Source organism: Streptomyces sp. NPDC001980 (genome assembly GCF_040296885.1).
Classification (GTDB): Bacteria; Actinomycetota; Actinomycetes; order Streptomycetales; family Streptomycetaceae; genus Streptomyces.
Map to the genome: position 1 here is coordinate 1 of NZ_JBEOYD010000041.1, position 56,837 is coordinate 56,837.

At 71.0% G+C, this 56,837-nt stretch carries 54 protein-coding genes and 1 pseudogene (1 of these 55 running past the window's edge); 23 read left to right on the top strand and 32 right to left on the bottom strand.

The window, feature by feature from the left end; translation table 11 throughout:
- Positions 1-98 precede the first annotated feature (98 nt).
- From ABT137_RS40615 to ABT137_RS40645, 7 genes are all read right to left on the bottom strand, one after another.
- Positions 99-536 carry a universal stress protein gene (locus ABT137_RS40615; RefSeq protein ID WP_351716914.1) on the bottom strand — a complete coding sequence of 146 codons (438 nt, stop codon included), beginning with the start codon at positions 534-536 and terminating at the stop codon, positions 99-101.
- Between the two features lie 230 nt (positions 537-766).
- Positions 767-1,624, bottom strand: a complete 858-nt coding sequence (locus ABT137_RS40620) for a DMT family transporter (protein ID WP_351716915.1) — start codon at positions 1,622-1,624, stop codon at positions 767-769.
- Between the two features lie 69 nt (positions 1,625-1,693).
- Positions 1,694-2,614: an NADP-dependent oxidoreductase gene (locus tag ABT137_RS40625; protein WP_351716917.1), complete on the bottom strand. Its 921-nt coding sequence runs from the start codon at positions 2,612-2,614 to the stop codon at positions 1,694-1,696.
- Between the two features lie 149 nt (positions 2,615-2,763).
- Positions 2,764-3,717: a PfkB family carbohydrate kinase gene (locus ABT137_RS40630; protein ID WP_351716919.1), complete on the bottom strand. Its 954-nt coding sequence runs from the start codon at positions 3,715-3,717 to the stop codon at positions 2,764-2,766.
- The gene (locus ABT137_RS40635; protein WP_351716921.1) at positions 3,714-5,192 is read right to left on the bottom strand and encodes a purine-cytosine permease family protein; all 1,479 of its coding nucleotides are present in this window, start codon (positions 5,190-5,192) and stop codon (positions 3,714-3,716) included. Before ABT137_RS40635 ends, ABT137_RS40630 begins: the two co-directional genes overlap by 4 nt.
- Before the next feature lie 79 nt (positions 5,193-5,271).
- Positions 5,272-6,264 carry an ADP-ribosylglycohydrolase family protein gene (locus ABT137_RS40640; RefSeq protein ID WP_351716923.1) on the bottom strand — a complete coding sequence of 331 codons (993 nt, stop codon included), beginning with the start codon at positions 6,262-6,264 and terminating at the stop codon, positions 5,272-5,274.
- Positions 6,261-6,980, bottom strand: coding sequence for a GntR family transcriptional regulator (locus ABT137_RS40645; protein ID WP_351716925.1), 720 nt, complete (start codon positions 6,978-6,980; stop codon positions 6,261-6,263). Before ABT137_RS40645 ends, ABT137_RS40640 begins: the two co-directional genes overlap by 4 nt.
- Before the next feature lie 181 nt (positions 6,981-7,161).
- Here ABT137_RS40645 and ABT137_RS40650 point away from each other — a divergent pair, with 181 nt between their 5' ends.
- From ABT137_RS40650 to ABT137_RS40665, 4 genes are all read left to right on the top strand, one after another.
- Positions 7,162-7,368: a DUF2180 family protein gene (locus ABT137_RS40650; protein ID WP_351716927.1), complete on the top strand. Its 207-nt coding sequence runs from the start codon at positions 7,162-7,164 to the stop codon at positions 7,366-7,368.
- Between the two features lie 79 nt (positions 7,369-7,447).
- Positions 7,448-7,885: a Fur family transcriptional regulator gene (locus ABT137_RS40655; RefSeq protein WP_351717065.1), complete on the top strand. Its 438-nt coding sequence runs from the start codon at positions 7,448-7,450 to the stop codon at positions 7,883-7,885.
- A 211-nt stretch (positions 7,886-8,096) separates the two neighbouring features.
- Positions 8,097-9,332 carry an MFS transporter gene (locus ABT137_RS40660; protein WP_351716929.1) on the top strand — a complete coding sequence of 412 codons (1,236 nt, stop codon included), beginning with the start codon at positions 8,097-8,099 and terminating at the stop codon, positions 9,330-9,332.
- 430 nt (positions 9,333-9,762) lie between these two features.
- Complete coding sequence (locus tag ABT137_RS40665; protein WP_351716931.1) at positions 9,763-9,930, top strand: hypothetical protein; 168 nt, start codon at positions 9,763-9,765, stop codon at positions 9,928-9,930.
- 109 nt (positions 9,931-10,039) lie between these two features.
- On the opposite strand, the gene ABT137_RS40670 is transcribed toward ABT137_RS40665, so the two are convergent.
- Positions 10,040-10,705, bottom strand: a complete 666-nt coding sequence (locus tag ABT137_RS40670; protein ID WP_351716933.1) for a DUF1963 domain-containing protein — start codon at positions 10,703-10,705, stop codon at positions 10,040-10,042.
- Between the two features lie 520 nt (positions 10,706-11,225).
- Here ABT137_RS40670 and ABT137_RS40675 point away from each other — a divergent pair.
- Positions 11,226-11,894 carry a Type 1 glutamine amidotransferase-like domain-containing protein gene (locus ABT137_RS40675; protein WP_351716935.1) on the top strand — a complete coding sequence of 223 codons (669 nt, stop codon included), beginning with the start codon at positions 11,226-11,228 and terminating at the stop codon, positions 11,892-11,894.
- Positions 11,857-12,525, top strand: a complete 669-nt coding sequence (locus tag ABT137_RS40680; protein WP_351716937.1) for a hemerythrin domain-containing protein — start codon at positions 11,857-11,859, stop codon at positions 12,523-12,525. Before ABT137_RS40675 ends, ABT137_RS40680 begins: the two co-directional genes overlap by 38 nt.
- Before the next feature lie 128 nt (positions 12,526-12,653).
- Here ABT137_RS40680 and ABT137_RS40685 read toward each other — a convergent pair whose 3' ends face one another.
- The 6 genes from ABT137_RS40685 to ABT137_RS40710 all read right to left on the bottom strand — a co-directional run bounded on the left by ABT137_RS40685 (position 12,654) and on the right by ABT137_RS40710 (position 18,143).
- Positions 12,654-13,049 (bottom strand): hypothetical protein, encoded by a 396-nt coding sequence (locus ABT137_RS40685; protein WP_351716939.1) that lies wholly within the window; start codon positions 13,047-13,049, stop codon positions 12,654-12,656.
- Between the two features lie 350 nt (positions 13,050-13,399).
- Positions 13,400-13,936, bottom strand: coding sequence for a hypothetical protein (locus tag ABT137_RS40690; RefSeq protein WP_351716941.1), 537 nt, complete (start codon positions 13,934-13,936; stop codon positions 13,400-13,402).
- Between the two features lie 76 nt (positions 13,937-14,012).
- Positions 14,013-15,734 (bottom strand): MFS transporter, encoded by a 1,722-nt coding sequence (locus ABT137_RS40695; RefSeq protein ID WP_351716943.1) that lies wholly within the window; start codon positions 15,732-15,734, stop codon positions 14,013-14,015.
- 128 nt (positions 15,735-15,862) lie between these two features.
- Complete coding sequence (locus ABT137_RS40700; protein ID WP_351717067.1) at positions 15,863-16,267, bottom strand: MarR family winged helix-turn-helix transcriptional regulator; 405 nt, start codon at positions 16,265-16,267, stop codon at positions 15,863-15,865.
- A gap of 158 nt (positions 16,268-16,425) precedes the next feature.
- A complete protein-coding gene (locus tag ABT137_RS40705; protein WP_351716945.1) occupies positions 16,426-17,382 on the bottom strand; it encodes an ornithine cyclodeaminase family protein in 957 nt (318 codons plus the stop codon).
- A complete protein-coding gene (locus ABT137_RS40710; protein ID WP_351716946.1) occupies positions 17,379-18,143 on the bottom strand; it encodes an IclR family transcriptional regulator in 765 nt (254 codons plus the stop codon). The genes ABT137_RS40705 and ABT137_RS40710 overlap by 4 nt, the downstream gene beginning before the upstream one ends.
- Before the next feature lie 177 nt (positions 18,144-18,320).
- Here ABT137_RS40710 and ABT137_RS40715 point away from each other — a divergent pair, with 177 nt between their 5' ends.
- Positions 18,321-19,634, top strand: a complete 1,314-nt coding sequence (locus ABT137_RS40715; RefSeq protein ID WP_351716947.1) for an amidohydrolase family protein — start codon at positions 18,321-18,323, stop codon at positions 19,632-19,634.
- 39 nt (positions 19,635-19,673) lie between these two features.
- Here the strand turns inward: ABT137_RS40715 and ABT137_RS40720 are convergent, their stop codons facing one another.
- The 4 genes from ABT137_RS40720 to ABT137_RS40735 all read right to left on the bottom strand — a co-directional run bounded on the left by ABT137_RS40720 (position 19,674) and on the right by ABT137_RS40735 (position 22,101).
- Complete coding sequence (locus ABT137_RS40720; RefSeq protein ID WP_351716949.1) at positions 19,674-20,252, bottom strand: site-specific integrase; 579 nt, start codon at positions 20,250-20,252, stop codon at positions 19,674-19,676.
- Positions 20,253-20,258: 6 nt separating this feature from the next.
- Positions 20,259-20,438, bottom strand: a complete 180-nt coding sequence (locus ABT137_RS40725; RefSeq protein WP_351716951.1) for a hypothetical protein — start codon at positions 20,436-20,438, stop codon at positions 20,259-20,261.
- A 205-nt stretch (positions 20,439-20,643) separates the two neighbouring features.
- Complete coding sequence (locus ABT137_RS40730; protein ID WP_351716952.1) at positions 20,644-21,411, bottom strand: dienelactone hydrolase family protein; 768 nt, start codon at positions 21,409-21,411, stop codon at positions 20,644-20,646.
- Between the two features lie 243 nt (positions 21,412-21,654).
- Positions 21,655-22,101, bottom strand: a complete 447-nt coding sequence (locus tag ABT137_RS40735; protein WP_351716954.1) for a Tn3 family transposase — start codon at positions 22,099-22,101, stop codon at positions 21,655-21,657.
- On the opposite strand from ABT137_RS40735, the gene ABT137_RS40740 reads away from it, so the two are divergent.
- Positions 22,084-22,272 carry a hypothetical protein gene (locus tag ABT137_RS40740; RefSeq protein ID WP_351716956.1) on the top strand — a complete coding sequence of 63 codons (189 nt, stop codon included), beginning with the start codon at positions 22,084-22,086 and terminating at the stop codon, positions 22,270-22,272. The two genes, ABT137_RS40735 and ABT137_RS40740, sit on opposite strands and share 18 nt — an antisense overlap.
- 15 nt (positions 22,273-22,287) lie before the next feature.
- Here ABT137_RS40740 and ABT137_RS40745 read toward each other — a convergent pair whose 3' ends face one another.
- The gene (locus ABT137_RS40745) at positions 22,288-23,502 is read right to left on the bottom strand and encodes an MFS transporter (RefSeq protein WP_351716958.1); all 1,215 of its coding nucleotides are present in this window, start codon (positions 23,500-23,502) and stop codon (positions 22,288-22,290) included.
- Positions 23,503-23,556: 54 nt separating this feature from the next.
- Between ABT137_RS40745 and ABT137_RS40750 the strand changes: the two genes are divergently transcribed.
- Positions 23,557-24,303 carry an AraC family transcriptional regulator gene (locus ABT137_RS40750; RefSeq protein WP_351716960.1) on the top strand — a complete coding sequence of 249 codons (747 nt, stop codon included), beginning with the start codon at positions 23,557-23,559 and terminating at the stop codon, positions 24,301-24,303.
- A 67-nt stretch (positions 24,304-24,370) separates the two neighbouring features.
- On the opposite strand, the gene ABT137_RS40755 is transcribed toward ABT137_RS40750, so the two are convergent.
- Positions 24,371-25,780 carry a phosphoinositide-specific phospholipase C-related protein gene (locus tag ABT137_RS40755; RefSeq protein WP_502984655.1) on the bottom strand — a complete coding sequence of 470 codons (1,410 nt, stop codon included), beginning with the start codon at positions 25,778-25,780 and terminating at the stop codon, positions 24,371-24,373.
- Between the two features lie 231 nt (positions 25,781-26,011).
- Between ABT137_RS40755 and ABT137_RS40760 the strand changes: the two genes are divergently transcribed.
- Positions 26,012-27,028, top strand: coding sequence for an amidohydrolase family protein (locus tag ABT137_RS40760; RefSeq protein WP_351716963.1), 1,017 nt, complete (start codon positions 26,012-26,014; stop codon positions 27,026-27,028).
- 43 nt (positions 27,029-27,071) lie between these two features.
- On the opposite strand, the gene ABT137_RS40765 is transcribed toward ABT137_RS40760, so the two are convergent.
- The 3 genes from ABT137_RS40765 to ABT137_RS40775 form a co-directional block, all read right to left on the bottom strand.
- Positions 27,072-27,596 carry a hypothetical protein gene (locus ABT137_RS40765; RefSeq protein WP_351716964.1) on the bottom strand — a complete coding sequence of 175 codons (525 nt, stop codon included), beginning with the start codon at positions 27,594-27,596 and terminating at the stop codon, positions 27,072-27,074.
- A gap of 45 nt (positions 27,597-27,641) precedes the next feature.
- Positions 27,642-28,307, bottom strand: coding sequence for a nitroreductase (locus tag ABT137_RS40770; protein WP_351716966.1), 666 nt, complete (start codon positions 28,305-28,307; stop codon positions 27,642-27,644).
- A 72-nt stretch (positions 28,308-28,379) separates the two neighbouring features.
- Positions 28,380-29,009, bottom strand: a complete 630-nt coding sequence (locus ABT137_RS40775) for a TetR/AcrR family transcriptional regulator (RefSeq protein ID WP_351716968.1) — start codon at positions 29,007-29,009, stop codon at positions 28,380-28,382.
- 83 nt (positions 29,010-29,092) lie between these two features.
- On the opposite strand from ABT137_RS40775, the gene ABT137_RS40780 reads away from it, so the two are divergent.
- The 4 genes from ABT137_RS40780 to ABT137_RS40795 all read left to right on the top strand — a co-directional run bounded on the left by ABT137_RS40780 (position 29,093) and on the right by ABT137_RS40795 (position 33,397).
- The gene (locus ABT137_RS40780) at positions 29,093-29,890 is read left to right on the top strand and encodes a sugar phosphate isomerase/epimerase family protein (protein ID WP_351716969.1); all 798 of its coding nucleotides are present in this window, start codon (positions 29,093-29,095) and stop codon (positions 29,888-29,890) included.
- Positions 29,890-31,008, top strand: coding sequence for a Gfo/Idh/MocA family protein (locus ABT137_RS40785; protein ID WP_351716971.1), 1,119 nt, complete (start codon positions 29,890-29,892; stop codon positions 31,006-31,008). The genes ABT137_RS40780 and ABT137_RS40785 overlap by 1 nt, the downstream gene beginning before the upstream one ends.
- Positions 31,009-31,279: 271 nt before the next feature.
- Positions 31,280-32,008 carry a FadR/GntR family transcriptional regulator gene (locus ABT137_RS40790; RefSeq protein WP_351716973.1) on the top strand — a complete coding sequence of 243 codons (729 nt, stop codon included), beginning with the start codon at positions 31,280-31,282 and terminating at the stop codon, positions 32,006-32,008.
- A gap of 231 nt (positions 32,009-32,239) precedes the next feature.
- Positions 32,240-33,397 (top strand): DUF3103 family protein, encoded by a 1,158-nt coding sequence (locus ABT137_RS40795; protein WP_351716975.1) that lies wholly within the window; start codon positions 32,240-32,242, stop codon positions 33,395-33,397.
- Positions 33,398-33,518: 121 nt separating this feature from the next.
- Here ABT137_RS40795 and ABT137_RS40800 read toward each other — a convergent pair whose 3' ends face one another.
- Positions 33,519-35,135, bottom strand: a complete 1,617-nt coding sequence (locus ABT137_RS40800; protein ID WP_351716977.1) for a carboxylesterase/lipase family protein — start codon at positions 35,133-35,135, stop codon at positions 33,519-33,521.
- A gap of 77 nt (positions 35,136-35,212) precedes the next feature.
- Positions 35,213-37,663 (bottom strand): glycoside hydrolase family 3 C-terminal domain-containing protein, encoded by a 2,451-nt coding sequence (locus ABT137_RS40805; RefSeq protein WP_351716979.1) that lies wholly within the window; start codon positions 37,661-37,663, stop codon positions 35,213-35,215.
- A gap of 186 nt (positions 37,664-37,849) precedes the next feature.
- Here ABT137_RS40805 and ABT137_RS40810 point away from each other — a divergent pair, with 186 nt between their 5' ends.
- Both ABT137_RS40810 and ABT137_RS40815 read left to right on the top strand, forming a co-directional pair.
- Positions 37,850-39,001 (top strand): ROK family protein, encoded by a 1,152-nt coding sequence (locus ABT137_RS40810; RefSeq protein WP_351716981.1) that lies wholly within the window; start codon positions 37,850-37,852, stop codon positions 38,999-39,001.
- A 347-nt stretch (positions 39,002-39,348) separates the two neighbouring features.
- The gene (locus tag ABT137_RS40815; protein ID WP_351716983.1) at positions 39,349-39,924 is read left to right on the top strand and encodes a hypothetical protein; all 576 of its coding nucleotides are present in this window, start codon (positions 39,349-39,351) and stop codon (positions 39,922-39,924) included.
- 449 nt (positions 39,925-40,373) lie between these two features.
- On the opposite strand, the gene mgrA is transcribed toward ABT137_RS40815, so the two are convergent.
- Positions 40,374-41,417, bottom strand: a complete 1,044-nt coding sequence (gene mgrA, locus ABT137_RS40820) for an L-glyceraldehyde 3-phosphate reductase (RefSeq protein WP_351716985.1) — start codon at positions 41,415-41,417, stop codon at positions 40,374-40,376.
- A 339-nt stretch (positions 41,418-41,756) separates the two neighbouring features.
- Here mgrA and ABT137_RS40825 point away from each other — a divergent pair, with 339 nt between their 5' ends.
- Positions 41,757-41,906, top strand: coding sequence for an RICIN domain-containing protein (locus ABT137_RS40825; protein WP_351716987.1), 150 nt, complete (start codon positions 41,757-41,759; stop codon positions 41,904-41,906).
- Between the two features lie 267 nt (positions 41,907-42,173).
- Positions 42,174-44,645, top strand: a complete 2,472-nt coding sequence (locus ABT137_RS40830; protein ID WP_351716989.1) for a DUF8508 domain-containing protein — start codon at positions 42,174-42,176, stop codon at positions 44,643-44,645.
- Positions 44,646-44,829: 184 nt separating this feature from the next.
- On the opposite strand, the gene ABT137_RS40835 is transcribed toward ABT137_RS40830, so the two are convergent.
- Positions 44,830-45,474: a dihydrofolate reductase family protein gene (locus ABT137_RS40835; RefSeq protein ID WP_351716991.1), complete on the bottom strand. Its 645-nt coding sequence runs from the start codon at positions 45,472-45,474 to the stop codon at positions 44,830-44,832.
- Positions 45,475-45,788: 314 nt separating this feature from the next.
- Here ABT137_RS40835 and ABT137_RS40840 point away from each other — a divergent pair, with 314 nt between their 5' ends.
- Positions 45,789-47,804 (top strand): discoidin domain-containing protein, encoded by a 2,016-nt coding sequence (locus tag ABT137_RS40840; protein WP_351717068.1) that lies wholly within the window; start codon positions 45,789-45,791, stop codon positions 47,802-47,804.
- A 219-nt stretch (positions 47,805-48,023) separates the two neighbouring features.
- Complete coding sequence (locus ABT137_RS40845; RefSeq protein ID WP_351716993.1) at positions 48,024-48,656, top strand: hypothetical protein; 633 nt, start codon at positions 48,024-48,026, stop codon at positions 48,654-48,656.
- A gap of 120 nt (positions 48,657-48,776) precedes the next feature.
- Here ABT137_RS40845 and ABT137_RS40850 read toward each other — a convergent pair whose 3' ends face one another.
- Positions 48,777-49,766 (bottom strand): D-cysteine desulfhydrase family protein, encoded by a 990-nt coding sequence (locus tag ABT137_RS40850; protein WP_502984656.1) that lies wholly within the window; start codon positions 49,764-49,766, stop codon positions 48,777-48,779.
- 194 nt (positions 49,767-49,960) lie between these two features.
- On the opposite strand from ABT137_RS40850, the gene ABT137_RS40855 reads away from it, so the two are divergent.
- The 3 genes and pseudogenes from ABT137_RS40855 to ABT137_RS40865 form a co-directional block, all read left to right on the top strand.
- Positions 49,961-51,136, top strand: coding sequence for a cytochrome P450 (locus ABT137_RS40855; protein WP_351716995.1), 1,176 nt, complete (start codon positions 49,961-49,963; stop codon positions 51,134-51,136).
- A 207-nt stretch (positions 51,137-51,343) separates the two neighbouring features.
- Positions 51,344-51,712, top strand: a complete 369-nt coding sequence (locus ABT137_RS40860) for an excalibur calcium-binding domain-containing protein (protein ID WP_351716997.1) — start codon at positions 51,344-51,346, stop codon at positions 51,710-51,712.
- Between the two features lie 21 nt (positions 51,713-51,733).
- A pseudogene (locus ABT137_RS40865) lies at positions 51,734-51,982 on the top strand (IS5/IS1182 family transposase); the annotation flags it as partial.
- Between the two features lie 104 nt (positions 51,983-52,086).
- On the opposite strand, the gene ABT137_RS40870 reads toward ABT137_RS40865, so the two are convergent.
- The 4 genes from ABT137_RS40870 to ABT137_RS40890 all read right to left on the bottom strand — a co-directional run.
- Positions 52,087-52,521 carry a VOC family protein gene (locus tag ABT137_RS40870; RefSeq protein WP_351716998.1) on the bottom strand — a complete coding sequence of 145 codons (435 nt, stop codon included), beginning with the start codon at positions 52,519-52,521 and terminating at the stop codon, positions 52,087-52,089.
- A 396-nt stretch (positions 52,522-52,917) separates the two neighbouring features.
- Entirely contained in the window at positions 52,918-54,492 is a 1,575-nt protein-coding gene (locus tag ABT137_RS40875) for a hypothetical protein (protein ID WP_351717000.1), read from the bottom strand.
- 315 nt (positions 54,493-54,807) lie between these two features.
- Positions 54,808-55,431, bottom strand: a complete 624-nt coding sequence (locus ABT137_RS40885) for an SMI1/KNR4 family protein (RefSeq protein WP_351717072.1) — start codon at positions 55,429-55,431, stop codon at positions 54,808-54,810.
- A gap of 529 nt (positions 55,432-55,960) precedes the next feature.
- Positions 55,961-56,837, bottom strand: the 3' end of a protein-coding gene (locus ABT137_RS40890) for a protein kinase domain-containing protein (protein WP_351717001.1). Its footprint extends 1,268 nt past the window's final position; only the last 877 of its 2,145 coding nucleotides appear in the window; its start codon lies beyond the right edge, outside the window — the gene reads right to left on this strand; it ends in the stop codon at positions 55,961-55,963.

Here is a 56,837-nt window from a genome sequence, read left to right on the forward strand (position 1 = left end):
AGGGGTAGGTGTCGAGGCTGATGTCGGCGCCGGCGGCGAGGGCCTTGTCGAGGAGGCGGCGGGCCCCGGGGCGATGGCCGGTGTGGGCCGGTGGCCGGTCAGGCCTCGTCGTGGCCTTCCGGGGCGAGCAGGATCGCCGTGTTGGTGCGGTGCGCGACGGCGTCGCTGACCCGCGGGTCGAACAGCGCCTCGACGGAGCTCCGGTGGTGGGGGCTCAGGACGATGAGATCGGCGGCGAACTCCTCGGCGGTATCGGCGATGGTGGTCGCGACCTGGGTGGTCAGCCCCCTGACGAGGGTTCCCTCGGCCTTGACGCCCTGCTCGCGCAGGGCCGTCAGCGCCTCGTCGAGGACCGCCTGGGCCTCGGCGTCCTCCTCCAGGGGCACGATCGCGGCGACGGACGCGGCGGAGGCGATGACGTGTACGACGCGGACCTCGGCGTTCGTCAGCTTGGCCAGCTCGCCGGCCAGCCGCACGGCGGAGCGGCGGGCGGGGCTGGGATCGACGGCGACCAGGATGCGCTGGAACACGGACACTCTGTTTCCCCTTCCGGGGGCCTGGAAGGTGTACTCGGTGGTCAGGGACGCCGGATCACGGCGTGACGGGTCGGCGCGTCCGGCGCCGAACGAGTTCTTCCAGCCCCACCCTATGATCATCGCACCGGTCTCCGGCGCGACGGACAGCGGCCCGTGTAACAGCCACTGAACTGCCGTGACCCGGACGGTATCGAACGCGCGGCCGACCGTGCGGACGAACCCGCGGCCCCTCACCGCATGACGTCGACGAGGTGAGGCACGACGCGGGTCAGCCGGGTCACGCCCCACAGGATCAAACCGGCCCCGGCCACCTCGGGCAGCAGCCACCACCCGGTGCGGACCGACTCGTCGAACAGGGCGACGCCCAGCAGCAGACTCACCGCCGCGTCGCCGATCGTCAGCGCGGGCTGGGAGGCGACGAGCGGACCGGCCTGCAGCGCGTTCTCCAGGAGCAGCAGCGCCGCGATCCCGGTGAGCGCGAAGCCGTAGGTCTGCCAGGCGGTGAGGAACGCGGCCAGGCCGTCGTCGGCGAGACGGCCGGTGGCCGACTTCATGAGCGCGGCGGTCAGCGCGTTGCCGATCGCGGCTCCCGTGGCCAGGCCCGCCGCGCGGAACAGCGGCGACGACGAGGACCGCACGAGCAGCACGGTGACGGCGATGGCGCCCAGGGTGAGGGCGAGGACCGGGACCCAGCGCTGCATGGACGCCTGCTGACGGCCGCCGGACGGGGCCGCCGCGGCGAGCAGCAGGGCCAGGCCGGCCACCACCACGGCGATCGTCCGCCATCCCTCCGGGCTCGGCCTGCGATGCATCAGCGGCACGGCGATCAGCAGCGCGAACGGCAGCTCCAGCATGAACAGCGGCTGGACCAGCGCCATGGGCCCGTTGACCAGGGCGAGCGCCTGGAAGACCGCGGCCCCCGCCACGCCGGCAATGCCGATGGCCCAGGCCGGCCGCCGCATGAGCACCAGCAGCAGGCGCAGTCCGCTGCGGCCGGGCGCGGTGGACGCGGCCTTGCGCTGGAAGGCCGTGCCCGCGGCGTTGCTGACGGCACCCAGGACGGCGAAGAGCACGGCGAGCACCATCATGGTTCCAGCATGCCCTCTGCGCCCCGCCCGCTCAGCCCCGGAGCGTCCGCCGCCGGTGCGGAGCGGGCACTACGGCCGGAGCACGATCTTGCCCTGGGCGTGCCCCCGTTCCAGGTCACGGAACGCCTCCCGCACCTGTTCCAGCGGGTAGACGCGGGCGATCGCGACGTCCAGCTCGCCCCGGGCGGCGAGCCGCGCGAGTTCACCGACCACGACCGCGGACGCGGCCGACCCCTCCCCGTAGGTCCGGGCACCGACCCGGGCCGCGGCCGGCCAGTCGCGGATGGTGTCGATCCGTTCGGGCCGCACGCCCAGGTCGACGGCCATGTCCACGTAGCCGTCGCCGAACGTGTCGATGAACGCGTCGACGTCCTTGCCCCCGGCGGCCTTCCGGATCCGGTCGGCCACCCCCTCCCCGTAGACGACCGGGACGACGCCGTGGGCCGTCAGCCAGGCGTGGTTCGCCTCGCTCGCCAGCCCGAGGACGGTGGCGCCGCGCCGCCGCGCGAGCTGTACGGCGAGTGACCCCACGCCGCCGGCCGCCCCGGACACCACGAGGGTCTCCTCCGGCCGGGGGTCCACCGCGAACACGGTCGCGTAGGCGGTGGTGCCGGCCACGTACAGCGATCCGGCCACCTCCCAGGACAGGCCCTCCGGACGGGACACCAGGTTGACGTCCTCGGCCACGACGTACTGCGCGTGGCTCGCCCGGTTGTGGGTGAAGCCGAGGACCTCGTCGCCCACCGCGAAGCCGCGCACCTCGGGGCCGGCCGCCACCACGACGCCGGCCAGGTCGCTGCCCTGCCCGGAGGGGAACGTCGCGGGCCAGCGTCCGTGCCGGGCACCCTCGCGGATCATCACCTCACCGGGCTGGATCCCGGCCGCGCGGACCTCGACCAGCACCTGACCGGGGCCCGGCACCGGCCGCTCGACCTCCTCCACCCGCAGCACATCGATCCCGCCGTACGCGTGGAACCGCACCGCCTTCATCGCATGATCACCGCTCTTCCTCGCTGAGAGAAGCCCTGGCCGACCAGCCGCCGGCCGGCCACACACCGACCACGGCTCCGCGTTCAACGACCCGGCGGCGCAACTCTCTTCCCGCGGCCTGAATTGAGGCCCATCAAGGCCCGGTGATTTCAGGAGAGTTGTTCGGCGAGCGGGTCGCCGGCCAGGAACGCGGCCAGTTCCGTCCGGTCGGGCGCCGTGGCCGGGCCGCGACGGGTCACCGAGAGGGCCGCCGCCGCGTTGGCGCCGCGCGCGGCCGTCAGCGGGTCGAACCCCTGGCCGAGCAGGGCGAGAAACGCCCCGACGTGCGCGTCGCCCGCGCCGTTGCTGTCCACGGCGGTGACCGGGAAACCCGGTACGTGCACGAGCGGTTCACCGGGGGCGACCAGCCAGCAGCCGTCCTTGTCGGCCCGGACGAGCACCCCGGCCCCGGGGGCCAGCCGCTGCCCGAGCGCCGCCGCCGCGGCACGCGGATCCTCGTGCCCGGTCATGATCCGGGCCTCGCGGGCATTGGCGCTGAGCCAGTCGGTGCGGGTCAGAACGGGGGCGAGGACGCTCTCGGTGATGTCGGCGACCAGCGGTCCCGGATCGAGGCAGAGGATGCTGTCGGCAGGCAGCGTGGCGGTGAGGCCGGACAGCAGCGGGCCGTTGCCCGGCAGGGCCAGCCCGTAGCCGGAGAGCTGGACGAGGTCACCGGGACGCAGCCGGGCCCGGACCGCGGCCACGTCGGCCGGTGCCAGCGTGGCCTCGGCTCCGAAGCTGGTCACGAAGGTGCGTTCGCCGCCGGAGTCCACCAGGGCCACCGTGAAGCCGGTGTCGAGGTCCGCACGGGTGGGCAGCAGCGTCCCGATGTCCTCGGCGGCCAGCGCCGCGCGGACCAGATCGCCGTGCGGCCCGGTGCCGTGCAGACCGGCGTAGACGGCCTCCGTGCCCAGCCGGCGGGCCGCCACCAGCGTGTTGAAACCACCGCCGGCGGTCGTACCGGTGCGGGTGCCGACGACGTCGCCGCCGCGTTCGGGCAGCGCGGGAATCTCGATCACCACGTCGGCGATCACGTTCCCGGCGAGCACCAGCCGCCGGTTCATCGGTCGGCTCCCTGGAGGCGGGCGGCGGCCGGTTCACCGCTGTCACCCCGGGCGGGCGTGGCACGCCGGCCGAACAGTGCGTACACCGCCGCGGCGACGGCCATCGAGACCGCCCAGCCGAGGCCGTTGACGCCGAACCAGGTGTCGCTGAGCGGTCCTGCGAACCAGACGTCGTCCGCGCTGGTCGAGGCCTTGGTGAAGAGCAGGCCGGCGACGATGGCGAGCGCCCAGCCGAGGACCGCGGGCAGCCGGAAGCCGCCCGAGTACCAGTAGGCGCTGGACCGGGTGGTGTCCATCAGGGCCCGCGGGTCGTAGGTGCGGCCGCGCAGCGAGTCCACCGCGATCACTCCGATCCAGGCCGAGATGGGTACGGCCAGCAGCGTCAGGAAGGTCGAGAACGGCCCGTAGAAGTCGTCGGCGACCAGCATGAAGTAGACGCCGCCCGCGAACATCAGCACGACGTCGACCGCGACGGCGTACGCGCGCTTCACCCGCAGACCGAGGGTGATCATCGTGAGCCCCGCGGAGTACGTGGAGAGGTGGTTCGACATCAGCAGCCCGCCGAAGGCCGCGACGAGGTACGGGATCGCCATCCAGGAGGGCAGCATCGCGTTGATCGCGGCGACCGGGTCGGAGGCGGTGGCCAGCGTCCGGTCGCCCGCCGAGAGCAGCGAGCCGAGCGAGATCAGCAGCACCAGCGGGATGCCCGCGCCGAACGCCGAGGCCACCACGAGCCGCCGGCCCGGGATCGCGCGCGGCAGGTAACGGGCGTAGTCCGCACCGGCGTTGGCCCAGCCGATGCCCGTGCCGGAGGCGATGAAGCCCACCCCGGCGACCACCGCGCTGGTCGGCCCCGCCGGGGTGTCGAGCACCTTGGACCAGTCGACGGTCGAGATCAGGAAGCCCATCACCACGAGGTTCAGGACGCCGAAGACGACCGTGGCCCACTTGTTGATCCACATGATGGTGGCGTGGCCCAGGCCGCTGATGAGCAGCGTGCAGGCGATGAAGACCAGCAGGCAGACCAGGGTGAGCACGGTGTTCTGCCGGACCCCGAACGCCGTGTCGAGGAGCGCCAGCAGCGCGTAGGCCGCGGTGGTCGTGGAGATGGTCTCCCAGCCGACCCGGCTCAGCCAGGTGATCAGGGTCGGCCCCGCGTTGCCGCGCTGCCCGAAGACCGCACGGGACAGGGTGAGCGCCGGGGCGCCGCCCTTCTTGCCCGCGAGGCTCAGGGCGCCGACGAGGGCGAAGGAGCCGAAGGAACCGACGACGGCCACGAGGACCGCCTGCCAGATGTCCAGGCCGCGGAACGCCACCAGGGTGGCACCGAGCGGCAGCCCGAGGATGCTGATGTTGGCGGCGAACCAGGTCCAGAACATCTGGCCGGCATGACCGCGCCGTTCACTGTCGGGGACCGGTTCGATCCCACGGGTCTCGACGGTACCGACGCGATCGTTCGTCTTCGAAACGGCCATGACGGAACCTCCTTGCAGGGTGCGGAAGGGCGGGTGACGGGGCAGGGCGTCGGTCGGCCGACGGGGGTGACGGGGTGGTTCAGCGGTAGGTGAGCAGGGCGGCCGTCAGAGGCTCCAGTTCGAGGGAGTTGACGGTGCGCAGGGTGCGGACGGCCTCGGCGGGCAGCGCGGAGAACCCGGCGACCGAGCCGGCGACGGCGCCGGCGATCGCCCCGATGGTGTCGCTGTCCCCACCGAGGTTGGCGGCGAGCAGCGCGGTCCGCCACGGGTCGCCGTCCGCCAGGGCGAGCACCGCGAACGCGGCGGGCACCGACTCCTGGCTCGCCACGCTCGTGCCGACGAGCGCCACGACCCGGTCCAGGGCCTCGGCCTCCGTGCGGCCCCGCACCAGCTCCCACGCCCACTCGATCCGGGCGGCGATGTCCGCCCCGGCGATCCAGTGCCCGCGCCGCGCACCGGCCCGGGCGGCGGCCACGGCGGCGGCGACGGCCTCGTCGAGCGAGCCGCCGCCGACTCCCGTGCTGACGGCCGCGGCCACCGCTGCCGCGCTGGCGATGCCGAGGGTCGTGTCATGGGTGACCTGGCACGACTCCACGACACGGTCGACGAACGGTTCGAGTGGATCGGCGGCGAAGGCGATCCCCACCGGGGTGACGCGCATCGCGGCGCCGTTCGTCGTACCGTTGCGCCCCGCCTCCCGCGGCGGGACACCGCGGGCCACGGCGTCCAGCGCGGCCTTGGTGGACGGGCCGAGGAGGTCGAAGGACCCCTTGGCCTTCATCTCCTTCTCCCAGTCGAGCAGTTCCTGGGCCAGCCGCAGCGGATCGATCCGGCCGCGCCCCTCGACGAGGAGCCGGCCGACGATGACGGCCTGGTCGGTGTCGTCGGTGACGGACCCGGCGGGCATGCCCGCGCTGACCGGGTTGTCGGGACGGGCGGCCTCGAAGCCGGTCACGGTGCCGTACACCCGTACGACGTCCTGCCTGGACATCACCTGCGTGGGCATCCCGAGGGCGTCACCGAGCGCGAGTCCGTAGAACGCGCCCAGGGCGCGGTCGAGTCGGTCGGTCACGAGCGGCCTCCGTTGCCCGAGCGGACGTGCAGTTCGAAGCGGGCGGGGTCGAGCAGACTGCCGACCTGCTCGACCACCGAGCCGTCGGCGGCCCGGTACACCTGGTCGAGGCGGAGGAAGGACTCGCCGGGGGAGCGGTGCAGTACGGCGGCCTCGGCCTCCGCAAGACCGCGCACCGAGACGACACCCTCACCGGAGTCGCTGACCCGGCCCGCCGCGATCAGCGCCCGGCTGAGCGAACCCCCTTCAAGACCGCGCTCCGGCAGCCCGGCCAGGTCACCGGTGACCGGCACCCTGCTGCGCTCCAGCGACACGCCCTGCCCGTCGGGCAGCCGCCGGACCCGGTCCAGCGCGATGAACGCGTCGGACGCGAGCGCGAGCCGGGCCGCCAGCTCCGGATCGGCGATCTCCTCGAAGCGGAGGATCTCCGTCGTCAGCTCGGTGCCCTGCGCGGCCAGCGCCCGGGTCCAGCCCAGGCGGTTGTCGAGCGGCGCCCCGTCGAAGGTGACGAAGGAGCCGATGCCCGCGTGGGTGGCGATGAGGCCCTCCTCGCCGAGAACCTGCAGGGCCTGCCGAAGGGTGGTGCGGCTGACGCCGAACCGCTCCCTGAGCGCGTGCTCCCCGGGGAGCCTGCTGCCGTCGGCATGGACCCCCGCTCGGATCTCGTCGGCGAGAACACGGGCGATGCGATGATGCTTGTGAACCTGTCCAGGCATGTCTAGACAGTAAATGAACAAGTCCCGGCGGTCCAGAGATCCCGACCTGCCTTCTAAACTTGACTCTGTCAAAACTAGAGGGTTATGTTCGATGTGTGCCGAGGTGGCGAGAGTCCGTCGGCGCACGGCCATCACGCACCCCACCGCGCAAGGCGAGTGGGCCGACTCATCGGGAAGCGACATGCACTGTTACGACTGCGCCCAGTCGGGGCGTCACGAGAGCAACGGGATCGGCGCCTGCACGCGCTGCGGCCTCTTCACCTGCGCCGACCACGCACGGGTCCTGCAGACCACCGTGCAGCGTCCCGTCGGGGTGATCCCCATGACGAGCGCCCTCCCGTCCCGGCGCCTGGTCTGCGGCACCTGCCGTACGGCGGAGGCGGCGTAGAGCTGACCGAGTCAACTCTGGCTGTATCGTGCCCTCACCGGGCGGAACGGCCGGTATGCCGTAGGAGAGCGACATGACCATGGAGCAGTTCGCGGGCGACCTGCTCAGGCGCAAGGGCCTGCGCAGCACGGCCCAGCGCAGGGCCGTGCTGACCGCTCTGCAGGGCCATCCGCACTCCACGGCGGCCGACCTCGAGACACGCATCGGCACGGACCGGGCCGACGCCGGCGGACTCTCCCGGCAGGGCCTGTACAACGTGCTGGAAGACCTGACCAAGGCCCAGCTGGTCCGTTGCATCGAACCCGCCGGCTCACCCACCCGGTACGAGCTGCGCGTCGGCGACAACCACCACCATCTCGTCTGTCGGCGGTGCGGCCGGATCGAGGACGTCGACTGCAGCGTCGGCGTGGCACCGTGCCTCACCCCCGACGAGGACAAGGGATTCGCCGTCGACGAGGCCGAGATCACCTGGTGGGGACTGTGCGCGGAGTGCCGACAGGCCACCGCACAGCAGTGAGCCCTGCCGACACCACCCGCACGTGACGCAGGTCACCCCACCCTGTGAGCCGATTCAGGAATGCGCGCTCACCGCATCCCGCTGCAACGTTCTTGGGGTGGACTGGGCAAGGGTGCTCGGTGCGGTCGGCCACGGAGGGCGAAGAAACCATTCGCTTCCGTCCGGCCACCCCTCCCGAACCCGCCGTCCCCGAAAGGTTCCCCCGCTCATCATGCCTCTGGCTCTGCTGGCCCTTGCCGTCGTCACGTTCGGCATCGGCACCACCGAGTTCGCCACCATGGGCCTGCTGCCCCAGATCGCGGACGGCGTCGGGGTGTCGGTGCCGCACGCCGGCAACCTCGTCTCCGCCTACGCCCTCGGCGTCGTCGTCGGCGCCCCCCTGCTGACCGGCATCGGCGCCCGCGTGCCCCACAAGCGGCTGCTGCTCCTGCTGACCGGGCTCTTCGTCGTGGGCAACACGGCGTCCGCGCTCGCCCCGAACTTCGGCCTGCTGTTCGCCGCCCGCTTCCTGGCCGGACTGCCGCACGGCGCCCTCTTCGGCGTGGGCGCCGTCGTCGCCTCCCGACTGGTGGCCTCCGACCGCGCGGCACGCGCCGTCTCCCGGGTCTTCCTCGGCCTCACCATCGCCAACATCGTCGGCGTCCCCGCCGGCACCGCCCTCGGCCAGCACCTGGGCTGGCGGTACGCCTACTGCGCGGTCGCCGTCATAGGCCTCGTGGCACTCCTCGCCCTCGCCCTCCTCGTACCCCACCAGCCGCGCGGCGCGCAGGCCGGCATCCGGCAGGAACTGCGCGCGATGGGCAACCGGCAGGTCTTCATCGGCCTGGCCACCGCCGTCGTCGGGTTCGGCGGCTTCTTCGCCGTCTACAGCTATCTCGTCCCCATGCTGACGCACGTGACGGGCCTCTCCGACGCCTCGACCACCTGGGTCCTCGCCCTCTATGGCGTCGGCATGACCCTCGGCACCCTGCTCGCCGGCCCCCTCACCGACCGCGCCCTGCGCCCCACGCTGTACGCCGGGATCACCCTGCTCGGTGCCGCGCTGGTGACGTTCTACTTCACCGTCCACAGCACGGTGCCGGCCCTGGTGACGGTCACCTTCATCGGCGCGATGGGCGCGCTCATCACCACGCCCGTCCAGATGCTGCTGATGATCAACGCGAAGGACGCCCCGACGATGGCGGCGGCCTCCAACCACTCCGCCTTCAACATGGCCAACGCGGCCGGCGCCTGGCTCGGCGGTCTGGTCATCTCGGCGGGCTGGGGCTGGGCCGCGCCCAACCTGGTCGGCGCGGTCCTCGCGGCGGCCGGCCTGGGACTGGCCGTCACCGGCGGCCTCCTGGACCGCGGCAACCGCCCCTCGAAGGTGGTCACCGGCCAGGAAGCCGCGACGCCGGACCGGCCCGCCGCACCGGCCGAGGGCGTCACCGAGCCGAACCGGGGCTGACCTTGTCGTTGCAGGCGGTCCGGCATCACTGCCCGCACCCGCCTGCAACACGCCATGACGGCGATGGCCCGGAACGTCGCGCACGCGGTCACGGCGCCGGGTCAGGCGGCAACCAGTGAGGCCTGGATGCGGCCGACGGCACGCAGGATCTCGTCCCGGTTCTTCGCTCGCTTGATCCATGCAGAACAGCGCATCCCGATTCGGCCGCTCACACTCGACGAGGCTCCGGCCGAGCGTGAGGATCTCCGGCATGCGGCCTGACGCTCGCCCGGTTCCCCGTGCTCTGCTGGTCACCGGCACGGTCGGTGTCGGGAAAACCTCGGTGGCCGGGGCCATGGGGGACCTGATCGCCTCCTCGTAGCGGTGGCGTTCGGTTCGGCTTTCGGCCACCCCAGCGAGGACAAGCCGGATCGCGCCGGCGTCCAGGTAGTTGCCCGCGACACACCGCCACGACGGACTGCGCCGGCACCTGAACCGCTCAGGCGAACTCGACCGAATCCTTGATCAAGCCGCAGTCGAGGACTTCACCGTCGACGCCACCAAGGACTCCATCACCGCCACCGCCATGGCCGTGCTGCAGGCAGCGCACTGGCTCTGACCCCGGAGAGGGCAGCCCGAACCCCGATGCCCCGCTCAGGAAACCTCAAGCCTCAAGGAGCCAGGACCACCAGGGCTCCGCTTGCAGCGCATCCCATCCGGCTCGCGCTTTACGAGCAGTCGAACGAGTGCGAGTAGGGCCGGTCGGGGCAGCGTGGGCAGGTGAAGAGGTAGATGCCGCCCATGTCGCCGAACATCAGGCCCGGCGGGCTCTGGATCAATCGGCGGTCGTCGTAGGGGAGGTCCCAGATGGTGCCGGTATCGGGTGTGTCCTCCACGGGCAGCCAGGCTCGCCATGACGCCCCGTCGAATTCCGCGCTGTTGACCGTGAGCAGGTGGTCCATGCGCTGACCGCACGCCGCGCAGTCGGGCCAGTCCGGCTCCTGTGTCCACGTCGGGTATCCGCCGACCTTGACGCCGTCGGCCACCGACAGGTGCTGCCAGTACGACCAGCCGGTCTCCTTCTCCACCCGGTCGAACCGCTCCCTGAGTGCTTCGGCGATCTCGTCGGGCAGATCCCAGCTCGGATAGTCGACGACCCGTTCCGGATGCAGGACGCACGGGTCGGGCAGGTAGTCCTCCTCGGCGCCGTCCGGCCTGGGATACTCGGTGAGTTCCCCACCGCACGTGGAACTGTCGCGCCAGTACAGCTTCGGCTGGGGTATGTAGTCGTGCTCGAAGGGGCACCACAGAACCTGCAGGACGTCCGTGCCGGCCGGGAAGGGCAGTTCGGGAACGTCGGTGGCGAACAGTTGGAGCACGGGCACCAGGGGCATCGCAGCCGCTCCAGGACTGAACCGACCGTGATCGTCGTCGCAGTGCGGCCAGTCCTGGGACTGCGGCCACAGGAGAGGACCGCCGAGCGAGCTTTCCCGGGGACCGGGATCTCCCGCCCGCGGATGCAGCCGGACGGTGTCCTTGCGATAGGCAGCGACCTCGGGAAACAACATCTCCACGTCGAGGGGACGTGGCGGGGTGGTACGAGTCATCCCAGACTCCTGACAGACCGACACGCCATCGGCTGATGCCGCGGCGAACGGCAGCGTAATGGCCGGGTGTGACACTCCCGCCGCGCGGCGGCCCGCCCGCCATCGCCTGACCATCGTCACCGTCGCGCGACGCTCGTTCGGTGGCGGGCCGCGGGCTACGACGAGTTCAGGTCATGAAACACCGGCGGGACGCGAGATCAGCAGCACGGGGTCGCTGAACCTTCCTCCATTGTCTGCCTCGGTGCGATGACTTGAGGTTGATCGTGGGTTCGTTGCGCGCGTCCGTCAGTCGTGCTTGGCTCGCCTGGTGAACTTTCTGCTGACGGCGAGTGGCCTGCGCAACGAGACGCTGCGGGATGCGCTGCGGGACATGCTGGGAAAGCCGTTCGGATCGGCGAACGTCGTGTACGTTCCCACGGCATCCGTCGCCGAGCCCGGGGACCACGGTTGGCTCGTCGCGGACATGAACCGGCTGCACGGCCTCGGCTGGCGCGAGTTCGACCTCCTGGAACTCAACGGCCTGCCCCGGCAGATGGTGCTCGACCGGCTGCTCAACGCCGACGTCATCTATGTCGGGGGCGGCAACCACTACCACCTCGCGCGCAGCATCACCGGCAACGGCCTGGCCGACGGCTTCCTGGAGGCGCTGGAGAACCGGGTCTATGTAGGGCTCAGCGCCGGATCAATGATCTTCAGCCGCCATCTCACCGCACACTCCGCCGACGTCATCGGGGACGCCACGGACCTGCACGTACTCGGCGCGACGACCGTGGAGCCGCCGTTCGGCCTCTTCGACTGGTACCTCAAGCCCCACCTGTACTCGCCGGATTTCCCCGAGCGGGACGACGCCTGGGCCGATCGCATCGCTGCGCGGGCGGACTTCCCGATCTACTTCATCGACGACGAGACGGCCGTTCGCGTCAGGGACGGCAAGCTGGATGTCATTTCTGAAGGCCGGTGGCGGTTCCATCCGTGAGTACGCATTCCTGATCGGCGGTGCTCGGGACGGCCGGGCAACCGTGCTTGCCGTTCCACGGCGTCGCGTGATCGGATGGCGGCAGCATCGCGTGCCGGTGACGGTCTGCGTCAGGCATGGAGGTGCGGAAACGAAGGGGCCGCCACCCGTGGCTTCCCGTGCCGGCGACCGCGCAGTCGCCTTGAGCCGGCAGCTTGCGCGAGCGCATCAAGAACTGCGTCGCCAGATCCGCGAGATCAGGACCAGTCTGGGACACCGCCGGTTGGACGACGACGTCCTGCTCACCCATTGCCTGGCTTTCTGTACCGCGTTGACCTCGCACCATCAGGGCGAGGACAACGGGATGTTCGCTCAATTGCTCCGGGAACGCCCGGAGCTTGCTGCGACGATCGCGAATCTTGTCGAGGACCATGGACTGATCGCCTCGATCCTGTCCCGGGTGGGCGAACTCGCGGACAGGGCTGTTGAACCGCGTGGTTCAGCCCTGGAGGCGATCGGGCGTGAGCTCGACGGACTGGCGGCGATCATGGAATCCCACTTCAGCTACGAAGAGCGGACAATCAGTGAGGCGCTCGACGACGGGAAACCTGACGCGGACTGGCCCGACATGGTGTTCGGGTTCGGAACGTGACATGGAGCGCCTTCTCCGACCACGCTGGAGTATGACCGGGCGGACATGCGCGAGGTGGGCGCAGGCGAGCTGAGCCGTCCCATCCGCAGGCCGGCCTGTGTACTGGCTTTCCGTCTCCGCGCCGAGTGTCATCCTGCTTCGGCCGGAGACGAAACGCAGGCGTTGGCGCCGCCACCTGACAGTAGAGCCCGGCGGAGCGGAAGTGCTGTGAGCAGCACGAAGATGCCGAAGAGCGTGATCGGCAGCAACCCTGTCGGATGGAGAAACGCGGTGGGATGCGCCATGACCGCGCTCCCTGCGACGGTCCAGTTGCCGGCCATGTCCGCGAGCATGACCACCGCGGCCAGTGAAGGCCCGCCAGGACGAGCACAGAGGATCAGCAGCGCGACCAGTGGATCCAATACCAGGAGGACGTGGAAGAGCAGTTGGACGAGCTTCGGTGCGTAGCTGTAGGCGTCAAGCCCTTCCGTCACCAGCAAGTACCCGTGCATTCCCGTCCCTTCCAGGAATCCGATCACATACACAGCCGCCGTGCACCTGATCCGAACGGGACGATCCCCCCATCGCATGGCGATCACCCTAGCTCGCCCTTGACCGCCAGGATCGAACGATGCCGCGTACGCGATCGTCTGCACGGGTGTTCCCCGCATGTGAGAGCAGCCGATCTCCGATCATGTACTCCGTGCGAATCAACGAGGCCGCCGGCAGCGGTGCTGTCCGTCCGGCCCACGGGAGCCCATCAGGTGGTCAGCCGGCCTCCGCCCCTGCGACCAGCGCATCGATCGCCCCGCGCAGCGCCGCCAGTTCGGCCGGGGTGGGATCGGCCGGTTCGTGCGGCACCAGCGCAGCGGGGTTCACCACGGGGGTGGTGCCCTCAGGGCCTGAGGCTCCCGTGGCGCGGGCCAGGGGCGCGCTCATGTCGGGCAACGGAGCGGTGAGGCCGTCGCCGAGTCTCCGCAGCGCGGCCGTGAGGGGAGGCGACGGAGCAGGGCTCGGTGTACTCGCTGGGCGCGAACCCCGAAGGCTCGAAGGTCTCGAACCAGCCCGGCGTACGGGTCAGGTCCCTGCCGAGGCCCAGGTGGTGGGTCAGGTCCCCCATGCCGTCGTGCGCGAAGCGAACGTCCCAGCCGGGCCATGTCCGGGCCAGTACGGAGCGGGCGGCGAGGTCGTCGGCCCAGCCGTCCGCGAAGGCGAACCAGTGCGGGGTCCGGCGGTCGTGGTCGACGAGTGCCGCACCCTCGCACCACACGTCGTCGAGCCATTCGTCGATCTCCCGGTTGGCGCGGAAGCAGCGTGTCGCCGCGACCGGGCCGGGCAGCAGATCGTGAACCACCTGGTTGCCGGCCCAGTGCGAGTAGTACCGCTGCCCGGCGCCGTTCTCGACCACCACGTACTGCGCTCGTGCTCCCATGACCAGCGAGGCTGGCGCCGCTGTACGACGGGCGCCGAGCGAATTTCCGGCGACCGACTCGGGCCGCCCCCGGGGATCAGGCCGGCCGTTCGCGGAGCTCGACGAGTGTCGACGCGGTCAGCGGGAGTGGTGCGTCGGCCGGGTCGACCAGGACGACGGTGCAGGTCGCGGCGTGGGCGAGCGCGGTGGTGAGGCTGCCGTCGGCGAACTGGGCGAGGGGCCCGCGCGGTGAGCGGCCGACGGCGACGGCACGGGCGTGGACGTCGGCGGCGTGCCGGGCGAGGACCCGGCCGGCGGCGGCGTGGTCGCCGACGCTGTCCAGGATCTGGCCGGTGGCGGCGAACCCCTGGGCGGCGAGCCGGTCGAGATGGGCGACGACCGCGGCCCGGGCCTCGTCGGGGGTCTCGGTGTCCGCCGCCACCTCCTCCACGACGGCGGTCCGCTGGACGTGCACCACCTCCAGCGGGCTGCCGGTGTCCCGCGCGAGCCGGGCGGCGGCGTCCACGATGGCCGCGGCCCGCTCGTGGGCACCTACGGCCACGACGACCGGACCCGGGCCGGCCGCGGCCGGCCGCCCGACGGGCGTGAGAGCGGGGACGGCCGGCTCGCCGCCGGCCAGGCGGGCCTCCGCGTCCCGCAGCAGCCCATGCCCGCTGGCCAGCACCGGGATCGCGAGCAGGAAGGTGCCGGCGCCCAGGTAGAACGGCACGCTCAGGTCGGTCGCGTCGGCCAGCTTCCCGGCGACGTACGGGGCCAGGCCGCCGCCGATGAACCGCAGGAAGCCGTAGGAGGAGGAGGCCACGGGACGCTCGACCGGCGAGACGACCATCACCGCCTGTGTGGTGAGCGTGTTGTTGACGCCGATGAAGATGCCGCTCACGATGACGGCGACGATCACGACCCTCGGCGAGTCGACACCCGCGGCGATGACGGCCATCACCGCGCCGAGGCCGACGAGGTTGGCGTACAGCACGGGCGCGGTGCCGAAGCGGGCCTGCAGACGCGGCGCGAAGAAGACGCTGAACGCGGCCACCAGCAGACCCCAGCCGGTGAAGACGAGCCCCAGCTGATGAGCGCTCAGCTCCATCGGATACGGCGCGTAGCCGAGCATCGTGAAGAAGCCCCAGTTGTACAGCAGGGCCATGATTCCCATGGTCAGCAGGCCACGGTGGCGCAACGCCGTGATCGGCGCCAGCGGCGAGGTACGGCGCTCCGGCCTGGGCAGCGCGGGCACGAAGGCCAGCGTCGCGAGGAGCGCGATCGCCATCAGGACGGCGACACCGAAGAAGGGACCCCGCCAGCTGATGCCGCCCAACTCGCCGCCCAGCAGCGGGCCGACGGCTATGCCGAGGCCGAGGGCGGTCTCGTAGAGGATGATCGCGCCGGCGAAGCCGCCGCTCGCCGAGGCGACGATGACGGCCAGCGAGGTGGCGATGAACAGGGCGTTGCCCAGCCCCCACCCGGCCCGGAAACCGACGATGCCGTTGATCGAGCCGGAGGTGCCGGCGAGTGCGGCGAACACGACGATGATCGCGAGACCGGTGACGAGGGTGCGTTTGGCGCCGATCCGGCTGGACACCCAGCCGACGATCAGCATGGCGACCGCGGTCACGATCAGGTAGCTGCTGAACAGGAGCGAGACCTGGCTGGGCGAGGCGTGCAGGCTCTCGGCCAGCGCGGGCAGGATCGGGTCCACCAGGCCGATGCCCATGAACGAGATCACACAGGCGAACGCCACGGCCCACACGGCCTTCGGCTGCCTGAAGGGGCTCGCGGCCCTCTGGTGCGGTGCACTCATCAACGGTCCTCTCTCCGGATGCGGACGGACGGGACGGATGGCTGGATGGGTCGGATACGGGACAGATGGCTGGACGGGACGGACGGGGGAGGGCGTCGCTCCTGCAGGCGCGCAGGTCCGCAGGCGCCTCAGTCGCGTACCCTGCGTTCCTCGATCGCGCGGGCCAGGGCGGGCAGGGCGATCCGTACGGCCCGTTGTTCGGCCTCGGTCAGTTCCTCGACCAGTTCCTGAAGGGCACGGGTGCGTTCGGCGCGGCGCTGCCGGGAGACGTCGAGGCCGGTCGCGGTGATCTCCACGAGAACCCCTCGGCCGTCGGTGCCATCGGCGTTCCGTGCCACCAGCCCCGCGCGCTCCAGACGCCCGACGAGCTGGGTCATCCCCGGCTGTGAGACGCCTTCGGCACGGGCCAGTTCGGTCAGCCGTAGCGGCCCTTCTCGGCCCAGCCGGGCCAGCGTTGCGGAGGCGGCGGTGCTCAGGCCGCCGGTCGTGGCGCTGTGCCGTACATGCCGTACCAACTGCTCGACGGCGACCATCAGTTGCTCCGGTGCCCCGGCGAGGCCGGCCTCGCCGGCCGGTCGGCCGTCTGCGGCCCGTTCTTCGACCCGGTCATCCATAACCGCATTATGCATCTAGATGTACTGTGAAACAAAGGGGTGGGAGGGCTTCTCTCGGCAGGACGGTCCGGTGACCGTCACAGGTCGACGCGTACTCCCAACCCCCGTGCCCGTGCCACGTCGTAGGCCACCCGGACCGCCGCGACGTCCAGGGCCGCGTGCCCGGTGGACTTGAAGACCGTGAGGGCCCCGGTGTCACCGCCCCGCCCCGGATGGTCGCCGGCGAGGACGGAGCCGAGGAGGGTGACGGGCCGTCCCGGGGGCAGGTCCTGGAGTTCGTGGGCGCCCGCCGGCGGCGGCGACGCGGCCGCGCCGGTCCACTCGGCGAACAGGGCCGCGTCCCGGATCGTGCCGGGATCCAGTTCGGGCCCCTGCGAGCCGCCGACCGAGGAGACATGGACGCCGGGGGAGAGCCACTCCCTGCGCACGACGGGAGCGGTGGCGCCGGTGCAGCAGAACACCACGTCGGCCGTGCGCACCGCGTCCTCGATGCCCGTGGCTACCTGTGCGCCCGGGAACAGGGCGGCCGCCTCACCCGCCCGCACCGGGTCACGGCCGGCCACGGTGACCTCCGCCTGAGGCCGGACGGCGGAGAGCAGCGCCAACTGGGCCCGTGCCTGCGCTCCCGTCCCCACCACCGTCACGCGTCCGAGACCGGGCCGGGCGGCCAGGGCCAGCGCACTGTGCGTGGCGGACGCCGCCGTCCGGACTTCGGTCAGCGCCTCGGCGTCCACCAGCGCGAGAGCCCGCCCGTCGTGCTCGTCGAACAGGACCACGAGCCCGCGATGGAAACTCCGTCCTGGGTGCTCCGGATCGGCGGTCACGGTCACCAGCTTCGCAGCCAGGCCCAGCCCGGTGACGTACCCGGGCATCGCGCCGAGCAGGCCGGCCGGCGTCAGGGCGGCGATCCGCGGCGGAACGGAGACCTCGCCACGGGCGACCGCGACGAGTGCCCGGCCCACCGCGTCGAGCACGGCGGTCGGCTCCAGCGAGGCGGCCGTCTGCCGGCGGTCCAGCACCAGCACACCACTCACCACCGGCCCGCCTCCGCTCCGTCCGTGGTCAGCGCAGCCACCAGTTCATCGGCAGCCGCGCGCAACTCCCGCTCCACGGCGGCCAGTTTCGGGCCGTCGAACTCGGCCTCCGGCCCCACGACCGTCAGCGCGCACACCGGCGCCCCCGGGGCGGGCACCACCGCCCGGCTGACGGAGGCCACCAGTTTGTCGTTACGACCGTGCTCCACGGCGACACCGGTCCGCACCACCTCGGCCAGCTCCCGCGTGAGGTCGGCGTCGTCCCCGGGCTGCCTGCCCAACCACCGCTTCCGTGCCTCCGGTTCGAGCGCGGCGACCAGGGCCAGCGGCCCGGCGAACCGTCGTACGGGAAGCAGCTCGCTCCGCAAATGGCTGATCATGGCGAGCCGTTCGGGTCTGACCACGTCGATCACCCGGCCGCCGCCTTCCTCCAGCACCTGGAGGTTGACCATCATCGAGGTCGTCGCGGACAACCGCTCCAGCACCGGACGGGCCAGCGCGGTCAGCGAGTTGCCCGCGGCCGACGCGGACATCCGCAGCACGGCGGCGCCCGGTAGATAGCGGTCACCGGCCCGCAGCACCCAGCCCCGCCGGACCAGGTCCAGCAGGATCCGGTACGCGGTGGCGCGGTGCAGCCCGACCTCGGCCGCGAGGTCGGTCAGCCGCACGGGGTGCGGCGCGCGCGAGACGGCCTCGACCAGGTCGAGGGCCTTGTCCACGGCCGACCGGGGCGGCCCCGGGGCGACGGGTGCGTCGGGCATGACGTCGGCTCTTCCCTCTCGTCCCCGGTGCCGCGACGACCGCGGCCCGGCGCGTCCTGTCCGGTACGGGCCCTTGCGGCGGTCCACCGGCTGCAGAGTACAGTTACCTGGATTTTCACCACACGATACAGCTGTTACGTACTGCGTAACAAAGCTTCAGTGGACCGAAGGGTGACCATGACCGACCTGCCCCCGGGCGCCCCGACCCCCTGGGCCGCTCCGCCCGCCGGAACCGTCACGGTCTACCGCGGCGCCACCCTCTTCGACGGCACCGGCGGCCCGCTCCGGCCGAACACCACGATCGTCACCGACGGCGCCCGCCTGCACACCGTCACCGGCGACGCCGACCCGCTGCCCCCGCACGCCGCCGACGCCCCCCGGGTCGACCTCGACGGACGGTTCGTCCTCCCCGGCCTCATCGACACCCACCAGCACCTGGCCACCCCGCCCGACCGGCCCGTCGCCGAAGCGGTGCTCCGCCGCCTGGTGCACAGCGGGGTCACCGCCGTCCGCGACATGGCCGACGACCTGCGCCACGTCGGCGACCTCGCCCGGGCCACCCTGGTCGGTGAGATCCCCGGCCCCGACATCCGCTACGCCTCCCTCATGGCCGGGCCCTCCTTCTTCGACGACCCCCGCACCCACGAGGTCTCCCGCGGCGCCGTCCCCGGCGCCGTCCCCTGGATGCAGGCCGTCACCCCCGACACCGACCTGCCGATCGCCGTCGCCCTCGCCCGGGGCACCCACGCCGCCGCGATCAAGGTCTACGCCGACCTGGACGCCGCGACCGTCGCCGCCGTCACCGCCGAGGCACACCGCCAGGGCATCGCCGTCTGGGCACACGCCACCGTCTTCCCGGCCGCGCCCGGCGACGTCGTCGCCGCGGGCGTCGACAGCGTCTCCCACGTCACCCTGCTCGCCTTCGAAGACCCCACCGAGCCGCTGAGCAGCTACAAGACCAAACCGCCGGTCGACCACGACCGCTTCACCGCGGGCGACGACCCGAAACTGGCCGCCCTCTTCGCCGAGATGCGCCGCCGCGGCACGGTCCTGGACGCCACCGCGTCCATGTGGACCAGCGACGAACTCCGGGGCGACACCGCCGAGTCCACCGAACGGGCCGCCCGCAACGCCGAGCTGGCCGCCGCCGTCACCGCCCAGGCGTACCGCGCCGGAGTCGACGTCTGCACCGGCACCGACCACGAGACCGACCCCGGCGACCCTTTCCCCGCCCTGTACGGCGAACTCGCCTTCCTCGTCGACCGCTGCGGCATCCCCGCCGCCGACGTCCTGCGCTCGGCCACCCTCGTCGGCGCCCGCGCCGCCGGCACCGAGGCCGACATGGGCACCGTCGAACCCGGCAAGCTCGCCAACTTCGCCGTCCTGGACGAGAACCCCCTCCACGACATCGGCAACCTGCGCACCATCACGTACACCGTCAGACGCGGACACCGTTTCGACCGCGCCGAGTTCGAGAAGGACGCCCAGTGACCGACACCGACACCGCCGCCGGCGGCCGCCCCGTGATCGTCAACGCCCTGGGCAGTGGGTGTTCCGGCCGGGGCCCTGCGGTCGGTGAGGAACAGCGGGCCGCGGGTACGGCGGGGCGATGAGGCGGGGCAGGAGCTGGGCGGTGCCGGACTGCCAGTGGATCCACTCGGTCGACCCGCCCTTGGCGGTGATCCTGCCGTGCTTGTCCTGCGGGTAGAGGTCTTCCACGTTGAGGCACAGCACCTCGTCGGCCCGTGCGGCGGACTCGTAGAGCATCTTCCACTGCGTCTTCACCCGCAGCGCGACGTCGAGGCGCCACAAGGCGGCGATCTGGTTCTCCGCGAGAGGCTTGGTGCGGTCCGGCGGCGCCGGCCGCCGCTCGATGCCGATCGTCGGATCGCACTCGATCCAGCCTTGGCGCTGCCACCAGCCGATCGCCTTGCGCGCGATGGACAGCTCCTGGTTGACGGTGTCGGCGTCCATCTCGTCCGCCCGCGCCGCCGCCAGCTCGGCCAAGACCTCCGGCAGCGCCGGGTCGTCGATCGCGGCGACGGGGAAGACGGGCGGTTTCGCGCCTCGGCGGGCGGGTCCGGTCGGCGGCGGTTCGTCGGCGAGCATCCATCCTCACGTTGTGAGGGAGATACGGTAGATCCGCGCGGAGGACTCCGCGATGCCCGCGCCGGTGAGGTACCGCTCGACCGCCGCGGTGTACGACGACGGCGGGGCGGACAGAGGTACGACCCGAGCGCGTGGCAACCGAAGTGCGCCCCCGTTCCCGAGTTCGGTCACCGGTTCGATCGTCACGCCGTCCCGACCTTCCGGTACTGCCGCAGTAAATGCGTACACCTCGCCCCGTCGGCCGGATTGGTCCGCCGCAGGTCGCGGTGATCACCGTAGGGGCTCTGCCGCAGTAAATCCGGTATTTACTGCGGTAGTTGTGAATACGTCTCCGCGATCGAGCAACCGCCCGAATGCGTTTCTGCTGTGCGGACTTGAGGGGAGTGGACTGTCAGTGCCCGGGGCCAGCATGCTTACCTGGGTCATGCCCCAGATACTCCGTCACGGGCAGGCACTCGGCGAGCAGGTCGACGACGTCGCGCCAGGCTCGCTGCGCGTGCTGTGGGTGGTAGCCGACGCCGGGGACCACGGGGTGGTCGACCGGCGGGTGGTGGAAGGCGTGCAAGGCGCCGCCGTAGACCGCGAGGCGCCAGTCGACGCCCGCGGCCTGCATCTCGGCGGTGAACGCGTTCCGTTGCGCGGGCGGCATGATCGGGTCTTCCGACCCGACCCCGGCCCACACCGGGCAGCGAATGCGCGCCGCCTCGCCCGGTCGGCCCGTGGTCAGTGCGTTGACTGTCCCGATCGCGCGCAGGCTGACGCCGTCGCGCCCGAGTTCCAGCCCGACGGCGCCCCCGGTGCCGTAGCCGACGGCGGCGATCCGGTCGGGGTCGGTCCGCGGTTCGGTGCGCAACACATCGAGCGCCGCATGGCCGATGCCCCGCATCCGGTCGGGATCAGCGAGCAGCGGCAGGCAACGGGCCAGCATCTCCTCGGGGTCGCCCAAATAGCGCCCGCCGTGAAGGTCGAAGGCCAGCGCTACATATCCCAGCTCGGCGAGAGCATCGGCCCGGCGGCGCTCGACGTCGCTGAGCCCCATGCCCTCTGGTCCGAGCAGCACCGCGGGCCGGCGGTCGACACCGGCCGGGAGCGCGAGGTGCCCGATCATCGTCAAACCGTCGGCCGGATACTCGACCGTACGCGTCGTAATCGTCGCCATGAGACCGGACTGTAGTGATCGTCGAGCCCGGTCCGGCCGGTGTTCTGCCGCTGGCGGAACAGCGCGGGTATCCCTCTGGAATACGGCGAGGGCCCACAAGAACCGTCACAAACCCCGCCCCCACGGCAGCGCTATCGGATCACCTGCCCGGGCCACGGTGTTGGAGGCTGACCCTCGCAGCAGGATTCTGGGGTATACCGGCCCGCTCCCGTGAAGGGCGTCACCAGCTGGTTCCCTCACGGCTCAGGCAGCCTGGCCGAGACCGGCGGCGGTCAGGTCCTGCTCGCGCAGCGGGGTGAAGTCGACGTCGGGTTTCGGGTCGTACGCCTCGGGCTGGATGCCGAGTCCGTGGGTGCTGTACTCGCCGAGCCGGTTGATGTGTTCGGTCAGGTACGGCGAGATGTGCGCCAGGCCTTCCGGGTCGATCTCCCATCCCTCTTCCAGCAGCCGGGGGACGATCTCCGTGATGTCCAGGGCATTGTGGAAGATCACCGCGTTCGTGAGCAGGGCGTTGAACTTCATCGCCTTTTCCTGCTCGATGAGGTTGTTGTCGGCAATGGCACCGCGGTTGCCGAAGCCGATCCACTGGGAGAACCGGTTGAACGACTCGACCTTGTTGGTCGCCGCGGTCACCCGTCGGCGAAGCGGCGCGTCCGAGAGGTAGCGCAGGAGTTGGACGGTGCGGATCACGCGGCCGACCTCGCGGAAGACACCTACCCCTTCGTCGTCTACCTGCGCGGCGTCGACCAGTTCCGCGACCTGATCCGCCTCCTGGAGAAGCGCGGCTACCGCTCCGAGCGCATCGAGAAGATCCTCGGCCGCAACTTCCTCGACTACGCCGACCGGGTCTGGACCGCCTGACGGGCGACACGAGCGTCAGCCACCCGCCGTCGGCCGGCCGGCGGCGGCCGCACCGTCCGCCGCCGCCGTCCCCGGCACGGCCTTGGGCCGCCGCGCCGCGCCGGGCTCGCGCAGGGTGCCGAACAACAGCCGGCTGAGCACCGGCATCAGGACCAGCGGTGCCAGTGCCGTCTGCAGGGAGGTGGCGTCGGCGAGGCTGCCGAGGAGCGGGCCGGCCAGGCCGCCGACGCTCACCGTCAGACCGAGGGTGACCCCGCTGGCCGTGCCGATCCGCGAGGGCAGGTAGTCCTGGCCGAGGGTGACCTGGAGCGAGAACGGCACGTACAGGGCGACCGACGTCAGTGCCACGAACAGGTAGAGCGCCGGACCCGGCACCCACACCACGCCCGCGACAGCCACCACCGAGAGGACGTACGACCAGCGGCAGACGGTCACCCGGTCCCAGCGGCCCGCCAGGGAGCCGCCCAGCACGGAACCGACCGCGCCGCCGAGGTAGAGCATCGTCAGCGCCGCGGAACCGGCGGCGGCCCCGCCCCCCGTGCGCTGCCGGGCGTACAGCGAGATGAAGGTGCTCAGGCCGACGAACGCGACCGACCGGAACACCACGGCCAGCGACAGCCGTACGAAGGACGCCACGTCGTCGCTCCCGGCCGGCACCGGCGTGGCGGCGCCGGGAGCCCTGCCCTCGCGCAGTCCGCGCAGCACCGGCAGGCACAGCGCGGTACCGGCCAGCGCCGGTATCACCAGCAGCGGCGTCCAGCGCAGCCCGCCGCCCGCCACCACGGCACCCACCATCAGCGGGGCCAGCGCGAACCCGATGTTGCCGCCGGTGGCGAACACCCCCATCGCACCGTGGCTGCCCCGGCTGGCGAGCCGCGCGACCCGGGCGGACTCGGGGTGGTAGGCGGCCACGCCGATCCCGGACAGCGCCATGAACACGAGGGTCATCGCATAGGAGTCGCCCAGCCCGCTGAGCGCCACCCCCGCACCCCCGAGCAGGGTGCTCGCCGGCAGCAGCCAGGGCAGCGGCCGGCGGTCGGTGAGCACCCCGAACAGCGGCTGCGCCACCGACGAGAGCACGGACGCGGCCAGTACGACCCCGGAGGCGACCGCATACGAATAGCCGCGCTCGGCCACGAAGAACGGCAGCAGCGCCGCGACGGCGCCCTGGTAGATGTCGACACAGCCATGGCCGACGGAGAGCAGAGTGATTGATGAATTCCTTCGCACCCCGCCATGCTCAGGCCCCGGCCACCTGTCGCACTTCCGGTAATCTGCCAAGTAATGATGGAAATCCGCCACGAGGCCGTTGCCCCGACCGAGACCCGCCGGCTCGCCGCCGGCCACGAGATCGACGCCCACCGGCACGACGACCACCAGATCGTCTACGCGGGCCGCGGTGTGCTGGCCGTGACGACCGACGCGGGCTCCTGGGTCGCCCCCGGCACCCGCGCCATCTGGGTGCCGGCCGGCACCGTCCACGCGCACCGGGCCTACGGCGAACTCGAACTCCACTTCGTCGGACTGCCCGCCACCGAGAACCCCCTCGCGCTCGGCACCCCGACCGTGCTGGCCGTCGGCCCGCTGCTCCGCGAGCTGATCATCGCCTACACCCGCGGCGAGGACGACGACAGCCCCCAGCGGGCCCGCCTCCGCGCCGTCCTGCTCGACCAGCTAGGTGCCTCACCGCAACAGCCGCTGCACCTGCCCGCCCCCACCGCACCCCAGCTCCGCGAGGTGTGCGCGATCCTGCAGGCCGACCCCGCCGACGGCCGCACCCTCAGGGAACTCGGCCGCGAGGTCGGCGCCGGCGACCGCACCCTCTCCCGGCTCTTCCGCGCCGACCTCGGCATGACCTTCCCGCAGTGGCGCACCCAGCTGCGCCTTCAGCAGGCCCTGGTCCTGCTCGCCGACCGGATGCCGGTGACGGCGGTCGCCCACGCGTGCGGCTGGTCGTCGGCCAGCGCCTTCATCGACGCCTTCCGCCGCGCCTTCGGCCACACCCCGGGCTCCCACCGCGACGGCCCCTGAACCGGACGTGCCCCGGGCCTCGGCCGGCCGGGACGACGGCCCACCCGCCGTCCCGGCCGGCCGCCGCTCACTGGCCCGGCGTGAGGATGTACGTGTTCAGGGTGCCCACCGTGGTCAGCGGGGTGGGCGACCCGGTGTCGTAGCGGTCCACGGCCACGTAGTTGGGCTTCTTCCGGGCGGCGGGAGTGCAGAAGTTCTGCGCCCGGTTGAGGATCTTGCCGTTGTCGGTGGCGGCGGTGCCGGCGATGGGATAGTCCCGGAAGTGGTTCATCACGAACAGCGGGTGGAACGCGGACGAGTCCGTGGTCAGCGGTCTGTCCGTGCCCCACCGGCTGTAGCAGGACCAGTCGGAGCCACCCAGGCCGGCACCCATGGACCAGTAGTTCTCCACGGTCCACTCGCGCTGGTACATCACACCGAACGTGTCGCGGGTGGCATACCCGTTGGCGGTGTCGCTCGCCCGGGTCCGGTCGCTGAAGACCAGCAACTGCTTGCCGCGGGCCGCGAGGTCGGCCATGGTGGGCCAGCCCTTGGTGGCGACGCCGTCCTGGTCGGGCCGGTACAGCACGTCGTACAGGCCGTTGACGGAGCCGAGGGAGGACTTCAGCACGTCGGAGGAGGCGTAGTCCTCCAGGAACACGGTGGCGAACTGGCCGGGGTTGGCCTTGAGGAAGTCCACGATGCGCTGGAGGTCGGTGGCGAGCGGGACCGGGTTGCTCACGCCGTCGCAGCTGTTGTGGCACAGCACGGCCTGCCCGGAGACCGTGTAGTCGTCGAGCATGAACCCCCGCACGCCGTCGGACAGTTGCCGGCTGATGCCGTAGTTCTGGTTGGGGAACAGGTTGACCGGGAAGGACGCGAAGTTGCCGTCCGAGCCGTTGGCGAAGGCGTTGTGGGCGGTCAGGAACGTCACCTGGTCGAGGGTGCGGGTGTCCGCGGAGGGCATCGCCGTGGTGGCGTAGGAGACCGGGGTGAGGTACCAGCGGGCGAGGTCGCCCGAGGACCCGACCTGCACGGCGGCGGAGTCGGAGGAAGACCCGGTGAGGTACTGCGAGGTGCCGGGGACGGCGACGGAGTAGGTGCTGTCGGCGCCGGCGGTGATCGTCCAGGTGGTGCCGTCCGCACCGCAGGCGGCGGTGACCGCGGCGGTGCCGCTGCGTCCCAGGCAGGTGCCGGATTCGTCGGCGTTCTGGAGCTGGTAGCCACCGCTGACCGCGACGGCGGTCCACTGCTGGTGGTCTTCGTTGCCCTTGGGGTTGTGCGCGGCGACGGTGCCGCCGCTGTCGGCGGCGTTGAGGCCGGTGACGTAGTTCTGGAGGTAGACCGAGGAGGCGGGGACCGCGGCCGACGCGGTGCCCGGGAGGAACACGGGCGCCGACAGGGCGAGGACAGCGGAACAGCAGAGGACGCGCAGGGGGCGCAGACGCACGGGATATCCCTTCGCCGTGACACGAGTTGCCGATGGTGGCAGTGCCATGACTTACCCGCTGGTAGGTGTGCCGCGCCAGTGCTCTCGCCTGAATTCCGCATCAACCAAAGGAATTTGACGCTCCGTCATCATTTGGCGGTGCTCCGCCCGCGCCCCGCCGGTGCGGCTGGGGGCCGGGCGAGGCGAACGTTCGCCCGCCGCCCGGCGGTACGAAGTCTGCGCGTACCGCCGACCGGCGGGGACTGGACGCGTCGCTCCCCGGCACCGATCGTTGGCGGTATGAACGATCACTGCACGGCCCCCGCCACCTCCGCCATCCCCGCCGAACCCGCTCCCGCCCACGGCCCCGCTCGCGGTGCCGGGTCACCGGCGCCGGGCGATGTCACCGGCGAGGCGGAGGCCGCGACCGGGGTGGTCGCGCACGAGGAGGCCGAGGAGATCCGCCTCTTCCGGGAACGGCTCGGCCTGGCCGGACTGATCGACGTCCACACCCACTTCATGCCCGAGCGGGTCCTGCACAAGGTCTGGAACTACTTCGACACGAACGGCCCGCTGATCGGCGACCTGGATTGGCCCATCACCTACCGGAAGGAGGAGGCGGAACGCACCGCTCTCCTCAGGTCGTTCGGTGTCCGCTCCTTCACCTCGATGCTCTACCCGCACAAGCCCGGCATGGCGATCTGGCTGAACGCGTGGGCCGCCGACTTCGTCGGCCGTACCCCCGACTGCCTGCACACGGCGACCCTCTTTCCCGAGCCCGGCGTCGAGGCGTACGTCCGGGCGGCCGTCGAGGCGGGCGCCCGGGTGTTCAAGGCCCACGTGCAGGTGGGCGCGTACGACCCTGCCGACGAACTCCTCGACGGTGCCTGGGGATTGCTGGCCGACGCCGGCATCCCCGTCGTGATCCACTGCGGCTCCGGTCCCGCCCCCGGCAAGCACACCGGCCCCGGTCCGGTCGCGCGGGTACTGGCCCGGCACCCGAGGCTGCGGCTGATCGTCGCGCACATGGGGATGCCGGAGTACGAGGAGTTCGTCGGCCTCGCCGAGCGGTACGGGGAGGTGCGGCTGGACACCACGATGGCGTTCACGGACTTCACCGAGCGGTTCATGCCGTTCCCGCCCCGGGCCCTGCCCCGGATCGCCGCGCTGGGCGACCGGGTCCTGCTCGGCTCCGACTTCCCCAACATCCCGTACCCCTACGTGCACCAGCTCCACGCCCTGGAGCGGCTGGAGCTCGGCGAGGAGTGGCTGCGGGCGGTGTGCCACGACAATGCGGCACGCCTGTTCGGACTGTGACCGGCACCCGTCCACCGCGTGGCGGAGCGACGGCCCGGCCCGGTCAGGCCGACGGCGCCTTGGGCGCGGCGACGACCACGATGCCCGCCTCCTGCCGCTCGAACAGGCTCACCAGCTCGGTCAGGGCGACCGGCCCGTCGCCGCGCTCGACGTTGTGGTCGATCAGCACCACGGGCTGCTGGAAACCGTCCCGCTCGGCGGGCACGAAGTCGGTGACGGTCTCCCGGCGCACGAGGACGACCCGTTCGTCGTGAATGGGATCGCGGGGGAGCCGGTCGAGGTGCGCGCGCAGCGCGGCCGGACGCGAGGTCAGGTCCTGGGCGAGCACGTCCCGGCGGGCCAGCAGGGACACGGAGAGCCGGTTCCCGGTCCGCTCGTACCGGGCCGAAAGATCCTCCGGCAGCAGGTAGAACACTCCGGCCTCGCCCTCGTGCCCCCGGTTCAGCAGCATGCAGGCCATCCGCTCGGCCGGATCGGCGGATCTCTGGTCGAGATCGAGGATCACTTCCCGGGTGTCCGGGTCGAGGGAGGGGATCTCGCTGATCCACATGCGGGCGGAGCCGTCCATGCCCGGCATTCAAGCACACCGCCGCACCCGGGCTCGCAGGCCCGCTCACGCCCCGACGAACCGCACCGTCTCGGTCACTTCGGCCCGGCCGGTGCGGACCCGTGGCGCGCCGTCCTCCTCGAAGCCCACTGCGAGACCGCACAGCAGCACGAGCTGGTCACCGGCGCCGACCAGCCGGCTGACGGTCCGGCGGTACATCGTCCACATCACCTGGGGGCAGCTGTGCAGGCCTTCGGCCCTCAGCAGCAGCATGACCGTCTGGAGATACATCCCGGCGTCCGCCCACTGTCCGGGGCCCATCGTCCGGTCGAGGTAGCAGAACAGCACGAGGGGCGCCCCGAACGCCTGCGTGTTCAACGCGGCGATCTTCACGGGCCGTTGCGGGTCCTCGCGCTCGATGCCCAGCGCCGCGTACCGCTGGGCGGCCGCCTCGGCGAAACGCTCCGGATACGGCGCGGTCAGCTCAGCCGGGTACATCGGGTACTCGCGCTCGTCGCCCGGGTCGCCCGCCAGGGCCCTGGCGGTGGCCTGCCGCTTCAGCTCGGCCAGCGGCTCACCGGACACCACGTACGCGTGCCAGGGCTGGAGGTTTCCACTCGACGGCGCCCGCGAGGCCGCGGCCAGCACCCGCGTCAGCACTTCCCGGGGCACCGGCCGCTCGCTGAACGCCCGTACGGCCCGGCGGCTGTCCACTGCCTCGTACACATCCACGTCGACTCTGCCTTTCGGGAACGTCGCAACGGGCTGACGTCGCAACGGGCTGACGTCGCAACGGGCTGGAAACTAGGGGAGTTCGACGCCGATGACGTTGCGCAGCATCCCGCGCAGGTGGTCCGGCATGTCGATGGTGTCCGGGCTGAGCAGCCATTGGACCTGCAGGCCGTCGAGGTATGCGACCAGATCCGCCGCCAGGTGCGAGGCGTCCACATGGGGGCGCAGCAGCCCGCGCCGTGCCAGGTCGTCGACGGCCGACTGCATCTCGCGCCGGGTGCGTTCGTAGCGTGCGGTGAAGTACGGGCGCGCCGGGTGGTCCGCAGCGGTGGCCTCGCTGGACAGCACCGCGAACAGGCTCACGATGAGGGGGTTGGCCTGGTTGTGTGCGACGAGTCTGATCATCGCGGCGAAGTAGGCGAGGCCGTCCTGGCTGAGCGCACCCGATTCGAGGAAGTGCTCGCCGTCCTGACGGTCGCGTGTCTCCAGGACCGCCTCCAGGAGCGACTCCTTGGTCGGGAAGTGGTGCAGCAGGCCCGCGCGTGAGACACCGCAGGCGGCGGCGAGCTGCACCATGCTCGCGTTGCGGTAGCCGACCTGCCCGAACGCGGTGAACGCGGCCTCGATGATCTGGGCGCGCCGGCGTTCCCCCTTGGGGTAGTTCCGCGGGGCCGTCCCCGGCCGTGCCGTTTCCCTTGCCATGAACGAGATGCTAACGACCCCTAGAAACCATCACCCCTGTCGGTATTCTGTTTCCCGGCCGTCCGCCACGAGAGGAGTTCCCCTTGTCGACACCACAGTTGTCGGTTCAGCTCTACTCCGTACGCCAGGCTCTGGAGGCCGACGAAGACGCCGCCCTGGGCCGTCTGGCCGCCCTGGGCCTGACCAACGTCGAGGCCTTCGGCTTCGTGCACCGCGCGGACGAACTCGCCGACGCGCTCGCCCGGCACGGCCTGTCCGCACGGACCGGACACGCCGGCTTCCTGTCGCCCGACGGCGCGTCGGGGACCGACCTCGACGACACGTTCCGGGCCGCCCGGCGACTGGGCGTGGACATCCTCTTCGACCCGTTCGTGCCCGCCTCCCGGTGGGCCGACGAGAAGGAGATCGCCCGTACCGCCGGCCTCCTGAACGAGGCCGCCGAGCGTGCCGCCGGGCACGGACTCAGGGTCGGTTACCACAACCACTCCCAGGAGTTCGTGCACACCGTCGCCGGCGTCAGCGCCTTCGAGCACTTCGCAGACCTGCTGAACCCGGAAGTCGCCCTGGAGATCGACCTGTTCTGGGCCGCGGCCGGCGGCAACGACGTCGTCGCCCTCCTCGACCGGCTGGGCTCCCGGGTGCGCGCCCTGCATGTGAAGGACGGACCCGTCATCGACGACCCGTTCACCTCGGGCGCCCCCTTCGACCCCGCCGGCACCGGCCAGGTCGCTGCGGGCCGCGGGCAGATCCCGCTGGCCGCCTCGCTGGCCGCGGCCGCGCACGCCGAGTACGCCGTCATCGAGTTCGACCACTACGACGGCGACGTCTTCGAGGGCATCGCGACAGGCATCTCCTACCTGAAGGGGAAGGGCATCGCCTGATGACGGCACACCACCCGGTCGGCGTCGGCATCATCGGCGCCGGCAACATCAGCGACCAGTACCTGACCAGCCTCACCGGCTTCCCCGACCTGCACGTGGCCGTCGTGGGCGACCTCGACACCGCGCGCGCCGAGGCCCAGGCCCGTAAATACGGCATCCAGGAGTGGGGAACGGCCGCGGACGTCCTCGCCCACCCGGACACCGAGATCATCGTCAACCTGACCGTTCCCGCCGTGCACGCCGAGGTCAGTTCGGCGGTCCTCGCGGCGGGCAGGCACGTCTGGTCCGAGAAGCCCGTCGCCCTGGACCGCGCCGACGCACGAGCCCTGCTCGACCAGGCCGCCGCGGCCGGCCTGCGGGTCGGAGTCGCCCCCGACACGATCCTCGGCCCCGGCCTCCAGACCGCCCTGCGCGCGATCGCCCACGGCGACATCGGCACCCCGCTGTCCGCGCAGACCGTCATGCAGTACGCGGGACCCGACCTGTGGCACCCGAACCCGGAGTTCCTGTTCGCCAGGGGCGCCGGCCCGCTCTTCGACATGGGCCCCTACTACCTCACGGCCCTGGTCTGCCTGTTCGGATCGGTCTCCCGGGTCGCCGCGCTCGGTTCGACCGCCCGCACGGTCCGTACGGTACGCAGCGGGGAACGTGCGGGCACCGAGTTCACCGTCGCCGTACCCACCCATGTCTCCGCGCTCACGCAGTTCGAGAGCGGCGGCGTCGGCCAGAGCGTCTTCAGCTTCGACTCCCCGCTCACCCGCACCGGGTTCGTCGAGATCACCGGCACCGAGGGCACCCTGGTCCTGCCCGACCCCAACACCTTCGCCGGCGAGGTCAGGATCACGCGGGTGCCGCAACGGGGCCGGGAGGCGGAGTGGGAGACCGTCCCGCCCGTCGGCGTCGAGGGCGGCCGCGGCCTGGGAGTCCTGGACATGGCCCGGGCCGTCCGCGGCGGGGGACCGCACATCGCCAGTGGAGACCTCGGCTACCACGTCCTGGACACCATGATGTGCATCGACGAGGCCGTCACCTCCGGCGAGACCGTCCGCGTCGGCAGCACTGCGCCCGCGATACCGCTCGTCCCCGAGGACCGCGACCCCTACAGAGCCTCCCTGTGACCGGGCCCCGGTGCGCCGGATCCCCGGGCGCCCCTCCCGCGCGGACCGGTCCGCGTCTGCGGCGGGGCGTGCGGGGTGCCGGCCGGATCCGGCGCGCTGGGGCGCTCGCTGTCGGTGCTCAACTGCTCGTTCTTCACAGGTAATTGACGGGTGGTCGAGCGGCTGCTTCACTGAGGCGGTGGCTGAGCCACTAGACCAATAAGTCGCTGAACCAGTGGACCGCTAGACCAGCGAGCCGCTGAACCACTGACCGAAGCCTGGGAGATCCTCCGTGGCCGTCGAGAGCATTCCGCGCCGAACCGTGGTCGACCTGCTGGAAGCACGGCTGCGTGCGGACATCCTGAGCGGCACGCACGGCCCCGGGTCCCTGCTGCCCCCCGAGCGGGAGCTGGCCGCCGGGTACGGGGTCACGCGTACGACGTTGAAGCACGCGCTGATGCGGTTGGAGCAGGCGGGACTGCTGAGCACCCGGCACGGCATCGGCACGCGCATCCTGGACTATCTGCGGGTCGGTGGCGCCGACCTGCTTCCGATGCTGGCCGCACAGGACCCCACGTGGCTGCGAGAGGTCTTCGAGGTGCGGCGGCACATCGGCACCCTGATCGTCGGCCGCGCGGCCGACCGGCGCACGGAACGGCAGGCCCGGCGGCTGGAGCACCTGCTGCGTCAGGTCGCGGACGCCCCGGACGCCGACGCCGTCCAGCTCGCCGACGTGGAAGTGCATCGCGAACTGGCGCGGGCCACGGGCAACCGGGTCTATCTGCTTCTCACGAACACGCTGTTCAACGCCTATCTCCCGGTACGGGCCGCGCTGCGGGCGCCGTTCGAGGACGCGGCGCGGGCGGCGGACCGCCTCGCGCCGGTGGTGCGGGCCGTGGTCGGCCGGGATGCCGAGGAGGCGCGGCGCGCGGCGGAGGCGTATCTGGCCGGCACCGAGAAGATCATGCTCGGTTCGCTGAGCAGTCCTCGCGGACGGCCGCCCGCCGACGGCCCCCGGTAGCCGCGCTTCCCGGCCGCGAGTGCGGGCACACCGGCTCCCGTCGCGGCGAGGCGTGTGCGACGAACCGGGCCGGCCTCGGCGTGGCCCCGATCCTTCATGCGCGGATGCCCGTTCATCCCACGCACCTCTTTATGTCATGTCCCGGACAAGTGCGAGCCGGTCCGGGGCCATCACCCCCATGACGGCCGCCCGTTCACTGTGGGCGCGGCGGCGACCGACAACACAAGGAGCATGGTGAGCAGATCAAGCAAGAGACGCGGCGTCCTCATCGGCGTGATGCTGACCGCGGTCATCGGCGGCGCCGTCCAGCCGGCGATCGCAGCGCCGGTGCGGGACGCGGGGGACCAGGCCACCCCGTTCCGGAAGTCTCCGGTACGGTCGACCGAGCAGGAGATCGCGCGGGCGCTGTCCGCCTCGCTGCGCGACCCGCAGTGGCGCGAACAGGTCCGTGCGGCCGCCCTCGGCACCGAGGACGTGGACCTTCAGGCGCTGACCGGCAGGACCGCCACTCCGGAGGGCAGGAACCTGTTCGCCTCCGTCTCGGCCGCGGACCGTCGCATCGCGGGTCTGAAGGGCCTGCCCGCGTCGACCGGGTCGCTGCTGCGCGTCCGGCTGGGCGCGCCGTCCATGCGGTCGCACCTGAACGCCGAAGCCACTCCCTGGATCGCCGTCGCCGCGGCCGACGACGACGCCAGGACCATCACGGCGTACGACAGCCGGGGCCACGCCCACGCCGTCGACACCGCGCGCGTCCCCGACCGCCCGCTGTACATCCTGGACATCGACGTCACCAAGGCCCACCGGGCCGGCCTGCAGGTGCTGCAGAAGGCCTTCGCCGACAAGGGCCTGACCTCCCTCCCGTCGAAGGCGGCGAACAGCGCCGACGCCGCGAGCGCGGCGGGCTGGTGGGCGACCAAGGTCACGGCCGTCGAGGTGAACGACGACCAGGAGCCCTGGTTCAAGGGCGCCGCCGAGATGTTCTCGCTGGTGACCGGCTTCGGCCAGGACGGCACGGCGCGCGTCGACTCGGTGGACATGCCCTACCTGGACTACGACGGCACCGTCTACTACCCGAACCAGATCCTGGTCAACTGGTCCAACTACAAGTACAACCTGGCCGACGTCGTCATGATGGAGGACGACGACGGCACCAACTACCGTGCGCTGGCGGAGGCGATCACCACGGCGCTGCTCACCGTGACCGACCAGGGCACCTACATCCCGTTGGTGAACGCGGTCCTGAGCGCGATCCCCGACAGCTGGTTCACCGACGACCCCGACTACGTGGAGTCCTGGTACACCCTCGCCCAGAACTCCTCGGGCCGGCTGAACGGCGCCTCGGGCAACGGCTGGATGACCGTCGAGCCCTACTTCGTCGAGGAGTTCTAGACCTCGCACCCAGGCGCGGACCGGCCACCGCACGTCGACGAACGCACCGGCCCGGCCCCTCCGATGACGACCGCCCGCCTGTTGACGGGCGGTCGTTGGTCGCGTCGCACGCGGCGCGTCCTCAGGAGCTCCGTGCGACCGTCATGGTGTCCCAGAACGAGCACCGGTGTTCGGCGGAGACCTGGTCGTCGTCGATCAGGACACTCCGGCCTCCCGCCCGCAGCGACAGCGTCAACCCCTTGCCGCCGTGGTAGGCGGGCCAGGCGGACTGCCCGGCGACGTGCGGCCGGCCGGTCTTCGCGAAGGCGCCCCAGTACTGCGTCATCTCCCGGGCCAGCCGGCGCTCGTCGGCGTTGAACAGCGGGGCGATCGGCGTGCCGTTGTCGAAGCTGGGCCAGACGTAGGCGAGTTCCGCGGCGTGCCCGGCTCCCCAGACGTAACCGGGTATCTGCGTCAGGCCGGGCCCGGTCCGGTGGTCGAACTCGTAGGAGTAGGTGGGGGTGTAGCGCTCGAAGGCCCGCACGAGTGAGCGTTGCCCGCACCCGCCGATCCCGCCGATCATCCCCGAGTCGGTCATGATCGCGCCGACGAGGTACGCCGCGCTGTACGCGTCGGACGTCCCGGGCCAGGGGTAGTGGGCGAGGACCTCGTCGGCGCGGTCCCCGGCGAGGCCCTGGACGAAGGCGAGGTAGGCCTCCTTGCCCGCCCCTAGGTAGCCCTGGGCGAAGGTGCGGCCCTCGTCACGGTTGGCGCCGACGACCACCGGCACGCGGGCGAACCGCCCCCTGTCCACGGCCTCGCGTACGTTGACCGGAAACGTCGGCGTCCCGTCCACGAAGGCGGCCGAGAAGGTCCGGCTCGCGTCGAGGAGCGAACCCACCGAGGCCGACCGCAGACAGCCGAGGACGGCCGCGTGGTCGGAGCCGTCGCAGCCCGCCTGCCGGGCGAACGCCGTACCGGCGGTCTCGGCCTGAGCCCGCGGCTCGCTGGGGCAGGAACCGCTCTGGATCATGGCGCGGGCGAACAGACCGCGCGAGCCGGGCGACACCAGATGCCCGCAGACGGACCAGCCGCCCGCGGACTCGCCGTCGATGGTGACCGCGGCGGGATTCCCGCCGAAGGCCGCGATATTGCGCTGCACCCAGCGCAGCGCGGCCTGCTGGTCCATGAAGCCGTAGTTGCCGGACTCGCCGCCCTCCTTGGTGAGGGCGGGCAGCCCGAGGAAGCCGAAGACGCCGAGCCGGTAGTTGAGCGAGACGCCGATGACACCCGTCTCCCGTACGAGCTTCGACTCGTCGTTCTGTGCGCCGCTGCCGTTGGTCAGCCCACCGCCGTGGATGAACACGTGCACCGGAAGACGGGCGCCGGCCCGCACTCCCGCCGGCCGCCACACGTTGACGTCGAGACAGTCCTCGGTCTCGCTGCGCGGGCCGTTGCCGCTGGGCAGTACCGGGCAGGGGTTGCCGAAGGCGGTGGCCTCCCGAACGCCGGTCCAGCGCGCCGCGGGCCGCGGCGGCTTCCAGCGCAGGGAACCGGTGGGGGCCGCCGCGTAGGGAATGCCGACGAACCGCTCGACGCCTTGGGAGACGGCGCCGCGCACGGCGCCCTTGTCGGTGGATACCACGGTCCGCGCACTCGCGGACGCTGCCGCGTACGCCGTCGCGGGCAGCAGCCCGACGGCGGTCATGGACAGGATCAGCGCGCCGCCCAGGGCAGTACGGATTCTGCTGGCAGTCATGGGGGGCCTCTCTGGCGGGATGCCGGCCGCGGCGGAGCGGCCGGCACGCGTGGTGGTGCGGGGGAGGAACCGGGTGGTCAGCGGGTGACGCCGACGCTGCCGTGGAGGGGGAGCGTCCGCGACGAGGAGCCGACCCACACGTCCCGCTTCCCGGTGCCGAGCACCCAGGCGTGGGAGGACGTGTTCCAGTACGTCAGCTGCTGGGCGTCGACCCGGATGCGTACGGTCTTCGACTGACCCGCGCGCAGACGCACCTTCTGGTAGCCGCCGAGCGAGCGCACCGCCTGCGGCGCGGTGGTCCCCGGGCTCGCGCCGACGTAGACCTGGGCGACCTCGGCACCGGCGCGGGTGCCGGTGTTCTTCAGGGTGAACGAGACGGTCAACGCGCCGTGACTCTGCCGTACCGCGAGGTCGCGGTAGGCGAAGGAGGTGTACGACAGTCCGTAGCCGAAGGGGAAGAGCGGGGCGGCCCGCTCCTCGTCGTACCAGCGGTAGCCCACGTAGACGCCCTCGGAGTAGTTCTCCTGGTTGCCCACTCCCGGGTACCTGAGCGGGTCGCCGGCCACCGGTGTGGCGGACTCGCTCGCGGGGAACGTCTGGGTGAGCTTGCCCGAGGGGTTCACGTCGCCGTAGAGCAGTCCGGCGGTGGCCTCGGCCCCGTTCTCCCCGGGGTAGTACATGTCGAGCACCGCCTTGACCTTGGACAGCCACGGCATGGTGATCGACGATCCGGTGTTGAGGACGACGATCGTGTTCGGGTTGGCATCGGCGACGGTGGAGATGAGCCCGTCCTGGTCGGCCGGCAGGGAGAGGTTCTTCCGGTCGAAGCCCTCGGTGCCGTCGTCGTAGGCGAAGACCACGGGGGTCGTCACCTGGCGGGCCAGAGCCACCGCCTGCTCGCGCGCGGCCTGCGCGGCCTGCGGGGTGACCCAGTTCAGCCGGACCTTCGTCGGTCCGCCCTGGATCGCGAGGGCGCCGGCCGCGAGACTGTGCGTGCCCGCCGTGAGGTGCACCGTGGCACTGCTGGAGCCCAGGAAGCCGGTGATGACGCTGTTCCCGTCGATCTTCAGCAGGCCGTAGGCGGCGGGGAGGTCGAAGACGAAGGAGTAGTCGCCGTCGGTGGGCACGGTGAGGGTGCCGCTGTAGTCGAAGGAGGCGTCCGGTGTGACGGGGATCGTGCCGTCCGCGTCGACCGGCAGGGCGGGGCTGAGGGCGGAGGCGGGGATGGGGACGCCGGTGTTGTCGCCGCCGGCCGCGTAGCGCACCGTGGTGTGCGGGCCGGCTCGCTCGGTGATGGTGTCCAGCGGCGAGGCCGCGGAGTCCGGTACGACGTTGGAGCTGCCGCCGCCGGTGACCTTCGGTGTCCTCGCGGTCGGGCCGATGAGTCCGATGCTGGTGTCCTTGCCGGTCAGTGGAAGCGCTGCGCCGGTGTTCTTCAGCAGGACCGCGCCGGATTCGGCCACCTTCTGCGCGACTACCGCGCCGCCTTTCGGATCGCGTGCGGGTCGCCGGGCCGCCGCACCGTCGAGGAGACCGAATTTCGACATCTGCTGCAGAATGCGCGCGACCGAATCATTCAGTTCCGAGACCGGAATGGTGCCGTTGGTTATCGCGGTCTTCAGTTCCTCGCCCAGGTAGACACCGCTCGGCATCTCCTGGTCGAGGCCGTTCACGATGTCGGTCGTCGCGTGGGACGCGCCCCAGTCCGACATGACCCAGCCCGTGAAGCCCCACTGCTCCTTGAGGATCGAGTCCAGCAGCTCGTCGCTGCCGCAGCCGTGGCTGCCGTTCACCGAGTTGTACGAGCACATCACCGCCCCGGCGCCGGCCTTGACGGCGGCCTCGAAGGCGGGCAGCTCGATCTGACGCAGGGTCTGCTCGTCGACGTTGACATTCACCCCCATGCGGTTGTCTTCCTGGTTGTTCTCCGCGTAGTGCTTGACGGTGGCGATCAGCCCCTGGCTCTGGACGCCCTCGACCTCGCCGGCCACCATGCGGGAACTGAGCAGCGGATCCTCGCTGAAGGTCTCGAAGTTCCGCCCCGCGTACGGCACTCGGATGATGTTCGTCATGGGCGCGAGCAGGACGTCCTGGCCGAGCGAACGGCCGTCGTGTCCGACGGTCCGGCCGAACTCACGGGCCAACTGGTCGTCGAAGGACGAGGCCAGGGCGACCGGTGCCGGCATCGCGGTGGCGTGCTCGTTGACCCGGACGCCCGCCGGGCCGTCGGTGAGCCGCAGTTCGGGGATGCCGAGGCGGGGCACTCCCGGGATGTATCCGGCCTGCCCGAGCGCCCGCGGATCGGTGCCGCCGTGGACGAAGGACACCTTCTCGTCCAGCGTCATCCGGGCGATGAGGGCGGCGACGCGGGGGGACACCTTGACGGTCACGCCGGCGCTGCCCGCGCCCGAGGCGCCGGGAGCCACGGCCGCGCTCCCGGCCAGGAGCGCCGCGCTCACTCCCGCGATCAGCGCCGTACGGCGTAAACGGCTGCCGCGGCGTCGTACCGATCTCCGATCGAGCTCCATGCGGACTCCTCACCACTGAAGTGCTCGACGATTTATGTCTCCGCTGGACAGAATTCGAGTCAAAGCAGGTGGCTCTATAAAAGATCGAACGTTCAAGGAGGTTAAATTCGCACATTCGATGCGTCAACCCTCTGGAATTCCGTTCTTGCCGGACATAAATTGACGCCCTCACGAGGGAGGTGACACGTGTCGGCACGTGACGAGGTCCTGGCCCATGTCCGGCGGCACGGGAGCGCGTCGCGACCCGAACTGCAGACGGCGCTCGGCATGAGCCGTCCGGTCGTCGCGGCCGTCGTCCGCGACCTCCTCGCCGAGGAGCTGCTGACCGAGCACCGGGGGGAGAACACCGGCGGCCGTGGGCGCCCCGGCCGACGCCTTCGGCCGCGCTATCCGGCAGGCGCGGTCGTCGGAGTGGACGTCGGCCACCGGCATCTCACCGTCGCCGCGGCCACCCTCGACCTGACCGTCCGGGCCGAGCGGCGGGTGGCGATCGATGTGGACACCCGGCCGACCGCGGCCCTGGACATCACGGCCGACCTGATCCGGCAGACGGTCGAGGAGGTCCGGGTCACGGTCGACGGGCCCGTGAGCGCGTGCGTCGTCGGTATACCGGGGCCGCTGGACATGAGCAAACGGGCGATCGCCTCGCCCACCATCCTGTCCAGCTGGTCCGGGCTCGATCTGGCGGCCGAACTGGGCTCCCGGACGGGACTGATGGTCTCCCTCGACAACGACGCGAATCTCGGCGCCCTCGCCGAACACCGGCACGGTGCCACCGACAACCGTGGCAATCTCATCTACGTCAAGGCGTCCGACGGCATCGGGGCGGGCCTCATCGTCCACGGGATCCCGGTCAGCGGCAGCTTCGGGGCCGCGGGCGAGATCGGGCACACCCAGGTGATCCCGGACGGAGACTGGTGCCGGTGCGGCAACCGCGGCTGCCTGGAGACGATCGTCTCGGTCCGCCAGGTGCTCCAGCAGGTCCGCCACTTCTACCCGGGCGACACCGACCTGCGGTCCCGGCTGCCGGAGATCGCCCACCACCCGGTGGCCCGGAAGATCTTCGCCGAATCCGGCCGTACCCTCGGCCGCGTCCTGGCCAATCTGTGCGCACTGCTCGACCCCGCGGCCGTCATCATCGGCGGCGAGATGAGCCAGGCGGGCGAGGCGTTCGTCGACGGCGTCCGCGACTCGATCGAACGGCTCGCCCAACCGGGCTTCGACAGCCGCGTCCTGGTCGCCGCGTCCGCCCTCGGCACCCGCGCCGAGCTGATCGGGAGCCTCACGCTTGCCCGGGACATCGCCCTGCGGGACGGAATCCGGCAAGCCGAGGGCTGATCGGCGACGGAGGGGCCGGCGGCCGTGACACTCGGACGATCAGCGGGCAGACGGCGAACGTGTAGCGGCCCACGACGGTGTCGTCGGGGGCGGCCACCTGACCGCCGCCCCACCCACCGGTGTCCAGGACCAGCTCCGCACGCCGGATCGGCGCTCATGGTCGTTGCCGACAAGGTCAGTGGCTCTGCCTGCAGACAGGATGGCAGCTCGCCGTACTATCGAAGGTCGGTCGACAGGTTTCGCGGCGTGGTCTCACGCCCGCGCGTTGCCCATGTGACGCGATCAGCCGTGCGGTCACCGACGGAGTTGGCCCGGGCACCGGGAGCTGATACCAGGGACAGGCAAGGATGAGCGAGCAGAGCAACCCCACCGCCACGACAGGTACGACGGTCAAGGCATTCCCACCGGACAGTCTCACGCTGCGCCGCCGCCACCGACGGGCGGTAGGGCAACTCGCCCTGTGCGTGTTCGTGCTCGTCCCTTGGACCGTCTACCTCGCCGTCTCGCTGCCCGATCGCTTTGAGGCCCGGTACTGGCCCATGGTGTGGGTGGGCTTCGACGTCATGCTGCTCGTGTCGCTGGTCGGCGCCGGGGTGGCGGTTTGGCTGAGACGGCAGGTCCTGGTTCCGGTGTCTTTCGTGGCGGCCACGCTCCTGGTCTGCGATGCCTGGTTCGACGTTTCCCTGAGCTGGGGGCGAGGCGACGTGTGGGGGAGCATAGCCTCGGCCGTGCTGGTAGAGCTGCCGCTCGCTTTCTTGCTCGTCATGCGCGCGCGCCGGGTGCTCAAGATCTCGGCTCGGCTGGCTTGGCAGCGACTCGGACTGGCAGGCGAGCCTCCGCCGCTGTACAAGTTGCCGCTGTTTGTCACTCTGGCATCCTCAAGCAGCATCCACGTGGACTTCAAGGAAGCCAAGGACGCCTGACGGCCTCGGGCCCGACCCGGGAGTTGTGCCGTGGCGGACGTCGCAGCGATCGACGCACGACGTCGCGACCGGATCACTGTCCCGGACTGCGCGTCGCTGCGAGGTGAACGTTTCCCGACCGGGTTGACCAGTGCCGGCGTCCACATGGATCTTGTCCGGATGGCACGAGGTGCGGGCAGTCCCCTCACTCCCAGTTTTCTGCAGTGGCCGGCGGTGACCGTCAGGCCGCCAAAATGGGGGCGTGGGTACGGCGCCACACCAGCGCCCGCATGATGTTTACTGTCACCTTGGCCCGTTTCGCCTGACCGCGCGATACGAGGCCCGGCACCGCCACCGGGAGGCCGGAGCAGTACACCCCCCGCACCTGGAAGGCGGGCTCCTGTCGGCCGCCGGAGCCAAGGCCGCGTCGGCCGTCGCACAGGCTGTCGTCGGCCGACGCGGGTATGGCCTCAGTTCATCTGTCCGGTCCGGGCGTCATGCCACAGGTCGACGCCGCCGTCGACAGCGTACGTGTCGATTTCGGCCAGCTCCTCGGCGGTGAACTCCAGGTTCTCCAGCGCGGCGACGTTCTGCGTGAGCTGCTCGGTACGCGACGCGCCGATGACCAGCGAGGTGACCCGCCTGTCACGCAGTGCCCAGGCGAGTGCCATCTGCGCGAGGGTCTGCCCACGGCGCTGGGCGATGCTGTTGAGCGCGCGGAGCCTGTTCATCATGTCGTCCGACAGCCAGTCCGTGTCGAACGACGTGCCGGCCGCGGCCCGCGAGCCCTCCGGGATGCCGTCGAGGTAGCGCCCGGTGAGCAGGCCCTGCGCGAGCGCCGTGAACCCGATGACGCCGAAGCCCTCTTCCTGCGCCGCGTCGAGCAGCCCGTCCGTCTCGATCCAGCGGTTCACCATGCTGTACGACGGCTGGTGAATGAGGAGAGGCGTCCCCAGTTCCCGCAGGATCGCGGCGGCCTGCCGGGTGCGCTCGGCGTCGTAGGAGGAAATTCCGACGTACAGGGCCTTGCCCTGGCGGACGGCGGTGTCCAGCGCGCCCATCGTCTCCTCCAGGGGCGTGCCGGCGTCGAGGCGGTGGGAGTAGAAGATGTCGACGTAGTCGAGGCCCGTGCGCTGCAGGGACTGGTCGAGGGAGGCCAGCAGGTACTTGCGGGAGCCGCCGCCCTGGCCGTAGGGGCCGGGCCACATGTCCCAGCCGGCCTTCGTGGAGACGACCAGTTCGTCCCGGTAGGGTGCAAGGTCCTGCTTGAGCAGTCGCCCGAAGTTGAGTTCGGCGGAGCCGTAGGGCGGGCCGTAGTTGTTCGCCAGGTCGTGGTGGGTGATTCCGAGGTCGAAGGCGCGCAGGGCGATGTCCCGCTGGCTTTCGAACGAGCGGTCGTCGCCGAAGTTGTGCCAGTAGCCCAGGGACAGGACGGGCAGGTCGAGGCCCGATCGCCCGGTGCGCCGGTAGCGCATCGTGCCGTTGTACCGCTCGGGGTCCGCGACGTGGTTCATGGGGGTCTCCGCAGGTGACAGTGGGTTTCGTGCCGTTCGGGGGTGAACGTGCCTACTGTGCCCCGGCTCGATTTCCGAGTCCAACAGCTCACGCACATCGCATTCATCGGTGTCACTTCTCAAAGAGAGCCTCGCCGAGCAAGCCGTGGCCGCTGCCGGGTGCACCCGGTGGGATGGGCCGATCAGCGCATGACAGGGTGATCACTGCTCGATGACCGGATTGCCGGCCGGCGGCGGGCCGTACCTCTTGGTCGGTCAGTCCTGGCGGTCAGGCCGCGACGAGACCGACAGCCGGCCCGACCTCTGCGGCGGCTGCGGCGGTCATGCCGGCCGTGGAGGTTGTCCGGGGACGACGCGTCCGGCGACGGAACGATCCGCGTTCTCGGCACATGCCTGGACGCCGACCACCGCGGCACCACCAACGCCACCCAGCTCCAGCTGTACACGTGCAACGGCACGGCGGCCCAGAACTGGAGACTGCCGAACTGAGCCGTCGGCGTGGGCAGTCGGGCCGACAACTCCGGCCGGCTGCCTCGACACAGCACGTTCCCGTGTGTCCGGACCCCGTGACCGGGACACACGGGAGCATCACGTCACCGAACCGGAATACCGGACCATCGTTTGTGTCCCAGAGTTCATCTCCCAAGTGCTGTGGGCGCGTTGTCTACGCGCGTATCTTGGCTGGTCGTACGCCCGGGCGGGCCCGGTGCGCTCAAGTACCCACGTCACGCCGTCTGTATGAAGGAGAGCCCCTCCGTGTCGCACCCCTCATCCGAGGCCGCCGAGCCGCGTCCGCGGCGTTCCAGACACAAGCGCGCCCTGCCCTACGGCATCGCGGGCGCCGTCGTGCTCGCCACGGCCGGTCTGAGCATCAACGCCATGGCCGCCTCGCACGAGGCGCTGATCGCCGAGGTCTACGGAGGCGGCGGAAACTCGGGCGCCACGTACACCAACGACTTCGTCGAGCTGGCCAACGCCGGCAGCGGTTCGGTCGACCTGAGCGGCTACAGCGTCCAGTACCTGCCGGGCGCGCCGACCGCCTCCTCCAAGTGGCAGTCGACCCCGCTCACCGGCTCGCTCGCCGGCGGCGGCCGCTACCTGGTCCAGGAGGCCGCGGGCACGGGCGGCACCAAGGCGCTGCCGACACCCGACGTGACCGGCTCGATCAACATGTCCGGCACCAACGGCACCATCGCGCTGGTCACCGGCAGCGACCCGCTGACCTGCCTCACCGCCGCCGACTGCCAGGCCGACTCGCGGGTCAAGGACCTGGTCGGCTTCGGTACCGCGGTGGTGCACGAGGGCAACGGCGCCGCGGCCGGCGCCAGCAACACCGCGTCCGTGGCGCGCGCGGCCACCCTCGCCGACACCGACGACAACGCCGCGGACTTCACCGCCGGCGATCCGTCCCCGCAGAACACCGGGGACACCGGCGGCGGCACGACCCCGACCGACCCGGCGACCACGCCGCCCCCCACCACTCCGCCGGCCACCCCGGCGAAGATCCACGACATCCAGGGCGACGCCCGCATCTCGCCGCTCAACGGCAAGGCCGTCTCCGGTGTCACCGGCATCGTCACGGGCGTCCGCGCGTACGGCTCCTCGCAGGGCTACTGGGTCCAGGACCCGAACCCCGACGCCGACCCGCGTACCAGCGAGGGCGTCTTCGTCTTCACCGGTTCGACCACGCCCACCGTGAAGGTCGGCGACAGCGTCTCCCTCGACGCCACGGTCCAGGAGTACTACCCGGGCGGCCAGGACACCGGCATACAGTCCGTCACCGAGCTGACCAAGGCCACCGTGAACGTCGTGTCGAGCGGCAACGCCGTGCCGGCCCCGGTCGTCCTCGACGAGCACTCGGTGCCCGAGCAGTTCGCCCCGCAGGCGGGCGGCGCAAGCATCGAGAACCTGCCGCTGCGCCCCGACGAGTACGCCCTCGACACCTACGAGTCGCTGGAGGGCATGAACGTCCGCATCGGCAGCAGCCGGGTGGTCGGCGCGACGGACCCGTACTCGGAGATGTGGGTGACGGTCCAGCCCGACCAGAACCCCACCAAGCGCGGCGGCACCCTGTACGAGGGCTACGACGAGCCCAACTCCGGCCGCCTCATGGTCCAGTCGCTGATCCCGACCGCCCAGCAGGCGTTCCCCGTGGCGAACGTGGGCGACACGCTGGCCGGTACCACCGAGGGCCCGCTGGACTACAACCAGTTCGCCGGCACCTATGCGGTCCAGGCCCGCACCATCGGCACCGTCCGCGCGGGAGACATCAAGCCCGAGGTGACGGCGAAGCAGAGCGCCTCCCAGGTGAGCGTCGCCACGTACAACGTGGAGAACCTGGCACCCGGCAACGCGCAGTCGAAGTTCGACGCGCTCGCCAAGGGCCTGGTGACGAACCTCCGTTCGCCTGACATCGTCGCCCTGGAGGAGATCCAGGACAACAGCGGCGCCACCGACGACGGCACGGTCGCCGCCGACAAGACGCTGGGCAAGCTGGTCGACGCGATCGTCGCGGCCGGCGGGCCGCGCTACGAGTGGCGGCAGATCGACCCCGTCAACGACAAGGACGGCGGTCAGCCGGGCGGCAACATCCGCCAGGTGTTCCTGTTCAACCCGGACCGCGTGCAGTTCACCGACCGTCCGGGCGGCGACTCGTCCACGGCCGTCGGTGTGACCGGCACGGGCGCCGACACCCACTTGACCGCGTCCCCGGGCCGGATCGCGCCGACCGACGACGCGTGGACCTCCTCGCGCAAGCCCCTGGTCGGTGAGTTCACGTTCCGCGGCAAGACGCTGTTTGTCATCGCCAACCACTTCAACAGCAAGGGCGGCGACCAGGCGATCGACAGCCGCTTCCAGCCGCCGGTACGCAGCTCCGAGGCGCAGCGCAACCGACAGGCCCTGGTGGAGCGGGAGTTCGTCGAGTCACTGGAGAAGGCGAACCCGAAGGCGGACCTGGTCGTCCTGGGAGACCTGAACGACTACCAGTTCTCGCCCGCGGTGACCTCACTCACGGCGAACGGCGAGATCCTCACCGACCTGGTGAACACCCTGCCGGTCAAGGAGCGTTACTCGTACGTCTACGAGGGCAACTCCCAGGTGCTGGACCACATCCTGGTCAGCCCGGGCCTGAAGCACGGCGCCGACTACGACGTGGTGCACATCAACAGCGAGTTCGCCGCGCAGACCAGCGACCACGACCCGCAGATCGTCCGCGTGAAGCCGTAACGGCTCATCGCCCCGGTCGACTGCCGCTTGGTCGTCCCGCAAGGGACGACCAAGCGACGTCTCGGCGGAGTCTCCTCACTCACTTCCCGGAAGATCTCTGCACCAAGGTCCGTGCCGGCAGCCTGCCCACGACCGGGCCCGCACGGCCGGTCGTGGTGTCGGCGGCGGTCCAGGCGTCCTCGTCTCACCTTCGCCAGAACAAGTGGTGCGTCACGCCGCTCGGGCTGGGCACGACCTCCAGGTGGAACCGGTCGAGCAGCTCATCGGGGGAGTCCCACAGTCGTAGTCCGGACCCGAGCTCTACCGGCGAGACCGCCACATGCAGGGTGTCGACGAGGTCGGCATCGAGGAACTGCCGGATGGTGGTGACCCCGCCGCCGAGCCGGACGTCCTTGCCCTGCGCGGCTTCCCGGGCCCGTTCGAGGACCGTGGCCGGGGCGCCGTTGACGAAGTGGAACGTGGTGTCGGAGAGCGTGAACGACGGACGCCCGTGGTGGGTCATGACGAACACCGGCGTGCGGAACGGGGGCTCCTCGCCCCACCAGCCGCGCCATTCATGGTCCTGCCAGGGCCCGCGCCGGGGCCCGAACTTGTTGCGGCCCATGATCTCGGCACCGATGTCGCGTGCGAAGTCCCGCGTGAAGTAGTCGTCCAGGCCCCGGCTCCCCCCGGGATCCGTCCGCATGGGCCAGCTCGCCGTGGCCCCGGCCCAGGCGAACAGCCGCTCCGCATGGTCGAGGCCGAACGGCTTCTCCAGACTCTGATGCTCTCCGGCACCGATTCCGTCACTGGAGACATTGAAGTTCATGACTCTCAGCAATTGATCCACGCGCATCCTCACCGAACCCTGTCGCGTCATCGTGCGGCCAAGCGCCCCACATGATGACGTCGAACAGAATGTGGCCGTATCGACAGCGGCACACAACTTTCTTCCAAGGCGTCTCGTGAAGCGCCCCCGTCGGCACATGTCAGGTCAGGCGTCCCGGGCACTTGACTCCGTCGGCGCGCGGCATGATCCTCGTCCCAAGTATTGCGCGGTTCATGACAATCCCATGGTTTCGTCAATCGCGCCCTCCCGTCGACCGAGGGACGTGGACCGTGACGCCGACCGGACGCTCGCACCGCAGCCGCAAGAACGTCACCATGCTGTCGCTGCTGCTCCTGGTACTGACCATGGTCCTCGGGCCGACCCCGAGTTCCGCGGCCGGCAACGACTGGTGGATCCCGACCGCACGACCCGCCCCGGACGTCCAGATCGACGTCACCGGCGAGCCGTTCACCGGCACCGACTCGGCAGGAGAAGTACAGGGGTTCGTCGACGCGCACAACCACCTGTTCGGCAACGAGGCCTTCGGGGGCCGGCTGATCTGCGGCAAGGTCTTCTCCGCGGCCGGCGTCGCCGACGCCCTCAAGGACTGCCCCGAGCACTACCCCGACGGCACCCTCGCGCTCTTCGACTACATCACCCACGGCGGTGACGGCAAGCACGACCCGGTCGGCTGGCCGACCTTCAAGGACTGGCCCGCGTACGACTCGATGACGCACCAGGCCGACTACTACGCCTGGGTGGAGCGGGCCTGGCGCGGCGGCCAGCGCGTGCTCGTCAACGACCTCGTCACCAACGGCATGATCTGCTCCATCTACCCCTTCAAGGACCGCAGTTGTGACGAGATGACCTCGATCCGGCTGCAGGCGAAGATGACCTACGACCTCCAGGCCTACATCGACACGATGTACGGCGGCACCGGCAAGGGCTGGTTCCGCGTCGTCACCGACAGCGCTCAGGCGCGGCAGGTCATCGAGGAGGGCAAACTCGCCGTCGTCCTCGGGGTCGAGACCTCCGAACCCTTCGGCTGCAAGCAGATCCTCGACATCCCGCAGTGCAGCAAGGAGGACATCGACAAGGGCCTCGACGAACTCTACGCACTCGGCGTCCGCTCCATGTTCCTCTGCCACAAGTTCGACAACGCGCTGTGCGGCGTCCGCTTCGACTCCGGCGGCCTCGGAACGGCCATCAACGTCGGCCAGTTCCTGTCCACCGGCACGTTCTGGCAGACCGAGAAGTGCACCGGCCCGCAACACGACAACCCCATCGGCAGCGCCTCCTCGGAGGCGGAGGCGGACCTGCCGGCGGGCGTGGACGTCCCCTCGTACGACTCGGACGCACAGTGCAACAAGCGCGGTCTCACCGATCTCGGCGAGTACGCCGTGCGCGGCATGATGAAGCGCAAGATGATGCTGGAGATCGACCACATGGGCGTCAAGGCCGTCGGCCAGGCCCTCGACATCCTGGAGTCGGCGTCCTACCCCGGCGTGATCTCCTCGCACAGCTGGATGGACCTGAACTGGACCGAGCGGGTCTACTCCCTCGGCGGCTTCGTCGCCCAGTACATGCACGGCTCCGAGGGCTTCGTCGCGGAAGCCGCCCGGACCAAGGCGCTGCGCGACAAGTACGACGTGGGCTACGGCTACGGCACCGACTTCAACGGCATCGGCGACCACCCCGCCCCGCGCGGCGCGGACGCGGCGAACAAGGTGACGTACCCCTTCAAGAGCGTCGACGGCGGCTCCGTCATCGACAAGCAGACCTCCGGCGAGCGCACCTTCGACATCAACACCGACGGCGCGGCCCACGCCGGCATGATTCCCGACTGGATCGAGGACATCCGGCAGGTCGGCGGCCAGGACGTGGTGAACGACCTGTTCCGGGGCGCCGAGTCCTACCTCGACACCTGGGGAGCAACGGAACAGCACCAGGCCTCCGCCAACCTCGCCAAGGGACAGCCGGCCACGGCCAGTTCGTCCGAGTCGAACCCGTTCACCAGCTACCAGCCGGGCCGCGCCGTGGACGGCGACGACTCCACCCGCTGGGCCAGCGACTGGAGCGACGACCAGTGGTGGCAGGTCGACCTGGGCTCCACCCACCTCGTCTCCCGGGTGACGCTGGACTGGGAACGCGCCTACGGCACGTCGTACCGCGTCGAACTCTCCACCGACGGCACGAACTGGCAGACCGCCTGGTCCACCACGAGCGGCGACGGCGGCCTGGACACGGCCCGGTTCACCGGCACCCCGGCCCGCTACGTCCGGATCCACGGTCTCGACCGCGGCACCGACTGGGGATACTCACTGTACGAGGTCGGGGTCCACAGCGCCTGACGCGGCGGCCGTCCGGCGACGGCATGCGTGCCGTCGCTGTCATCACCCCCCTTACCTCGTCACCCCCTCACCGCTCCCCTCGCGGGTCTCGTGATCCGACGGCTACCCGGCGCGGCGGCTTCGTCCGCGCGCACCCTGTGCGGCCAGACTGTCCCGACCACTACCACCGAGGTCCGGCCAGGGCGACCTCCACCGGGATCACGAGGGAAGGGCGGACACATGAGGCGGGTGTTCCGGCCGGGCGCCCGGCGCCCCCGGCTGTGCTTCGACGGCTGGATCGCGGGCCTCGGCACCACCTCCGGCAACCGCGTCGTACTGGGTCACTGGCTCCGCTCGCCGTTCGGCCCGTTCAGCGACGTGATGCTGGAACGAAGCGACGGAGAACGGCTGTTGCTCGCTCCGACCCGGTGGACCGCGGAATTCGTCCGCGCCACCTACCACTTCGACACCGTACGCGTCGTACCGGTCGACGTCGCCGTCCTCGCAGACACCTGGACCGTCGCGGCGGGACCGCTCCGCCTGCGCTTCACCACCGGCCCCCGCACGCTCCTCGGCCATCTGCTGCATGCCGTCCCCGGACCACTCGCCCGCCGCCCGGCGTGGTCCGTCGTCACCGACCGTGTCGCCCGCATGCTGCTGCCCGGCGTACGGACCCGCGGCAGCGCGGGTGGCGGCCGGAGGGAGTGGTACGGCGCGCGGGATCTGCGGGCGATCCGCCGGCTCTCGGGCGACTACGACGGTGCGGACCTGGGTGCGCTCGCACCCGTCGAACCTCCCGTGCGGTTCGGGTTCGGCTCGGTACCGCGCCGACCCGCGCTCACCCGGGTCACCACGACGGTCGAGGCGGAGTGATCCCTTCCCGTCCCCGGCCCGCGTCAGGACCGGTGACTCACCGACGCCAGCAAGATCTCCACGCTGTCAGGCTGTCACGCCGGGCCTGGTCACCCGTGTGGCATGTCCCGTCCTGTCCGGTCACATGGCACGCGCCGTGAGAACCTCTCCGGCCCGTCGTAGTGCCTCCTGGTGCCCGAAGAGCCCGGGGAGTCCTCCGGTGTGGACGAAGACGGTCCGCTCACCCGGACGGACGTCACCCTCGCGCACGGCGGCCACGAGACCGGCCATGGCCCGCCCGGTGTAGACGGGATCCAGGACGAGTCCCTCGGTCCGGGCGGCGAGGAGGACCGCCTCGGTGACCGGTTCGGTGAGGTGGGAGTATCCGGCCCCGACCTGGTCGAGCCGCAGCCGTGGCCGCCGCGGCGCGGGGGAGGGTGCGTACAGCTCCGTCAGCAGCAGGTCGAGGGTGTGCCCCGGATCCGCCACGGCGCCGCAGTGCACGCCCAGGACCCGGTCTGCGCCGAGGGCACGCACCAGCCCGGCCATCGTGCCACCGCTGCCCAGCGCGACCACGGCGGTGGCCAGATCGGGAGCCTGCGCGAGGAGTTCACGCCCGCCGTCGACATAGCCCAGGGCGCCGACGGGACTCGATCCGCCGAAGGGAATGAGCGCCGGAGCCGCGTTCCGCTCACGCAGCCCTGCGACGACACGGTCGAGGACGGCGGCGAGCTCGGCGCCGTCCACCGCGCCGGCCCACACGACCCTCGCGCCGAGGAGGCCGTCGAGCGCCTGATTGCCCGCGGCCGTGCCGGTGGGCTCGCCCGCGAGGACGAGGACGACGTCCATGCCGAGCCGAGCGCCGGCCGCCGCGGTGAGGCGGGCGTGGTTGCTCTGCGGCGCCCCGCTGGTGACAAGGGTTCGCGCCCCCTCGGCGAGGGCCTGTCCGCAGGTCCACTCGAGCTTGCGGACCTTGTTCCCTCCGCCGCCGAGCCCGATCAGGTCGTCCCGCTTGATCCACAGGTCGTCCGGCCCGAGCCCCAGGGCCTGCCCGAGCCGAGGGGCGGGTTCGAGCGGTGTCGGCCAGGAGGCCAGCGTGACCTTGCGGTGCTCCTCGCGCATCGTGCCCATGCGACAACCCCTTCGTCTCCGTGCCCGCGTCTCCGTGCCCGCGTGTCCGTCCCGCGGCGCACCCATGTCTTCCCGAGGACGCACCCCGCTGAACTCCGTGGCCGTCCGCGCGCCAGGGCCGGTGAACGTGCGGACGGGGCGCCGTGATTACGATGCCTCGTGAACCGTTTCCCTCCTCCCGGCCGGACAGCGCGATGAGCACCGCCGACTCGTTCCCCCTCGGAGCCTCGACCACGCTCGCCGAACTCGCCCGGGATCCGCACCCGCGCCTGGCACTGCTCCGCGCCCACGAGCCGGTGTCGTGGCTGCCCGAGCTGAACGGCTGGCTGGTCACCCGCCGCGACCTCGGGCTGGACGTGATGAGGGACTCCGCCACCTTCACCGTCGACGACCCCCGCTTCACCACCGCCCAGGTCGTCGGACCGAGCATGCTGTCCCTGGACGGCGCCGCGCACACCCGCCACCGCGAGCCCTTCGCGGCACCCTTCCGGCCCCGAAGGGTGCACGACAACTTCGCCGCGTTCATAGAACGGGAGACCGACCGCCTCATCACCGCACTGGAACCTGAGGGCGCCACCGAACTGCGCCGCGCCTTCGCCGGACCGCTCGCGGTGGCCGTCGTCACCGACGCCCTCGGGTTGGTCGGGACCACCACCGACACGGTGCTCTCCTGGTACGACGCCATCGTACGGTCGGTCTCGGACATCACCGAGGGCCTGGCGGCGGGCCCGGCGGGTCCCGCCGCCTACGCACAACTGCGGGCCGCCGTCGAGGCAACCGTCGCCGACCCGCACGCCTCCTCGCTCCTCGTCTCCGCCGCCGAGCAACTGGACGTGCCCGAAGTGGCCTCCAACGCGGCGGTGCTGATGTTCGGCGGCATCGAGACGACCGAAGCGATGATCACCAACGCCCTGCTCCACCTGCTGCAGAACCCCGCTCAACTCGCCCTGGTGCAGGCCGATTCCGGCCTGCTGGACGGAGCCGTCGAGGAGTCCCTGCGGTTGGAGCCCGGCGCGGCTGTGGTGGACCGCTACGCCACCCGCGACAGCGTGCTCGGCCCGGCTGCCATCCGCCGCGGCGACCTCGTCAGCGTCTCTCTGACCGGCGCCAACCGCGACCCGGCCGTCTTCACCGACCCGGACCGATTCGACGTCCGGCGCGCCGAAGCCCGCCTTCAACTGGCCTTCGCCCACGGCCCGCACCACTGCCTCGCCGCCCACCTGGCCCGCCTGGAGACCCGCATCGCCCTCCAGCGCCTGCTCGAACGCCTCCCCGGACTCCGCCTCGACCCGCAGCGGCCCGCCGCCCCGCACGGCCTGGTCTTCCGCAAGCCGGCCGCCCTCCACGTGCTCTGGGACGTTCCGGCCTGACGACCCTCGACGGCCGAAGGGCATGGCGGACGTCCTCACGAACAGGTGACTGCTGTCCCAAAGCTGCTTCACCACCCCACCTGATGACTAACGTCATCGTTCTCACGGTAACCAGGGGGGAAAATGAGCAACCCGTACAACGTGCCACAACCCGCCAGATCCATACCCAGGTGGGCTCGCAAAAGGGTCGTACTGCCCGCCCTCGCCGTGGCTTTCATCGTCGGCATCGCCGCCGGCGGCAGCGGCAACGACGACAAGAAGGCCGTCGCGGACGACAAGCCTCGGCCCACCGCGACCGCCACGGTGACGGCGACGGCGACGGCCACGGAGACCGCCGCACCCGAGCCGGCGCCCACCGTCACCGAGACGAAGACGGTCAAGGTCAAGGTCAGGGTGACCGTCACCGCGGACTCGGCTGGTGGAGACTCCGTGAGCTCCGACGACGACAGCGGTGGCAGCACCTACTACGCCAACTGCACCGCCGCCCGCGCCGCCGGCGTCACCCCCCTCCACCGAGGCGACCCCGGATACGACGCGCATCTCGACCGGGACGGCGACGGCGTCGCCTGCGAATGACAGCGGCAGGCCCGCCCCGGGGAGGGGGACACGAGAAGGGCCTGCCACCGAAGCAGTTCCGTCGCCGGCGGGCTCGCGTGGGAACTTTCCGGTGTGCAGGCCGCCGTCGGTCGGGCCACGGTCATCGCGGACGGCGGCTGTCGGGGCACCGGCCTGCTCATTCCGTACCGCCGTGCACGCGGCCAGACCGAACTGCCGGCCTGGAGAGAGGAGCACAACACCTCCCACCGCAAGGTCCGGGCCCGCGTCGAGCACGTCTTCGCGCGGCTGCACAACCTCGCCCTCGCGGGGCAACTCCCGCCCCGTACGAGACCGGAGAGGCCCAAGGAAGGTGGCTCTCCACCTTCCTTGGGCCTCTCCGGCTCGGAGAATGCTCAGTCGATACAGAACTCGTTGCCCTCGATGTCCAGCATGGGGATGCACGACTCGTTTTCCTCATCGGCGTACAGCGTTCGCACGTGGGTCGCACCGAGCGCGACCAGTCGTGCGCACTCGGCTTCGAGCGCGGCGAGGCGCTCGTCCCCCACGAGCCCGGTGCCGACCCGGACGTCGAGATGCACCCGATTCTTGACGATCTTGCCCTCGGGGACGCGCTGGAAGTACAGGCGCGGGCCCACGTCTGAGGGATCACTGCAGGCGAACCATGATCCCTGCTTCTCAGGAGGCAGGGTGCGGTTGAAATCGTCCCAGGTGGTGAACCCCTCCGGTGGCGGCGGTATGACGTACCCCAGCACTTCACACCAGAAGCGGGCAAGGCGCTCAGGTTCTGCGCAGTCAAAGGTGACTTGGAACTTCTTGATCGCCGACATCGGCGCACCGTACCGCGTACCAGGGGGACCCTGCCGCTCATTTCCCCAGGCGGATCCGCCCGTCACCCGTCGCATCCTGGGCCGCCTTGGACACCAGGTGATCAAACCGGACAGTCCACGAGAACGACGCGACCGTGGCGGCGGAGTGCCCCAGTGGTCCCCAGGATCCAGTCCCGGCCAACCACCTTCAGGTCAAGATCAGTTGGGGGACAACCCTCAGTCACGCCATCAGGGCAGGTAACCCGCGAGCTGCTGGACCGGCATAGGTCGTAGGGCGCGCTCGTGCCCGGCATGCGAGGACAGGTACCTCGTGACACGCCGTCAAACCTGCTGCCGCTGGGCTTCTCCCTCGCCTGCCCGCTCGACCTGCGCGTATACCCGTAGTCCGTGTGCTGGTCAGCCGAGTACGAGCAGCGCGATCGCCGACACCGCATGGACGACCAGCAGGGGCAGACCTACGGGTCTTCCCCTGTCTTTGGGGGCGCTTTTCCCGGTGGGGCGCAGTGTGGGGTCGGCCTGCAGGGTCCGGATCCCGTCGACGGCGCGCAGCGCTTCCGGCCTGCGGCGGAAGCGGCGGTTGAGCCAGGACGGCGCGACGACGCCGAAGACCTCCGCGCCGCGTTCGCCGCCAGGGGAGTCGTCGGAGTAAATGATGTTGAATCCGCGGTCCCTCAGCCAGACATGGCTGAGCCGACTCCAGGGCACGTGCCTGACCCGTCTCATCCCGACCACCCATAGGCCCGTGCTGTCCGCCGTGACACGCCAGCTGAACTGTTGGGCGATGGGGCCGACGGTGCCGAGGGCGAAGAGGGCAAGGAACACGCGGAACGAAAGGGGCGTGCTGACGGGTACGGTCGAGAGAGCGGTCACGGAGGCGATGATCGCGGCTTCGAAGAGGACTGCGCACAGTCGGCTCCCGGTTCCCGGCCCCCAGCTCACGGGGGCGGCGCCGGGCCCGAGTTGCTCGGGCCGGCCCATGGGGAACTCCTGACGTGCCGGTACGGTGTTGTACTCGACACAGAGCCGGGGCGTCTCCTGTCCGTCGGACGAGACGAGGATGAGCCCGCCGCCCGGGTGGGGCGGGCCGAACAGCACCGCCTCACGCAGCCGGTTGTGCACGGGGCTCACGAACTCCTTGCCGGCGAGCCGGGTGTAGCAGCCGAGGACCGGCCTGTGCCCTTCGAGGTCGTCGGCCGCGAAGACGTACGTACGCCGGTCGTTGTGGCCGCCGCCCTTGCGTACGAGTACGCGCAGCGCGGGCGCCGGGCCGCCGCGGCGTAAGACGGCGGCCCGGCGCCGGTCTCGTGTGTAGTAGGCCAGGTTCAGGCTGCCGAAGACGGTCCCGATGACCGCAACCCACTGCAAGCCTGTGGCGCCCATGAGTGGGGTGATGCCGAGCGGGCCGAGAACGAAGGCGAGGACGGCGGCGACGGCCATCAGGGTGCCGCAGCCCAGCTGTTCACCGTCGGCCGGGACGGTCATCGCCGCCTCGGGCAGGGGATGTCGCGCGGGGCCCGCGGCCTCCAGTGCGAGCCGCCGCTGTCTGCGGGCGGCGGCGAGCCGGTGCAGACAGGCGAGGCAGGCGTAGCAGGCCGCGACGGCCACGGCGATGCCGGCGGCGACGGGAGTGCGCGGATCGAGGAATACCCATAGGGCCGGCAGGGGCAGGGCCACAGCGGTCAGCAGGGGCAGCCGCAGGATGCCGCGGTACAGGACGGTGATCATCAGTGCTGCCACGGCCGTAGCGAGCCAGTCGGGGGCGCACGGGCTCCCGTCCTTGCAGAAGTACGCATCGGCCGGAGCGAGACGGAGAGCGGCCAGGCACGCGAGCGCCAACGCGAGGACCGTCGGAAACGGATGCGCCCACAGGCCGGGCCGCAGCGCGCGCCAGCGGTCGGCGTCGGAGGAGAGCCAGGCAGCGGCGTCCGCCGGAACTGCCTCCGGCGGCAGGGGAATCGGACTCTCGGCCACGGGTGGATTGTGACGGTGGGCGCTCGCTCGCTGCTCCCTCCAAGGCTGACGGAGCCATGAACACCGAGCGACTGAAGGACAAACACTTCCATCTGTCGCCAGTGCGGTCTGTAATCCGTCGGGCGCCGGCACTCAGACCGGGTGTGCCCAGCTCCGGCTCACTGGGCCACCGATGTCCGGCGTCCTTGGAAGAAGCCGACGCCGCTGCCACCGGGCCTCGGAGCGGGAATCGTCATCGACACGATCGGCCTTCTGCTTGCGGTGCCGGTCACCGCGGTCAGCGTGCAGGACTCCGTGGCCGGCACCCGTCTCCTCTCATCCGGGAACGCGCCATGCGCCGATCACCGTTGCGCCACCGGTGTCCATGGGCAGCGATTCCAGGGCGTTGGCCACATGAGTGAGCATGGCCTCGCTGTCGGTCCACTCGGGAGTGGCCTCGTGACCGGTGTCGTTGAAACGCACCACACATCCGCGGTGCGGACCCGAGCGCAGGTCGACGAAGAGGCCGCCGCCGGCGCCGTCGCCCGCGATGGGGAGCCACTCAGGGATCCAGAGCACCGATGCCTCGCCGGGGTACAGGGCCGCTGCCGGATCCCGCCTGCACCGCTCCTGCCAGGTCTGCCACCGCTCCACGAGGTCTGGAGGAACGATCTCACGGCTCACCCGCAGGTGCATCGCGCGCTCTCCGAGCGCCTCGGCCACCGAGTACGGATCGAAGCAGTCCGGCAGCAGGTGGCCAAGGGGCTGGGGAGCGGGCGGCGTTCGCCGGAATCCATCCGCGCACGACCACCAGCGGGCGAGGTCGGCGGGGAGCGGAACACCCAGATGCCGTTCGGCTTCCGCGATCCGGTCCGGCTGCGCGGGTGGGCGAAGACGCTCCCGATAGCGAGGCGCGTGCCGGGCGAGCCAGGCGTCGATGCGGTGCCAGACGGTCTCGATCGGCTCCTCGGGGGCCGAAGGTGATCAATAGGCGGGGGGCGGTGGTGATGTGGGTATCGGGGCCACGGCGAGGCGCCGCGCCGCCGGTCGCAATCGGGGCTGCGGTCACCGACACCGCCAGGTAGGAGCCGTTGCGGCGGGCGAGCCTGATCCGGCAGGCGTCCCGGCTCAGGGACGCCCGCAGCCAGGTGGCGAGATCCTCGGGGTGGACCAGGTCCTCCAATGAGAACTCGCGCAGGGCGCTCGGCGCGCGTTCCAGCAATCGGCACAGCACGTCGTTGACGCCGAGGAGACGGCTCGGCTGCCCGGGCAAAAGCTCTGCCAGGCTGTGACCGCTCTTCCATGATGCCTCGCCTCGGGTGCGTATCCGATTGGCCTGCAGCCGACGTACGGTTCACTGGGACTCAGCGCCCCAGTTGCCACTCCGGCCATCAGCGTCGTTCTGTGCGTGACGAGTCGGCACCGTCCTCGCGCCTACCTGACTACGGCGTCAGTCTCGCGGGTGGGCTGCTCTTCTCTTCACCCACGCTCACGCTGTGGTCGGGGCGACCGCAAAGACGGATCCCGTGCTGGCTCCCGCGTACACCACGCCGTTCAGCACCACGGGTTCAGGGCGCTCGTCGAGTGGACTCTCGATGGGCAAGTTCGGGTCGCGTCGTGCCGCACTGCGCCACCAGGTCTTTCCCGTCGCAGCATCGACACAGGTGATTCGCCCATCAATGGCCGAGCTGTACAGCCGGCCGCCGGCAAGCACCGGGCGAACGGGAGATTCGCCTCCCGTCTCCACGGTCCAGTTTCGCCGGCCTGTTCGGAGGTTGTACGAGGCCAGCATGCCGTCCGCCCGGCTGATGTAGAGCGTGTCGCCCTGCGTGCGCGCAGTGCCCTTGGGAGCGTCCCTGAGGGGAAGGCGTTCCGTGCTTCCGTCCGCCCTGGAGACGCGGGTGACGCTCCGGCCGTCGAGCAGGAAGGACACCGTGCCGCCGTCGGCCGCCACCGGCGTGCCGGGGTCCTTGTCGAAAGTGGCGAGAACCTTGGTCGTGCGCAGCGTGGCGTCATCAAGGACGGCAACGGATGCGATGAAGCCTTCATCTGCCGCGGCCTTCAGCAGATACAGCGCACCGTCCTCACCGCAGAAGACGGTGTAGTACTCGCCGGCGGGAAAGGTTCTGGACCCGACCAGCTTTCCCGTGCGCGCATCCCTGCGGTCGATCCGGACTCGGTCCGCCTCCGGGTGGTCAACCGTCGTGACCGTGGACTTCTGCACGCTGAAGCTTGGCGATGTCATCCAGGCGGACCACAGCAGGTCACCGGTCTTCACGTCGAAGCCTTTGAGCTGTTTCCTGCCTTCTGCATCGATCCGTGCGTCGTCGACCAGGACCGTGTCTCCGGCGAACCCCACGACCGAG

Excerpts from the sequence above, each read along its gene's own strand:
- ABT137_RS40620 (WP_351716915.1), bottom strand. The coding sequence starts at position 1,624 with ATGATGGTGCTCGCCGTGCTCTTCGCCGTCCTGGGTGCCGTCAGCAAC.
- ABT137_RS40625 (WP_351716917.1), bottom strand. The coding sequence starts at position 2,614 with ATGAAGGCGGTGCGGTTCCACGCGTACGGCGGGATCGATGTGCTGCGG.
- ABT137_RS40630 (WP_351716919.1), bottom strand. The coding sequence starts at position 3,717 with ATGAACCGGCGGCTGGTGCTCGCCGGGAACGTGATCGCCGACGTGGTG.
- ABT137_RS40635 (WP_351716921.1), bottom strand. The coding sequence starts at position 5,192 with ATGGCCGTTTCGAAGACGAACGATCGCGTCGGTACCGTCGAGACCCGT.
- ABT137_RS40645 (WP_351716925.1), bottom strand. The coding sequence starts at position 6,980 with ATGCCTGGACAGGTTCACAAGCATCATCGCATCGCCCGTGTTCTCGCC.
- ABT137_RS40650 (WP_351716927.1), top strand. The coding sequence starts at position 7,162 with ATGCACTGTTACGACTGCGCCCAGTCGGGGCGTCACGAGAGCAACGGG.
- ABT137_RS40655 (WP_351717065.1), top strand. The coding sequence starts at position 7,448 with ATGGAGCAGTTCGCGGGCGACCTGCTCAGGCGCAAGGGCCTGCGCAGC.
- ABT137_RS40660 (WP_351716929.1), top strand. The coding sequence starts at position 8,097 with ATGCCTCTGGCTCTGCTGGCCCTTGCCGTCGTCACGTTCGGCATCGGC.
- ABT137_RS40670 (WP_351716933.1), bottom strand. The coding sequence starts at position 10,705 with ATGCCCCTGGTGCCCGTGCTCCAACTGTTCGCCACCGACGTTCCCGAA.
- ABT137_RS40680 (WP_351716937.1), top strand. The coding sequence starts at position 11,857 with ATGTCATTTCTGAAGGCCGGTGGCGGTTCCATCCGTGAGTACGCATTC.
- ABT137_RS40690 (WP_351716941.1), bottom strand. The coding sequence starts at position 13,936 with ATGGGAGCACGAGCGCAGTACGTGGTGGTCGAGAACGGCGCCGGGCAG.
- ABT137_RS40695 (WP_351716943.1), bottom strand. The coding sequence starts at position 15,734 with ATGAGTGCACCGCACCAGAGGGCCGCGAGCCCCTTCAGGCAGCCGAAG.
- ABT137_RS40700 (WP_351717067.1), bottom strand. The coding sequence starts at position 16,267 with ATGGTCGCCGTCGAGCAGTTGGTACGGCATGTACGGCACAGCGCCACG.
- ABT137_RS40710 (WP_351716946.1), bottom strand. The coding sequence starts at position 18,143 with ATGCCCGACGCACCCGTCGCCCCGGGGCCGCCCCGGTCGGCCGTGGAC.
- ABT137_RS40715 (WP_351716947.1), top strand. The coding sequence starts at position 18,321 with ATGACCGACCTGCCCCCGGGCGCCCCGACCCCCTGGGCCGCTCCGCCC.
- ABT137_RS40720 (WP_351716949.1), bottom strand. The coding sequence starts at position 20,252 with ATGCTCGCCGACGAACCGCCGCCGACCGGACCCGCCCGCCGAGGCGCG.
- ABT137_RS40730 (WP_351716952.1), bottom strand. The coding sequence starts at position 21,411 with ATGGCGACGATTACGACGCGTACGGTCGAGTATCCGGCCGACGGTTTG.
- ABT137_RS40750 (WP_351716960.1), top strand. The coding sequence starts at position 23,557 with ATGATGGAAATCCGCCACGAGGCCGTTGCCCCGACCGAGACCCGCCGG.
- ABT137_RS40755 (WP_502984655.1), bottom strand. The coding sequence starts at position 25,780 with ATGGCACTGCCACCATCGGCAACTCGTGTCACGGCGAAGGGATATCCC.
- ABT137_RS40760 (WP_351716963.1), top strand. The coding sequence starts at position 26,012 with ATGAACGATCACTGCACGGCCCCCGCCACCTCCGCCATCCCCGCCGAA.
- ABT137_RS40765 (WP_351716964.1), bottom strand. The coding sequence starts at position 27,596 with ATGGACGGCTCCGCCCGCATGTGGATCAGCGAGATCCCCTCCCTCGAC.
- ABT137_RS40775 (WP_351716968.1), bottom strand. The coding sequence starts at position 29,009 with ATGGCAAGGGAAACGGCACGGCCGGGGACGGCCCCGCGGAACTACCCC.
- ABT137_RS40785 (WP_351716971.1), top strand. The coding sequence starts at position 29,890 with ATGACGGCACACCACCCGGTCGGCGTCGGCATCATCGGCGCCGGCAAC.
- ABT137_RS40795 (WP_351716975.1), top strand. The coding sequence starts at position 32,240 with ATGGTGAGCAGATCAAGCAAGAGACGCGGCGTCCTCATCGGCGTGATG.
- ABT137_RS40800 (WP_351716977.1), bottom strand. The coding sequence starts at position 35,135 with ATGACTGCCAGCAGAATCCGTACTGCCCTGGGCGGCGCGCTGATCCTG.
- ABT137_RS40805 (WP_351716979.1), bottom strand. The coding sequence starts at position 37,663 with ATGGAGCTCGATCGGAGATCGGTACGACGCCGCGGCAGCCGTTTACGC.
- ABT137_RS40815 (WP_351716983.1), top strand. The coding sequence starts at position 39,349 with ATGAGCGAGCAGAGCAACCCCACCGCCACGACAGGTACGACGGTCAAG.
- mgrA (WP_351716985.1), bottom strand. The coding sequence starts at position 41,417 with ATGAACCACGTCGCGGACCCCGAGCGGTACAACGGCACGATGCGCTAC.
- ABT137_RS40840 (WP_351717068.1), top strand. The coding sequence starts at position 45,789 with ATGCTGTCGCTGCTGCTCCTGGTACTGACCATGGTCCTCGGGCCGACC.
- ABT137_RS40845 (WP_351716993.1), top strand. The coding sequence starts at position 48,024 with ATGAGGCGGGTGTTCCGGCCGGGCGCCCGGCGCCCCCGGCTGTGCTTC.
- ABT137_RS40850 (WP_502984656.1), bottom strand. The coding sequence starts at position 49,766 with ATGGGCACGATGCGCGAGGAGCACCGCAAGGTCACGCTGGCCTCCTGG.
- ABT137_RS40855 (WP_351716995.1), top strand. The coding sequence starts at position 49,961 with ATGAGCACCGCCGACTCGTTCCCCCTCGGAGCCTCGACCACGCTCGCC.
- ABT137_RS40870 (WP_351716998.1), bottom strand. The coding sequence starts at position 52,521 with ATGTCGGCGATCAAGAAGTTCCAAGTCACCTTTGACTGCGCAGAACCT.